This window comes from Paenalicyclobacillus ferrooxydans (assembly GCF_001399675.1).
Classification (GTDB): Bacteria; Bacillota; Bacilli; order Alicyclobacillales; family Alicyclobacillaceae; genus Alicyclobacillus_B; species Alicyclobacillus_B ferrooxydans.
Genome location: NZ_LJCO01000012.1, coordinates 1 through 49430 on the forward strand (window position 1 = coordinate 1; position 49430 = coordinate 49430).

The following is a 49430-nucleotide window of genomic DNA, read 5'->3' on the forward strand; positions in this document are numbered from 1 at the left end:
TTCGTGCGGATGCTTACAACTTGGAATACCAAATTCGTAGCCAGGATGGCAAACCCGAAATGGTGTATCAACATGGCTCTCTTTGCATTCCAATCACCGATTTGTACGTAAATGCGATGAATGACGTATGGACAGACATGGTCGGACGGATTGAACGGCGATATCCGGATCGTATGAGATTTAATCGTGTTTTACTTGCCGGAGGCACTGGAGACGCGTTTGCAGAACGGTTCGCCCGGTGGATGCCACAGATTCAAAAAACTGTCGAACCGCAATTGGCCATTGCGCGCGGTCTGTGTAAATACGTGATATCTCTCGTTGGTGCTACAGAATGAGCAAGCTCCGTCGATTTCCGCTGACCTACGATGAGGATTTCGATGCGGACATCCACAAAATATTGATGGAGACACCTCAAAAAAGGAGAAGTGAACGGCTGCGACAACTCATCCGACAGGGATTGTCGCTAGAGTCCGGAAACCATTCTGACGCGGTCAATATGTTGCCCAAATCCAACCAGCAGCCCTCAAACTATACGGTTATTCAATCGGATCGTCACACCGAACCTATAAAGCGGACGCGCAATCCAGTCAGATTTGAACCACCCTCATAGTCATGAACCCGCCACGTTGACTGATAACGTGGCTTATTTCTTTGTATCTGGTACTGAATCGGTACGTATCGAAGTTCTACGGGTGATAACGTATCGCAGTACGGAAGACCTTTGAAATGGGATGTGAATTTGATGGGAAATGATCGAAAACAGTGTCATCAACCATGTGATGAGCGCCATTATGATGGGGACGATCCAATTCAGGTGCTCTTGTGGTTCCGGCAGGCAATGGCTCGTATGGATGAGCAACTCATCCACCTTACAGCCAACGATGAGTTTGAAACCTTCACAGATGAATTGGAACAGATTGAACTGTATCAGGAGCAGATTGAAAACTACTTGCTCGAAGAGTGTTTCGGGAAGCTAGCCAAGTATGAGCGGCAAACCAACAATGTCATTCTGGAGCATATTCCTGACGATATTCAGTTCTTGCCAACATCCGACGGAATCACGATTTCGGGCATTCCGCTTTGGATGATAGGCCACAAGAGCCATAAGAAACTACCGCCTATTTATCACCGGGGTCGTCCGATGATACGAAAAATCCCGATGTGGCAGGCCATTATTGGTCATTTAAAATCGTCCTATCTCCGGACTGTATTGCAGGAAGATAACGTGATTTTGGCCAAGCCAGCAGGCTATGCGCATGTAGTCTTTGATTTTCAAACGAACCAGCTTCAAGTACGCGATCTTGACCACTATGATGTAGCCCCAATCATCAATGCCTTTGTATCAAACGGATTACTTGTCAGCGATCACCCGAGTCGATTGTCTTTTACGATGATTTGGAACGAAGTGAGCGAGCCATCACGACTTGATCTGCATGTCAGATACTTGGATTGCCCGTTATCTCTACCTTTGGATTTTGATGTGCTTCTAGGTTTGGATTTACAAAAATGGTCTAAATCCAAAGGCTAAATCCTAAGGAAGAGTAGAACAATCCAGCGACGGCTAGGGACAAACCACGAATTTTGGCAATGATGAACGACATTGAAAAATGACGAGGGAAGGTCAAGGACGTTTTTATCAGTGGATGTTGAGAAAATGAGGCGGCCCCTAGTGGGGCTAAACCGTTAGGTTTAGTCACAGCAGGGGCCATTCTCACACGAGCCACAAAACCAACCGTTTGCGGTAAATGGAGTCACACAACAGGGGGAGTAGATATGGGACAGGTGTCACAGCAGTGGGAAGAGTTGACAAATATGCGTACAGACGAGGTATGCCGGGCACTTGTGAGGACGCCGTTGATGACATACGTACAAATCGCACGATTGCTATCCATAAGCCCGCAACAGGCGCGCAACCTCGTAATCCATGCTTGGGACAGGCTGTGCGAACAACCATATAACAAGGCCCACCGTTCACAGAGGTTCAGATTTGGAAGTAACCGTCTAAAAGTGTTGGTCAAATTAACCGATGAAGCGATGGTCACATGGTCGAAAAGGGAAGGGATAGTATCACGCAATGTAGTCAGGCCGAAGGACATTAATCGCGTGTTGAGCGTTACCGACATATTAGTCAATTTGAGGGTAAATGGTGTGCTCTATGACAAATGGGATATGATGCTCCCGCAAACGATGAATGAAGGGTTACACGCATGGTTTGTTCGTAAAGACGGGTACAAATTGGGGATGTATCTACTACCAACGCAGGTTGACCGAATGGAAAACGCAAAGCGAACGCTGATTGTACGCGGGATTATCAAAAGAGTGACACAGCACATCGGTGTGACGGATACATTATTTCTGGTACCTGCGGGTCAGTATGAAAGTACGCTACGCATCATGACGAAGCTAAAATCAGATGGGCAATCCCTGTTTTTGTTACCACTTGAACCATTTGTAGCCGAAGCAGAATGGTTTCTAAATGCAATTGCAGATCGTGAGAAACAGGGGATGGAAGCCCTTTGGCCACTACTTGATGTTCAGGATACGCTACCGTATACCGCGCAGTATCAATATGTGGCTCTTTGTAAATTGGGGCCGAGGCTTTATCGGTTTATCGATGTATACACCAATGGGAGTGTGGACCGGGTTCGTGCTTGGCTAAGTTCGGACAATATGTTTGCTTATCCGATACCGGGTACAGGGCAAGCTGCGAAGGCGTGGGTGTATGCATATCACCCAGTGATAGCTGAAGCATTAGTAAAGGTACTCGGTGAATGCGCTTCTATCACTGAAGTGTATCCGTGGCCGGCAGCCGCTCGGTCCATTTCAGAAGGGAACAATTTGGCCAGACCCGATACGTTTGATGGCTGGAGTTTCTGTTAAAATGACTGGTTTCGTAGAATTTTAGTATTCAGAACTTTGTTAGGGGGTGTCCGGCCGGTGATAAAACTTACCGGCCTTCCTTGTAATATTTCTCCACTTAATTGGATCAAATTGTTATCTCTTTCACCCCAGCATCACTGAGCAAATCATAAAGGGATTTAATGTTTGATCGACTTTGGGACCTTTGACGATTTTGAGAATACGTGAAGACTACTCGACGCTTTGCACGTGAGAAAGCTACAAAAAATGCAGCAGTGTCTTCATCAGTTTGTTCTTGAAATTTGAAAAAAGCACTGTCCTCAAGTCCTACGAATAGAACCGTGTCATATTCAAGTCCTTTGCTCTTGTGAATGGTCATAATGGGAATAGTGTTAATTCCAATAAAATCTTCGATAGCGGAAGTCCAACTGCCGTCATGAACAAGATACTGATATAGATAATCTGCCATAGCGTAAACAACTTTTTGGAGATAGTCACCAACTTGGTATACAGGGAAAATTCGTCTAAGTATATCTTCGTTCAGGAATTCCACAGTACTCCATAATAAAGCCTGAACTTGTGCTAAGCTTAGTTTATCCATATCCAGCATTTGGTCGGAGAGTCCCGAAATAAATCGTTTCAACTCATTCTCTAAGTTGTAAACTTGAGAATATCGAGCCTCCTCATTTATTCCATTTATGTGAAACAGCAGTTTTACTATGTTGCCCCAGGACATTGGAGCCTGTTTGTAGCAAGCCAGCCTCAGAAAATCGACAATGACACCGACGCAGGGTTCAGACAAAATATCTTGTAAATTAGCTTCTATCCTTGCTTTTATGCTGAATTTTGATAATTCCGATATGATGGAGCCACAATACCGTTCGGGCTTAACCTTGGAAAGAATACATATATCCCTCGGATTAATACCCTCGGATGCAATCCAGTTTCTGATTTGATTTGCCACATAAACCGATTCTCTATGTTCGTCGTTAAAGTTCCATATTTCACAAGTGCCTTCGTCTTCGTTCCAACGTTCACTCGGAACAGCCACAACCGAATTGTCAGTCAGAGACGTTGCTAAAACCTGTTGCATTTTAACGAGATTGGGGGCAGACCGAAAATTCCTCAACAAAACAAACTCGTCCGCATCAAAGTCTGTCTTGTAAGTTTCGAACGCATTATGCATAGCACCCGCCCACCCCATAATACGTTGCTTATCATCCCCAACAGCCGTTATCACTACAGAAGAATCTTTGAATGCCGTCTTTAGGAGATCATATTGGATGTCTGTGGTGTCCTGAAATTCATCAAGAAATACGTGACTATAGGTACTTCTCAGAGCGCGTGTAATCAGCGGGTTTTTTCTCAACATGTATTCGACGATACGAGATATCATTGGAAACGTACATTGTGACTTTTTACCGTTACTATTCAACATGTATGTCCATGTGTTGCGAATTGCCCAATTCAGGATAGAGTCAGTTTCTGGGTTAACGTGAGGTAATTGGCTGGCAGTGTACTGCATCAAAAATTGCCCTTTATTCACCCCTGCCAATCCGTACTTCCCTAATTGCTTAGGCGGAGACAGTTGGATGAAAACTTGTTCCAAAGCGTCGCGGCCAAACTGTGCTAGCAACTCATACTCCTTTGATGGACGATACGACTCTGGAATTGCCTTCCTAAAATTCTCAAACAGCCTTTTACCAAATGCATCAAAGGTAAGCGACTCAAACCTTGTTGCTAAGGCTTTTCCACACCGTTTTAAAACTCTGTCTTGCAAGTTTTTCGCAGCATCCTTCTTGAAGCTGATTGCTAATATTTTCTTTGGTAATGGACTCGTATTTGTTTCTAAAAGGTAACTAGCACGTTGTGCGAGTAGTTCAGTTTTGCCAGCACCAGGCCCCGCAATGACGTACGAATTTTTGGTGCTTTTGACCGCAAGTAGAGCGGCCGCTTCCAGTTCCATGTTGTCTGATGGAATCCATGAAGTTGAGGTAATATAGCGGGGCATGTAAAGCACCTCCACATTATAGTTTTCTTTTTTAAAGTCGTTCTCGTATGGCTGTCATTAGCTTCCGTAAAGATTCCGGTACATTCTTCTTCAGAGCCTCATCCGTTATGTTGGTTAATGCCAATATATGTGTTGCTGGTTTTCCACGGGTAAGAAATAAATAATTGTACCAAATCATTAGGTCTAACTCAGAGTCTTCATAGGTAGTCCCATCGCCCCCTTGGTCTTTCAGTGTAGCCCGTACAGATGCTTGCCTTTTTGATGAATATTCTTTGGGCTCCTTCTTTATATCTGGAATTCTGGGACCTCCGCCTGAGGGGACCGTTGAGCGATAGGCCTGCTCGAATGCCTTTAACATCATGAAGTCAAGGTCAAGAGGTTTTGAAAAAAAGACACCATACTCTTCGAGCGAAGTAATCCATTCTTCCATGGATTCGGTATTGGTTACATCCCATTCGTGCATTTCATCCAGATCTTCTGCCGACAAAACCGACGTTCCGCCATCTTCCGTGGAGACGGTCAATAATGAGTTATGATCAACTTGATTAGCTAGCAACTGCTGGATAACATATTTTATTCTTCCCCAGCCGCCACCATCCCGTTCGCGGTCAAGATCCAGCAACGTGATATACGGTATTTCTAATTGGTTAAGAAGTCTCCAAAAATGGTTTACGTGGCGTCCGCCTAATGGGACCACTGATAAAGCACTCAAATCGACTTCCGAATCAAAAGCCTCAAGGAGTCTGGAAATTACGATTTCTTCGCTGTCTCCTTCTCCAAGAATGACTAACCGCGCAAAATACAACTCTGGAAAGGCCTGAACTGCATTTTTTACATATTTAAATGCTTCCCCTCGATTGGGGGGGAGTTGTATCGTTTTTACGACTGTAGAGTCGGTACCAGAGTCTATTCGGAGGTGGAGAATATGCTCGGGATCCACCCTTTTTACCATTGCAGGCGTGTGTGTACTTATCAGAACTTGTGAATTAGCTCTTTGTGCAATCGCCGTCAAGTTTTTCACTATTCGTCCAAGCAAATGGGGTGCAACATGGTTTTCTGGCTCCTCAACTCCCAGAATGGTTAGTGCAGGAGGGATAATATTAAAAGGCTGATCTGTTTCGGAATCGGATGATCTTTCTAGAATATCGTTTTCAATTTTTAGAAGAGTTGACACAAGAGACAAGTAGAATATCGAACGAAGCCCATCACCAAGTTCATCTACAGTGTATTTAGTTGGGAGTTCAGTGGGTTCAAAATTAACTTCTACTTTTTTGAGTATCGATTCTACGTTATTTGTATGGAAGCTTATACCTGTACGGCTATAGCGGGCGTCCTTGTGCATACTGCCCCACTCACTTTGCAATACACTTTGTGTTACGTTTACACCTTCTACAGTGTCAAACAGGTCATTAACAACTTTCATCTGATCGGACAGTTTAGCCTCCATATCTCCTGGCCAATTTATCCCATTTAGTAGGCGCCACAAAATAGTTCCAGAAGCATTTTTTAACTGAACAGATGGATCCCGAGATGCAGGCACATACAACATCTGAATTCTTGATCTTTCAGTAGACGAAACAGGGATTAAATCAGTGTCTGAAATATCTTCGGATTCACTCGCAAGTATATAGTGAAGTTGCTGTTCTGTTTCTCCTTCTGGTGTATTCGTTCTTTGCCAAGTTGAAGTCAACCTCATCCTGACATAGGGTGGTTCTCCCTCATTATCAACAACCATTTGCATAAAGTGGGGAGGAACTGTCGAGTTCTCAACGGTGGTTCCTTCTGCAAGCTCTGGAAACTCAATAACAGCCTCAATGTAAAGTGAGGCACTTGCAATAGTTATAGGATCCACACCATCAGGTACATGAAAATCAGAACGTTGAATTGTGCGTTCTTTGGACGTAGTTCCGAACAATTTAAGGAGAGCCTGAAGCGCCGCGGTTTTTCCGCTGCTATTAGAGCCGATTAGTGCTGAGAGGTCCTTTAATGGGATTGTGGTTTCGACATCACCAAATGAACGGAAATTCCTAATTTTTAGTTTCGTAATTTGCATATGTATCCCCCAAAGTATTCCAGTCTGTCAATAATATTAAGCAACATCTATTCTAGCGTCTACTTTTGTAGCCATGTATAGGATGGGAAAATAGTCACGAAACGTTGGTGTATTGTTAGAGTACACAATGGTTCGAATGTGTTTACGGTGTAAGTTCGTCCCTGTGACATTTCTTCCGTTTTCATATCTTAAAGTCAATCGGCTAGTTGGGAGATATTCTAATTTCCTATGAAGAAATGGCACAATGTTGGCGTTCAAACTCACTTCGCCTCGGGTACCCTTTGATTGACGTTCAGCTGTAATTGCCGGGGGAGGCTGCAAAATGGATGCATGGATTCGGGCTACGATAGGTGGACGGAAGGTCAGGCTCACGTATGACGATTTGATGCAAGGTGATGCCAAGACTCAGGAGCTTCTTCATGAATTGTATGAGGAGGGAGCCGATGTCGAATGTATGTGTTGTGACAAGCCTGTACCGATGCACATCCGGAGAATTCGAATTCGTCCTCCGACGTATTGCCTCGTGACGAATAAGTACTACCAGCATGCGAATACCTGTTTTCGGAGTAGTCAATCCCTCACAATGCCACCACCTGATCAAACTCAACCCGTGCTACGTAATGATTCCCCCAAAGCCCATAACAATCAAACTGAGATGATATATGAAACGCATGCGTCACAACGTGAACTCACCATCAATAGGTCCAGTGCAGACCCACCAGCCCAAGAAAGGAGAACACTCATGCCGAGTGTAGCAGAGCTCAATGTTGCTCAGAGGGAGGCGGCCAAGCATAAAGATGGCCCATGCATTGTTGTCGCAGCGGCTGGGTCTGGGAAAACCGCGATGCTCATCACAAGAATGAAGTTGCTTGTGGAAAATGGCGTGCAACCGGAGCGGATTCTTGCATGTACGTTTACACGTAAAGCGGCAGATGAGATGAAGGAAAGATTGGTTGCTAGTCTTGGAAGTAGAGGCAGTCAGATTACAATCGGAACGATTCACTCGATTGCCTATCGTATGGTGATGCCGCAACTTGGCCACGGCTGGAGTGTGGTGACAGAACCATCCTGGTTGATTGAGCAGATACTCGAACCCGCCCATTCACACAACCCATTTGGGGTAGGGAAGATTCTTGGGCCGACCGAAGCAATTCTTGGCGTACATCGTGCAAAGGCAGATGCACTTTGGCCGATGCAGGTTGATGGGAAACTGGGGAAGGTGTACAAGGCATACGAAAATCTGAAGTCAGAGAAAAAGAAACTGGATTTCGAAGACCTTCTGCTTCACGCAGTCCGCTTATTTCAGACTAGACCTGACGTGGCACAACTGTGGCGGGAACGATTTGACTACGTATTGGTCGATGAGTTTCAGGACGTCAACCAGATACAGTGGCTGTTCCTATGTGAACTGGTGAAAGAGACGCGAAACATTTGTGTGGTAGGCGATGATTGGCAGAGCATCTATGGATTTCGGGGCGCTCGTCCTTCCCTGATGCAAGATTTTCTGCGGCAGTTCCCTGATGCGAAGAAAGTCGTGTTATCCATGAATTATCGGTCGCATGACTTGATTGTCGAACTCGGGAATCGTGTTATTACACTCAACCACGGGCATCAGATAGAGAAGCGGGTTCAGGCGAACCGTGGCATATCTGAAAGTGCCAACGTTCAGATTGTAACGGTGCAGTCAGACGTAGAGGAAGCACGTTTTGTCTCGAACGAAATTCATCAGCTGAAAGCACGATTTCCAGAGGTTCCGTATAGCGAATATGCCGTGTTATATCGCACGAACATACAGTCACGTGTGTATGAAGAGGCGCTGGCTGAACATGGGATCGCTTATCAGATTGTTGGGGACACCCATTTTTATGAGAGCCGTGATGTAAAGATGATTCTCGATTACCTACGTACGGTGTGCGATAAATCGGATCCGGGACTTTGGGGACCGCTCATCAATCGTCCCAAGCGTTTTGTGCCGAATACGGTCGTACGCGAAGTGCAACAGGGTGGTTGGACCGCTGTTGAAAATCACGCGAAGTGCCACGCGTTTCTTACAACCATTACGGAATTGGAGAAGCGTGCGTCTCCAGCGGACGCCATTCGATGGCTAGTTGAAGCGGAACCGGAGATTGTTCGTTCCCAGGATGATTTAGAGCCGATTAGATGGGTTGATTCACTCATCCAATCCGCCGCTCGGTTTGAAACCATACATGAGTTCTTACGATTCGTGGATTGGGTTACAGAGTGGAGTCAGAAACCAAAGCGGGACGCTGTGCAGTTGATGTCCATTCACCGTAGCAAAGGATTGGAATTTGAGACGGTATTTGTAACGGGCCTTGTAGAAGGACTACTTCCTCACAAAAAGTCGTTGACAGAGGAATCGCTGCGTGAGGAAACTCGACTCTGCTATGTCGCCATTACGCGCGCCAAGGAGAACCTCTACCTCTTATCGTCGGAGACGTACGGCAATACCGCGTTTGAAAGATCACGATATATCAAAGTCCTTCAGGAATAACTGCACCCTAGCTAAAAGGCAGGAAACGTCAGTCAGAGAGGACTGGGCACTTGGCCGCCCAACATTCACATAGATTCGGTTGAGTGAGTGACGGATGGCACCAAGTTGGCATACATGAGTTCAACAATTGAGTTACCATCACACTAATTAAGTGGGAAATCATCAACGACATGCCGGAAGACGTGGTAGCCTAGGGAAAGTCTACATCACGAGGGGGGCTATCATGCTTGGGAGAACGCATATGGCGATTGGTGTACTAGGCGCCGCGATTGGGTTGCCGCTAATCGCCCATACACAGTGGGAACCAATGAGGCAGATGTTCCACAGCCCATCTGGAACGACAACACTTGTTACAGAGGCAACGATAGTTTTCGCTTCGGTCGTCGGCAGTATCATTCCAGACTTGGACCAAGCGGATTCAACGATGGCACATAAGGTGGAGCGAATCGGACAACTGGCCATCATTGGTGTCCTGATTGCATCCATCATCTTATTGCATCTTGAGACTTCCATTACTGCATGGGTATTCACAATTGTATTTGGCTGGTTGAGTAGTACGAAAGGGAACCCATCTCGGCTTGTCGGGCTCGGCCTTCTAGGCGCTGGGGTGGTCTTCTTAGGAATGCATCATGACATGCCAGTTTCCGCGGCCATTCTACTGGCAAGTTGGACGGTCGGTGCGATGTTCACCTCTCACCGCACATTTACACATAGTCTCTTTGGTCTCTTCATCTTTGCAGTGGGTGTCATAGGTGCACTGAATGGGTTGACTCATCTGCACTTAGCACCTGCCGCAGACGGGCTTGTTCTCGGTTATGCATTGCACATGGCAGCGGATGCGGTTGCAGGTGGAGTGCCGTTTTTCTGGCCCTGGAAACAACGACAGGGTATTCGACTCGTCCGAACAGGAAGTGCAGTGGATCACTTCGTCGGGGGACTTGCGGTACTAGCCTTTGTTGGAATGGTGATCTATTAGAAAAGACAAAGAGTACCGCGATTCACATAGCAGAATCCGGCAGTTGTTGATGATCTGAATGAGGGAAGGGGAATAGCGTGCAACCACCGACAATCATACCCGCATGGAGCATCGTACACGTTTTTGGAGCTATCCCAGGGATAGTCTGGATTGTGTTGGGTGTGGGGATGGTTGTCTTCCTACTATACAAATTCCTCTTTAAAGCGTTTGGGTTAGGTGTCACAGTCGTTGGTGTTTCCTTGCTTGGGGGAATCGGACTCGGTTTTGTACGAATTCATCAAGTAGTGGCCCGTTGGCAAATATCGCTCATGCATCCGACAAGGCGTGCCCCACCTATTGCTGTGAACGGGGCACAAAATGCCAACCCACTTCATCCAACGTTTCCGACGCAAAGTGTGCTTCCTAACTTGAATGCGGTAAATCCATTCATCCATCAGAGCCCTTGGCTCGTATCAGCCGTCATTGTGATTACCATCATGATTGCCGTGATGTTTCTTACATATCGAGTGCTATCACCTAGAATGCGGAGTTATCTCCTTCATCGTCTCAGAACAGCCAGTGTCTCTGCGGCACCAAAACGAAATCGACAAGATGGCGAGTTTCCACTTGCGGATATCGAGATTGGCGTTCGAAAAGACAACGGTCGGTCGATTCTCTTAGAAGGTCGAGACCGTTTTCTCCATACGCTTGTAGTTGGGAGTACGGGAACCGGCAAGACGAGCCGTATTTTGACGAAGGGTGTGTACCAGGATTTACGTCAAATGGCTAATGGAAACGCGATGGACGTCATTGTCCTCGATCCCGATGGAGGGTTCGCACAGAGTGCACTCGACTTCGCCGAAAAACTAGATGTGAAACGAGACGTCATTGACCTTCGAGGTGGTACTGGTCACGTTAGCACGGTGTCCTTCAATCCATTTTCGGGTGGGGATATCGCGGATATCGTGGACAACGTCCGCGTTGTGCTGAAAGAGCAAATGGGCGAGCAGGACTCCTTTTTCCAGAATGCCCAGGACGACTTAGTTCGTACCGTTATCCAGGTTCAAGTGCCACTTTGGCCAGATACGGACTTCGTTCAATTTTCAGAGCTGGTGACGGACCCTCTGCATTTTCGCGCCGTGTGTGCAATGGTATATGACCATGCGATGGGGAAAACATCCGAGGGTGGCAAGGGCAAGAAGGACGATAGTAGCAACATATCAGATTTGTGGGCACATGAGCGACCGTATATCGAGGCTCGTTATGATGAAATGGAAGATCACTATCGCAGCATGGTGCTGTCAGCAGCTCGTTCGTTTCTCATGGATACACGCACAGAAGCCAAGCTGGAGCATCTGGAGAAAATCACAAAGGGGTTGAAAATCGTCGTCAACGAACTTGCAACCAATGAACGTATGAGGCAAATTCTGCGGCGAGGTCAACTTCCGATGTTCGATTTTCAGACGTTCTTTCAAGCACAAAAACAAACCCCCGGCCGACTGATTGTCGTGATTACCGGCAACCGCACATTTGGAAAACTGTTCGGGAAGTTGTTTCTCATCACTATGAAGACGTACGCGCTGAGTCGCGATGGCAATGAGTGGACACGTCGGCCGGTGTATTTATACGCCGATGAGTTTGCCGTGTTTGGTACCGATTCCTTTATTGAGGCATTCTCGCAAATTCGTAAATATCGGGTAGCGATGATGCTAGCGATTCAAGCAAGGTCACAGCTCCAAGATGTGAGCAAAAAGTTCCTCGAAGTGGTCGAAGGGAACTGTCGTAACAAGATCGTTTTTCCTGCGCCATCCTCGAATGACGCCAAGTTTTTTGAAGACTCGCTTGGCACGGTGGTTAATGTCAAAGAAACAAAAATGGAAAATCGGCTGAATTGGTTTTGGTTCGACAACCGTAATATTGACCGACGAGTGAGTGCAAGGGAAGAGGTAGATCCGCGTTTTCGAATTGAGGATTTGTCATATGGGCTCAGCAAAGATGAAGCCGTGTTCTTACTGACCATTGATAACCAGGCTCAGGTGCCATTTATCGGCTATACATCTGTAGCGGATACATGGGTTACACAAAAGCGAGGTTTTCTTGCCTCGCCTTCAGACAGTCGAGGACCGAAGAAGGAGCGGTTCAACCCACGACGGGTCCGAAAAAATTTGGACAAACAACAAATAGCAGAAGAGCGTCAATCAGAGACAGCAGAGTTGTTCCACTCGCCTAACCCTGTATCTCAAACGGCAGATTCAGTACCTACAAATCAACCGATTTTTGTTAAACCGAAGTCCAACCCGTGTGAGGTGATACATGTTTCGGCAATAGCCAAACCGGATCAGGAGGAAGTACCTGTTCAACTAGAGCCAGAGGAACAAGTGCGCCTCACTTCAAGTGTCGAGATGCCCAATCCAACGAAGAGGGTTCAAAGCGGAGAAGCGCAGGAACAAGTTGTACCCAGTGCGCAGCGCTTTGATTTGCGGCGTACCAAAACTACAGCACTAGCTCAGCGAAAACAGGGCAAACCATGCCCCGAGTGCGAGGGAGTGCAGCTCGAATTAACAGCGGATGAACGCAAGTGGCGCTGCCCAAAGTGCGGGTTTGAGCGGAAGAACCGAGCGTAGGTCGGCACGAGGATGGCACAGTTTCATTTCCTATCCATGTTACGGTGACGACAGATGGCTCAGTCAGAACCGAGAGGAGTTTGGGAATGGAAAATAGCCAGGTTGTTTACGTGAATACACTTGCTGAAGGGGCGCTTATCGGCAATCCTGAAGAAATTACAAACAAGCAGCTCCCGGCTGTAGCGCGCACATGGAAGAAAAGCGCGGCGGTCGCACACTACCGGCTGTTTGGAACCGAATCCGTGTCTCTTCGGGGAGAACGCAAGAAGTTCCTTATCGGTGACATCGGTTCAGCGAAAATTATTCTACCCATGGATGAAGAATACTCAGGTGTTGCTGCGGCGGATAACCCGGAGCGTCTATTGAACTACTGGATTTCCGCTGTAATCGATGACTTCGATCTGGAAGACGAAGCAAACCCGGTCCTTATCCTGAATCGGAAGAAGGCGATTGAACGTCTAAGAGAAATCAATGCACGACGCGTGGTTGAGGGCGCACAAGTCTATGGTGTGATCCAAGCGGAAATCCGTGGTGGGTACATTATGAACGTGGGCGGCTTTCAAGCTCTGATGCCACGTTCGTTCTATGACTGGGACACAGGTCTCGTTGGACATATTGGCGAAGGATTCAATGTACAGGTGGTATCTATTGGTGATAATGGTCCGCTTGTTTCACGTCGCGATTTGTTGCCGAATCCATTTCATGCGGTCCGCGATCGCATTCAACGGGGTGCTCGGGTAAGAGCTAAAATTACCCACGTCTATAACGGTCTTTTTAAGGCCGAAATCAGGCCCGGCGTCCGAATTAGTATATCAACGCCAAGGATGTACCGATTGTTACATGTCGGTGATGAGGTCATGGTTGAGGTGAAGGGAAAGAATCGACGAGAGTTCTACGGAGTTGTGATTTAGTTTGTGGTTTTCCCAAACCGCGTCTTGCGGAGGTTCGAATCCCTCCGGGTGCGCCAGAAGAGCTTGATATATCAAGGGTTTGCGGTCATTCGAGAGACGTGCACGGGTGGCCGCAAACCCGTTTTTCTAACGGCCTTCTAACATACAGGGTTCTCTTCGTCTAAGCGTACAGGGCTGATTGTAATTCAAAGGAGTACTGTGTCATCTAAGGGAATGAAACGGCCGGAAGATGTGAGTAAAATGTTACCATTGGACAATGTGCCTCATTCACAAAGTGGTGAATGTAAACCGTGTACTTCATCGTTGCCCTGATTTATTCCGGAGTCTATCCATTATGTTCCAATTGCATTACACGTTAACAGTCAAGTGTTCTGAAGGCGTATAGGAGACTTTGCTAAAGAACTCCGGGTATTTTCCCGCGGAGTTCTGTATTAATTATAGCTTATGATATAGAGCGTGATGTCGATCGACCATGTTTCCCGACCTTCGCGCTGGGACCGAACTTGAAGAGTTTCGCTACAAACGTGGTCAACGGGAAGAGAAACCGTGAGAACTTCCACATCACTTTACCAGAAATCACACCGACGATGAGTCCGCCAATGACGTCCGATGGGTAATGTACACCCACAAATACGCGCGCAAACATGACGATGATGGCGATAATGGTGAAGATATAGCTAATCCACTTTTGCTGTCTTCCCCAAGACCCAGCCGCAAAGCCAAAGCTTCCGGATGCATGATCGCTGGGGAATGAAGCGTCTGAGGCATGAGGAATCAGCTGAGTAAAGGTTCCTTTCTGGAATACCGTAAAGGGACGGGGTCGGAACCAAATGTGTGAAAGGATGACGTTGATAATCAGTGCCAAAACTCCTGCGAATCCCGCAACCACCAAAGCGTGTCGGTTCTGAATATCCTTTTTGGGCAGAGCAAACCAGGCTACGACAAACAAGACCGCGTATATTTCAAGGGCATCCTTTGCGAAGAAAATCATAATGGCATCCAGCAAAGGGCTGTGCCCGGCAAGTCCATTGATCAAATGATAAAGAGTTACATCGAACGGGTTTAAGAAAGCGCTGTGAATCACACTCCCATATGTTTTGTTCACCAAATGTAAAGACATTGTAAAGCCCACAAAAGTTCACGAGCCGAGTGAACCTTTTTTCTTTCTGCGATGTCTTTTGTTTCGAGAAAAGATTAACGAGGTGAACTTATTGGAAAGTGCTATGATTCATTGGGTTCGATCGGGCGGATACATCGGCATCTTTCTTGCCATGGTATTAGAGAGTGCGTGTATTGCTTTGTCGAGGGCGTTACATACATGTTACAGAACGTCATTTGAAGAAGACTGAAGAATGGTTCGATCAACGCGGTGAGTGGGCCGTGTTTGTTGGACGTCTTTTACCAGGCATTCGGACGCTCATTTCCCTGCCTGCAGGGATTGCCCAAATGAACGTTGTGAAGTCTACGCTATTTTCCGCGATTGGGTAGCTCCCATGGGTTGCTGCGCTGGGTTACGCTGGATTTAAGCTTGGACAAAATTGGGAAGGTATCAAGACCTGCACACATCCGCTCCTGTTGGCGGGAGTTTTTGTTTATAAGAGTCGCCCAGAAACTGAATAGGGGGAAGACCATGCATCATTTTGATATTCAAACTCTGATCCACCACTACGGGTATATCGGTGTGTTTTTCATCCTGTTCATAGAAAATATAGGAATCCCGTTTCCTGCAGAAACGACACTTACGATCTCAGGGATTGAATGGACACAGCATGTATTTAAGCTGGTGCCATTATTAGTCTCTGCAAGTTTGGGCAATATTGCAGGCTCAACGATTGGCTACGGTATTGGTCGGTTTCTTGGACGACCGGTAATTGTACGATTTGGCAAGTATATCGGAATTACAAACGAGCGTTTAGATAAGGCCAATGATATGTTTACCAAGTACCAAAGCCCGGTCGTTTTGTTCGGGAAATTCATTGCGGGAATCCGCGTCTTAATTCCTTATCTCGCTGGCATCAATAAAATGTCATTCCTAGTTTTTACTATCTACAATACCATGAGTGCTGTTGTCTGGGCGGGCCTGTTCATCATTGTAGGCAAGTACATCGGGATTGAATGGTCTCGTTACCACCAAGTGCTCCATCAATACATGGTCCCGACAATCGTTGTCATTGTACTTCTTGTCGGAATTTATTTTGGGCTAAAACTAAGTCATAAAAGACGGGCGAGATAAGCAGCCACTCATTCACTTCCAAAAGAATGCCTCTATGGGAACCCATGATTCATACTGTAGTTTTGACTTATGCACCTATGACTCTTGCTCGTCGTGTCAATCGATTGTTTGAAGAATATAGTTGATGACGGGCTTCATTTCTGTATACGAGTGCACAACAGTTTTTAAACAACCCAATCAGAGGTGTTCATGGGGATAATTGGCACTCTATAAAAGACGATTGATCTCTAGCTGGGGGTTGAGAATGAACTTGCGTAGGTTAGGGTTTTCTCTAGTCATGCTAAGCGCCTTATTACTGACGGGCTGTTCTATAAATTATCCAGTCACGAATAAAGTTACTAAATCGATTCAGGCCGTTCAGGCTCCCGTTAACATATCGAAGTTAACATCCGCTCCCAAACCGACGATTGTGTACGACCGGAGTGGTGCGGTTTACATGAAAATTGGTCAAGACTCGATTTCTCTGCGCTATGAGCAGATTCCGAAAAGCTTACAGGATGCTCTTGTTGCAACAGAAGACCATAACTTTTGGACCGAATCCAGTATCGACTATCGAAGTATGCTCCGGTCAATTTATGTTGACATACTCACCGGAAGCGCAAGTCAAGGTGCGAGTACCATCGCAGAACAATTGGCCAAAATTGTATATTTGAACGACAACAAAACACTTTCTTATAAGCTTCGAGAAATCTGGCTAGGTGTTCAAATCGAACGTCATTTTACGAAGCAGGAAATCTTAACAATGTATCTGAACAAAGTGTTTTTAGGTGAAAATACAGCCGGCGTGTATCAAGCGGCCATGCGCTACTTCGGGGTTGATTTGGTTCGAGATCCCAACGGATTAACCCTGGATGAAGCGGCCATTTTGGCAGGTCTTCCACAAGCACCGACCGCTTATGATCCGTTGATTCATCCACAAGCAGCACGGACTCGACGAAACGAAGTACTTCAGAATATGGTCAAGTACGGGTACATTACACAGCCACAAGCCTCTGCTGCACAGCGCCCACCGCTTGGTGTGAAGTATCATTCAATTCCTTCACAGTCTTGGGATACGCATCCATTGTTTACGAACGTTTTATTTGATTACGCCGCAAAAAACGGGGTCACACCGCAACAATTGCTCAATGGCGGTTTAAAGATCTATACCACGATTGATCCGAAAGTCCAAAGTGCCGTGCATTCCGTATTTTGGACTGGGAAGTACGACAGCGATTTCCCAGGTCCTGTAGAGGGCGCGGCAGTCTTTCTCGATCCAAAGACGGGTGGCCTGTTGGGTGTAGCCGGATCTCGTCAACAAGGGTATGTGCCCTTTGGGCTGGATCGAATCTACAGCAATAGTTCAACGGGATCGTCCATCAAACCCATCATAGAATACGCTCCTGCCATTCAAAGTGGAAATTGGGGGCCAACATCGATTCTGGATAATCAGCCCCAGGATTTCGGCGACGGCTATATCCCTCAGAATTGGGAGGGTCCGAGCGGCCCGGCTAAAGTCACTTTGCAATACGGTTTGGAATGGTCACAAAATATTGCTTCGGTTTGGTTGCTAAAGGAAATTGGTTTGCAAACCGGTGTTGATTTTGCCTTGAAGGACGGAATTCCATTGACACACCAAGATAGGCAGCAGTTGGGCATCGCCATCGGGGGGATGCAGTATGGAGTCAATCCACTGGAAATGGCCCAAGCTTATGAAGCATTTGATAACTACGGTGTTCAAATGACGGCTCATTTGATTAAGAAAGTTGTGAATCAGGACGGGCAGACGATTTACCAATTCCATCCGTCCTCGACGGTAGTCATGACACCGGCAACGGCGACAACCATGACGAGGTTAATGCAAGATGTGGTGGATTATGGGACGGGGACAGCGGCCCTAGTTCCAGGCTGGGGTGTGGCCGGGAAAACCGGAACCGTACAGTACAGTAGCGGGTTAAATAGCAGCGTGCCCAATTGGATTCGAGATGCGTGGTTCGATGGATATACCCCAAACCTTGTGGGATCGATTCATATTGGTTATGATACCTCATCTCCGCAACACCACATGACCATGTATCCGCTTGATCCGTCCGCCAATGCGGCCAAAATTTTTGGTGACATTGTGGGTCTGGCTGAACAAGGAAATGTTGCAGAGCAATTCAATCAAGGGCCTTTGCCAGCATCTCAAGGAACGGCCTCGGCAGCCTACAACACCAGTTCACAACCGGCCCAATCTAATTTGGAGAATCCTGCCGGAAGTAGTACGAACAATACGGTTGTGAACAACACTGGCGCCGTGACAAGCGGTCTTCGAGGCAATACAACGACTCCAGGTAATCTTGGAGACAACACGATACCGGGCACGGGGAACTCGACGACCAACTCTGGTGGGAGGGGAACTGGAGTGTCTACTTCTTCAGTACCGGAACACAACGGACCCTAGGCTTTAAGGTCTGCATAAGTAGTAAATCGACGTCCTCAGCGCCAGCATCCAAAGGTAAGGGATCGTAGCTGGTCAAAACCGTGTTTTGGTGATACGGTCGTTCATGTTAGAGGAACTACAGTTTACCGCCGATTCGTCGGATGCCCTAAAACGGAAAATAGCCGACGTGCGTCAGGAGGATAGGTTTTCGGTGCATTTACGATATGAAATATTGAACTTTTAATCAACTGAAAACTCGAAATGATTATGGAATCCTTCCTTCCCCAATTCTGTCACACGTACTGCCCGTTGGGATGCTTTCTTGTCGATCCATCCAAGCTCTGTAATTCGATCCAACAGTGCGGCCCCAAGTGCTCCTCCGATGTGCGGCGTACGTTCACTCCAATCTAGACAGGGATGGATAAATTTGCGACGACGACGTTTTAGTTTTACAAAATCGATCCCGAAATCACCAAAAAATTTCTTACCATCATCGGTAACCCTGTAGTTTTCATTAGAGATATCAATATACCCCTTTCGAACGATAGACTCGGCTAAATTAATACCCAGCCTTCCGGCGAGATGGTCATAACATGTTCGGGCTTTCCGCAAGGCGTTATCTTCGTCCGCCTCTCGGAGGGAGTAAATTTCCGATGGGGGTGAAATTTCAATGAGGGATTCAATGGCATGTGCGACGTTCGGGTCAGTCAGTCGAAAGTAATGATATTTACCTTGAACCTCTTTAGAAATCAGATGGCCCGAAACCAGTTTTGACAGATGTAGGCTAGCGGTTTGCGGTGTAATTTTAGCTCGTTGTGCGAGTTCTGTTGCCGTTTGCGGACGTCCATCTAGCAGGCTGATGAGCATGGCGGAGCGAGAAGGATCAGAAAGTAAACCAGCAACGTGTGAAATGTCAGGAGTCGATGGCATTGTACTTCCCCCTCTTAGGGTGTAATCGATACTTCGATACTAACCGAAATAAAGTGCGGTTACAATACTGCTTGGAGGAGGGAAGTTTATGAATCGATGGTTGTTTGGAGTACTTGTACTCATTACGACTAGCCTGATGGGTTCGTCGTTTGCTATAGGAAAAATTGGGTTACAATACGTCTCTCCGTTACTTCTTGTTGGGATCCGTTTCACCCTTGCAGGCGTGCTGATGGCTTTATTTGTGGTAAAGAGAAATCATCCGAGGAGTCTATGGGTTTGGCTGAAGATAGGGACCATTGGACTCTTTCAGACAGCTGGCGTTATGGGGTGTATTTTTATTAGTCTTAGAACCATAGCGGCGAGTGAGTCGTCAATCCTGACGTTTATGAACCCGCTGCTTGTAGTCATCTTTGGGACAATTTTCATGGGTGCAAGATACCGACTCGTGCAATGGAGTGGAGTCATTCTCGGATTTGTGGGTGCTTTCATCACTTTGGGGTTTCATCTACACTTCCGGTCAGGAACGTGGCTTGCATTTTTAAGCGCCGTATCCTGGGCAATTGCAACCTTATTGGTAAAAAACTGGGGAAAACAAATCGATACTTGGGTGCTGACCGCGTACCAAATGTTATTTGGCGGAGTACTCTTGCTGGTTGCAGGAGTTACCATCGAACACCCAATCTTCGTCGTGAGTGGCGTCTCTATTGCGATTGAACTGTGGCTTGCAATTATGGCTTCGGTGGTCCAATTTGGAGTGTGGTTCTTTCTTCTGCAACAAGGGGATGCGGGGAAAACCAGTGCGTTTTTGTTTCTCGCTCCCTTCTTTGGGGTAATCTCAGGTTGGCTGCTGCTTGGTGAGGCCGTTACCTGGGAAGTTCTCATTGGTGGCGTACTCATTTTTTTAGGGATATTCTTGGTGAATTGGCCCGCTCAACGCCCAATTCAAGATGCCGGAGAGGTCTCATTAGAGTAATACCTATCAAGCACCCGGATTATAGATACTGTTCTTCGACATGACGTCTTGTCGGACAAACACGGAATCTGTAACTCCTTATCATAGCTCACTCAAGTGGGAGATAACGATAGTCCTAATTAACCCAATCGTCTGCCCAAGTTTGTACAGCTTCAACAACAGGATGAAGCGCTTTTCCCTTCTCCGTCAGATCATATTCGACCCGGATAGGTGTTTCTGGATATACCGTTCGCTGGACAATGCCTACACACTCAAGTTCTCGAAACCGTTCAGATAGCATGCGTTCACTCATGTCCGGAATAATTGCTGCAATTTCCGAGAAACGCTTTGGACCTCCACAGAGAGTGCGAAGAATGAGGCCCGTCCAACGCTTTCCCAGTAAATCAAATGCCTCCTTGAATTTGGGACACATCTCATCATAGTTGCGATTCATTTTTCTCACCTCAAGCTTATCTTAATACCTAAGCTTGACAAAAGTAAGTGGATGGTTGTATCCTACGTTCTGTTACTTTTTACTTACCTTTCGTAACTCCATCGAGGAAAAGAAGCTTACGTACGAAGCCCAACTTGCCAACTCAGCTAGGTTGGGGTGTTTGGGGGAATAGGGTTTCAAAAGTTTCTTTAGTAGACGAACTCAGGTTCACTGATAATTGTTGCGGTGAAAGGGGAAATTGTAATGGCAACTCAAAAGGTCACTGATAAAACATTTGTGGAGTTCATTCAACGGGATACACCAGTGCTGGTTGATTTTTGGGCAACTTGGTGTGGGCCATGCAAAATGATGGCCCCTGTGCTCGAAGACGTTTCAGAAGAATACGAAGGAAAGTTAGTGGTTGCAAAACTCGACGTGGATGAAAACCCTGTTACGGCACAGCAGTTCGGTATAATGAGTATTCCAACACTGATGTTGTTTCAAAATGGAAACCTGTTAAAGCAGATTGTGGGCTTTAGACCTAAAGCAGACCTAATTGCTCAATTGACGGAAGTTGTTGTTGGGTAAAGAAGCTAACCTGTTATATCGGGACGAATTGTCGACGAGGCTTCAATGGTTCTGCATTAATGCCAGCGTTATGGTCCTAGCCAAGCCGGGGTCATGCATCTCACTCTTCAAATGGCTAATAAATGGGCGCGAACGGCATTCAAATCAAGTGACTTGAAGTACAAGGAGGAGTCTTCATGGCAAAAGTTCTAGCGGTTGTATCAAGCGGATATAAGGACACGGACTATCACACTGGGTGGTGGGGCGAGGAACTGTTTGCACCACTAAAAGCGCTTGAGGAAGCTGGTCATGTTGTTGATTTGGCGTCGCCACTCGGTGGAAAACCAGAATTGGATGAGCGTAGTGTACTTCCAGAATACGATCCGCAGGGTACGTACAAGGCATTGTATGAATCTGGACGGGCCGATGACACCCGAAAAATCAGAGAGATAAACGCGGCTGATTACGATGCAATTTTGATTGTCGGTGGTCATGGGGCAATGTTTGATTTGGCGAAGAATGAGGATCTACACCGCATTATCAACAGTGTGTACGATCGTGGGGGCATCATTGCTGCAGAATGTCATGGTCCTTCTGTACTGGTTTATACCACAAGACCCAATGGCAAGAGCATCGTCGAGGGGCTGAAAGTTACAGGTTATCCGGATGTTTGGGAACCCGAAGACGTACTTCCGTACTTGCCATATAGCCTTGAACAAGAACTGCGAAAAATTGCAGATTACATTCCTGAACTTGACCAAAAAGCTTTCGCAGTTTGGGGAAATTCGCAAATTGTCACGAGTCGTGATCCCTTTTCATCGGAACTTATGGGTCAAGAACTTGTAAAAGGACTGCAAAAGCGATAACGGAACGGATCGGGTGGTGAAGATTGTTTAGACACGCGCATATTGATACCGGGCGTCACTGTGGAACTGGCGTAGGGGAGGCGAGGATCCGTGGTTCATAAGATATTGCTATTCAATTTGAATGACCCATCTAATGAAAGTTTGATACGAGACAAAACCGTGGAATTGTTAACAAGTGTGCCTGGAGCAAAAAATGTTACTTTTCGGCGGGTTATAGAGCAAGGCGAAGTTCACTATCGGTTTTTGATTACCGTAGATTTCGACTCGATGCAAGCTCATGACGAGTATATGGTGCATGAAAAACACGTTTTATTTTCTAAAGAGTATTTCCGCCCGAATATCAGTGAATTGCTCATTCAGTTTTTTGAGTGACAGACAACGGAGGAAAAATGAAATACTATCTTTTGTTAGTTCTGACTAGCCTTATGTGGGCCGGGAATTTTGTCACGGGAAAATTTTTAGTCGGACACACTTCTGCACTGACCATTACAGATTTGCGTTGGGCAATTGCAGATGTGTTGTTGTTCCCGGTTGTGTGGGTTGCAGATCGAAAATTGTTGCCGCCACTTCGAGCTTTACTTCCCTTGGCGTTGATGGGGTTGACGGGCGTGATTGCGTTCAATCTGTTTACTTACCTTGCTCTGCAGCACACCACACCTGATAACGTGGGATTGATTTCCGCGTTGAATCCGGTAGCGATTGCGATTGCGTCGTTTATCTTTTTGCAAGAGCGGTTAAGAATTCGCCAAATTTCCGGTATGCTTGTCTCTCTTTTTGGCGTAATTGTTGTCGTGACGAAAGGGCATTTGACTGCCCTGGCTCACTTTCAGGTAAATACGGGCGTAGGGTTGATGCTCGTTGCTGTGGGGAGTTGGGGGTTGTATGCTGTTGCGGGACGATTTGCAATGAAACACGTGTCTGCCTATGGAGCGACGCTTTGGGCTGGTGTTCTTGGCGTCATCTTCATGCTTCCGTTTGACCTGCCTAGACTTTCGTTTCACCAGTTGAACGTTCCGTTTTGGAGTTCGATTTTTTATACGGCCATTGGTGGAACAGTGGTCGCCATGATTGTGTGGAATATTGGGATTCAGCGAGTAGGTGGTACACAGTCGGGTATATTTCTCAACTTTAACCCAATCTTCACAGCAGGTCTGGCATACCTGCTCATGGGGGAAACTATACACATTTCACAGGTTGTTGGCACGTTGATCGTGATCGCAGGTGTTTCATTATTTGCCATACAGAGACGTCAAAAACAAAAACCCGATAGGGTCTCAGTTCGGCAGCTCGCCTAAAATTCGGTGCTGATATAGGACCAATGGCGTCCCCGTACTTTACCAACGGGTCGTTGAGTACTGAGCAAGTGAAGGGACAAGACACTTTTCGAAATCACGTTGATGAGAGGGGAACTTACGAATGAAAGTATATGTTTTGCACGCAAGTATGTATGGACATACCATCGCACTCGGTGAAGCCATTGCAGCGGGAGCTAAAGAGGTTGCGGGAGCAGAAGTGATTTTTAAGTCGGTTGATGAGACCGAACCGGATGAACTGAAATCTGCGGATGCCATTATCTGGGGTTCTTCGGGCGTGTTTGGTGAACCAAATCCCAAAATGTCAAACTTTTTATCTAAACTAGGACAGTTATGGTTCTTCGGCAATCTCCAAGGAAAAGTTGGCGGTGTCTATGCAACCACCTCAACCCACCACGGTGGCGTCGAGAATATCTGTAGGGCGCTCCAAACACCGATGCAACACCATGGGATGATAATTGTTTCGAATACAGGTCAGTTCAATGAAGACAGGGCAGTCTATGGAAATCCTTATGGTGCGACAGCGGTGATTCCAGTTGAATCATCAAAAGATGCACCCATGAATCGCCCTTCTGAAGTCGAGTTGAAAATCGCCCGTGAGTATGGTCGTTCGGTCGCTGAAGTGGCAAGAAAATTGACAGCCGAAGTCGTAAAGGCTTAACCACATATTGAACCGTTGCCGCTCACGACAATCCCGTATGAAGATGCTTTGTCAGCTCTGAAGTCCCGGGCGACAGCGCAACAGCTTTAATCAGAAGACATTGCAGAAGCAATCTGCTATGCAATTAACCAACCCGAACGAGCATCTGTGAATGAAATCTTGATCCGCCCAACGACGCAGTCATCTTAAGAAGAACATGATGGTCATCAACGTTCGGTGACGCGGCTGCCTTTATAGTTTATGGTGGACTCTCTGATTCAAATATGATGATTGTCTGATACAATATAGTTGATTGCTTGACACAATTTAAAGGATTTGCTTGTGGAAATTAGAAACCCAATATGCCAAAATCGAATGTACTTGGTAATCCACATCTGACATAGCGGATTGGTAATTAGGTACAGGAAGTGCCTGAAACTACTCCATTATGAACTTCGCTGGACATGAAATGTCCGGTCGAAGTTTCTAATGGAGTTTTTTTATTGACTTCGCTGTGTCAGCCAAGTAAGAGGTATAGGGAGTGGTCAGGAAAATGAACCATGTAGAGATGGCGAGAGCGTTGTTCGGTATCACCCTAGGCTACCACATTGTTTACGCCACAATCGGTGTAGGCATTCCGTTACTGATTTTCATTGCAGAGATTGTCGCTGCCCGAACAAAGCAGCAAGTGTACCAAGTATTTGCCGTTCGAATGGTACGAATCCTGTTGTTGCTTGTAGGTGTCGGGATTGTCACAGGAACGACGGTTGCCGTCATGTTATCAGTTCTTTGGCCTACATTCATGCGCGTAGTGGGGCAAGTCATTAATGTTCCCTTCGAAATGGAGATTTTCGCGTTTATGCTCGAATCTCTCTTCCTTGCGATTTATGTATATGGTGGAAAACGTCTGTCCGTAAAAACGCGGATTTTGAGCGCACTGTTCATGAGTATCGGTTCCACGGCTTCGGCTGTTCTCATTACCGATGTCAATTCCTTTATGAATACCCCAACCGGGGTGACTTGGGTCAACGGATCTCCAACTCAGATTGATCTTTTGAGAGCCTTCTTCAACCCCGCCTTTCCTACGGAGTTAGCGCACGTCGTGGTGTCCGCTTATATGGCAGTAGCCTTTGTGATGTCTGCGGTGGCTGCAAAAAACCTTCTTAAAAGAGACCAAACCAGTGAAGAACGCGCCTACCATCGTCAAACTCTGTCATTGACCATGGCGGTCGGGGGAGTCACTTCCGTCTTAACTGCCTTCATTGGAGACTTATCCGGGAAGTTTCTCGCGAAATTTCAACCAGAGAAGTTAGCCGCTGCCGAAGGTTTATTTCATACCACTCGAAATGCTCCTTTAGTGATTGGCGGGATTGCCAGTGCTGCCACACAAAGCGTTGTCGGTGGAATTCATGTTCCAGACCTGTTAAGTTGGCTTGCTACAGAACGACTTGATGGTAAGGTGTTAGGTCTCGACCATTTCCCCCAGAACACTTGGCCTCCTCTGTTTGTGCATTTGCTTTTTGATACCATGGTTGGAATCGGGAGTTTCTGCATTGCCGTAGCTGTTACTTATTGGGTTTATCGCTTCCGTGCAAAGACACTGGATGTACCCGGTTGGCTGCTTCGAGTCATTTTCGTAACGGGTTTCCTCGCCATGATTGGAATTGAAGCCGGCTGGTGTTTCGCTGAGTTTGCTCGTCAACCATGGATTATCTACGGGGTGATGACTGTGAGTCAAGCAGTCACACCGTCAGCAAGTGTAGGAATCCTATTTGTGGGCTTCGTCAGCTTGTATGGTGTGTTATTGATTGCAACCATTTGGGCACTCAAACGCTATTTTCGTAACCATCCTCTTTCGGAGTACCAGGTTACGTACACCACTCATGTTGTAAAACATGAGAAAGAAGGGAACTTGGCGTGAACATAGTAGCCTTGGGAGCCGCATTTATTTGGGCCATGATATCCATCTATACCATTCTCGGAGGCATTGATTTTGGATCGAGTTTTTGGCGCTGGTACTTTAGCAGACGCAAAAACTGGGAGGCTGAAGAAGTTGCCCACTCGTTTGTCTCTCCCACTTGGGAGTTGGTGAACTCATTCCTTGTCCTCATCCCCGTCGCGATCGTCGGATTGTTTCCTGGAGCTGCCTATGCGTACGGGAGCATTCTCCTCATTCCCGCGTCGATGGTTTTGGGATTACTGATTTTGCGCGGGGCTTATTGGCAGTTTGGCTATGCGTCGGAGCAAAAGCGCGGTCCGATTATTTGGGTGGTTGGACTCACGGGTCTCATTCTCCCTGGGCTGTTTGCCACCATTCTAGGTTTATCGCAGGGAGGGTATGTAAGCAGAGGAACCCAAGGAGCTTATGTTCTGCCACTTGCTAAGTTCCTGTTTTCACCACAGGTACTGGTATTTCTCGCGTTTGGGATTCTGATGGCTTTGTATTTGTCTGCACTCTTTCTGGCACAGTATGCTAAACAGGCCGGTTCGTTGGAAACCTTCGCTGCATTTCGCCGCAGTGCCCAATGGGTCGGACCACTGAGTGCGGTGAGTGGAATTCTCGCCATCGTCTCTTCCATGCATGGTCAACTGGATATGAGTCATCGACTTGTTACCTGGTGGCCGATCCTTGGTTTATCCTTCGTGATGTTTCTCGTCGGCTATGCAGGACTGTTTCGACCTGTGGGAATGACTAAGGTGCGCATGAGTTTGTGGGCCACGGTGATCCAACTCGTCTTGGCGCAGATTGCGTACGGGTGTGCTCATTATCCGTATGTGCTATACCCCTATTTAACCTTTTCAGATGCGGCGTCGAATCATTCCATGTTCGTCACAACGCTTGTGATTTTTGTCGCTGGATTCGCACTGCTGGCTCCGGGATTTTATCTCTTCCGAAGTCTCTTTATCAAAGATGTTCAATCTGTAGTAAGTCAGACTGCAAGCCGGGGGACTGTAACGCCAAAGAGGGGGTAAATGAGTTGGCGGTGACACGCATTGTGCATACTTTTAACAATCTTGTCCGGGATGTTCGAAAGAAGCATGTCGGGAAAGGGCCGGATCAAATTACCACACGGTTTGTAGGCTCGTGGGCCGTCTGTGAAATGAAAGGGAATATGACGAGTGTGGAGAAATTTGCGATTCGGAACGACGAAGGGAAACGAATTGTTCGAGAACTTCGTACGACATTTGTCAAAGAGATCTACAAAGAAAGCCAAATTCGGTCCGAAATTGAAAATGTGGTTGATGCAAAACTGATTACTTTGTTTTGTGACTTCGATGTGGAATTGGACATTGCTGTGACGGTCTATGTATTTGATCGTCCATTAGGACTAGACGGCGATACTTGAGAGTGATACATTTGTACTACTACAAAATAATTGTGTTTGTGGATTGGTATTAAAAGTACAGGATGTGCTTTTCGCTACTCCACTAAAATCAAACTCCTTCTCAGGGGTTAGGTTTTAGTGGAGTTTTCTATTTTCCGGGAGGTATATTGATGAGCAGTTCGGGGGCATTGAGGATTCAATTTTCATTACAAATTGACGGAAAAGAATACGACACCTACGACGGGGAAACGATCTTAGAGACGATGATACAACATGGGATCGAGCACCCTCATGTTTGTTATCATTCAAATCTAGGGCCCATTCAAACCTGCGATACTTGCATGGTTGAAGTAGATGGTGAATTGGTACGGGCCTGTTCTACACCCGTAGCGCCGAAGATGAAAATAACCACTACCAGTCCTTTAGCTGGTGCGGCCCGAACGGAAGCCATGGACCGCATTCTTGAGAATCATATGCTGTACTGTACGGTTTGTGATAACAACAACGGCAACTGTACCTTGCATAACACGGCGGAACTGATGCGAATTGAACACCAAAAATACCCGTATCGTTCTAAAGGCTATGGCAAGGATATGAGTAATCCTTTCTATCGCTACGACCCGGACCAATGTATCCTTTGTGGACGTTGTGTCGAGGCTTGTCAGGACCTGCAAGTCAACGAAACCCTGTCTGTCGATTGGGAACGCGATATGCCGAGAGTGATTTGGGATGGAGATGTGGCCATCGATGAATCGTCCTGCGTATCCTGTGGTCACTGTGTGACCGTCTGTCCCACGAATGCGTTGATGGAAAAGTCGATGTTGGGACAAGCTGGGTATCTGTCCGGCATCCCTTCGAATGTCCTCAATCCTATGATTGAACTGGTGAAAGAGGTCGAACCGGGTTATGGAGGGATATTCGCCGTATCTGAAGTGGAATCCGCGATGCGTGAACAGAAGATTCAAAAGACCAAGACCGTATGTACATTTTGCGGTGTGGGTTGTTCGTTTGATGTGTGGACGAAAGGGCACCAGATCTTGAAGATTGAGCCGAGTGAGGATGCACCGGTCAATGGTATTTCGACGTGTGTCAAAGGGAAGTTTGGCTGGGACTTTGTGAACAGTGAAGAACGGTTGACGAAGCCGTTGATTCGTCGAGGTGATGCGTTTTATGAGTCGACTTGGGATGAGGCTTTGGACCTGATTGCGGAGAAATTCCAGACGATTAAACGCGAATATGGGCCAGATTCATTAGGGTTCATTTCCTCATCCAAGGTGACCAATGAGGAAAATTACTTGATGCAGAAGTTGGCCCGGTCTGTCATCGGAACGAACAATGTCGACAACTGTTCACGGTATTGCCAGTCTCCAGCAACAGACGGGCTCATGCGAACAGTCGGAATTGGCGGCGATGCAGGGACCATTCAAGACATTGCAAAAGCGGGACTGGTCATAATTGTTGGTGCCAATCCTGCAGAGGCGCATCCAGTGTTAGCTACGAGAGTCAAACGGGCACACAAATTAAATGGACAAAAGCTCATGGTCGTGGATCTACGCAAGCACGAAATGGCAGAGCGGGCTGACTTGTTCATTCGACCAAATCAGGGAACCGATCACGTTTGGCTGTCTGCTGTGACGAAATACATCGTTGATCAAAATTGGCATGATACGAAATTCTTAAGTGAGAAAGTCACGGGACTTGACGACTACCTGCACTCTCTTGAACCCTATACCCTCGATTACGCGGAGCAAGTTACCGGTATATCGAGAGAAGAACTCATTCAAATGGCGACCATGATTCACGAAGCAGACGGTGTCGCTGTCTTATGGGCGATGGGCGTGACGCAACACTGTGGAGGCAGTGAAACCAGTGGCGCAATTAGTGATTTGCTGCTCGTAACAGGAAACTTTGCTAGACCGGGTGCAGGTGCGTTCCCGCTTCGTGGTCACAACAACGTGCAAGGAGCTTGCGATTTTGGCACGCTGCCAAACTGGCTGCCCGGGTATCAACTCGTGAGCGATGAGACCGTACGTACGAAGTTTGAAAAGGCGTGGGGGACTCCCCTCTCTGGAGTTCCTGGCATGGACAATCAATGGATGTTGAATGCCATTTTAGAGGGGAAACTACATGGAATGTATCTGATGGGTGAAGATATGGCGTGGGTCGATACGAACGCCAACCACGTTCATGAGGCACTGAGTCACCTTGATTTCTTTGTTGTGCAAGACATGTTTTTGACCAAAACCGCCCAATTCGCCGACGTGATTCTTCCCGCCAGCCCGAGTTTAGAAAAAGAGGGCACATTCACGAATACCGAACGACGCGTTCAGCGCTTGTATCAAGTCATGAAACCGCTCGGAGAGTCGAGACCGGACTGGGAAATTATTTGTGCCATCGCGAACCGATTGGGAGCCGGTTGGACGTACGAATATCCGGGCGATGTCATGGACGAAGCTGCCGCCGTCGCCCCTATCTTCGCGGGCGTTAGTTACGAGCGGCTCGAAGGCTACAAAAGTCTACTTTGGCCGGTCGCTCCCGATGGCACGGATACCCCGCTCTTGTATACAGACGGCTTTGGCCACCCTGATGGCAAGGCCCAATTGGTCTCTGCCAACTGGGTGCCGCCAATGATGCCGGATAAAAACTACGACTTACACCTGAATAACGGGCGTTTGCTCGAGCACTTCCATGAAGGAAATATGACGGATAAATCTGAAGGGCTGCGAGCAAAGGTTCCAGATACCTTTCTTGAGGTTTCCCCGGAACTGGCGAGAGAGCGAGGTCTCAAGGACGGAACTTTGGTACGTCTTGAATCGCCGCATGGAAAAGTAAAAGTACACGTCATTGTGACCGATAAGGTACGCGGTAAAGAGTTGTATTTACCCATGAACACCACAAGTGACGAGTCCGCGGTGAATCTGCTCACAGGTCCGGCAAAGGATACGCGCACGGATACCCCAGCGTATAAAGAAACCTTTGTGCGGATGGAAATTCTTCGAACGGAGGGGCGCAGCCCCTTACCCAGGAACAACCCGCGATTTGGCACACGTAATCCACAACAAGGTGTTGAAGTCCAACGCAAGTGGAATCGGCCAGGGTATATTTCGGTAGAGAAACAAGCGCAGGAGGTAGTAAACCATGGCTCAACCAACCACCAACATTAAATATATCGAGTTTACATCAGAGGAGCAGGACATTATGGCTCTCAAAGAATTGCAAGCCGCTGTTGTTGAGCGTCAAGAAGCGTTAGAGCGTCTCTTGCAGGTGATTCAAGATTTACATGAAAGTGGTATTTTCGATATCCTTCATGGCTTGCTCGTATCAAAGGAGAAGATCGCCGGGATTCTGCTTGAGCAAATTTTAAAGCCCTCGGTCCTGGGTACGGTAAAGAATGCAATGACGGCGATGGGGACGGTCAGTAAGATAGACCCCAATCAACTTTCGACACTGACAGAAGCCTTGGTGTCCGGGTTGGAGGCAGGTCAGGAAAGACTTGAATCCAACAAGAAAGCAGGAATGTTTGAGCTTGCAAAAGCACTTAGGGACCCGGGAATGAACCGTGCCTTGGTCCTGATGTTGGGTTTCTTGCAGGGGCTGGGGCAGGCATTGTAGGAATTCATGCTTTTATCTGTGATGGTTTGAATGCTAACCCTGCAGATTGTGTGGGGTCAGCCTGGTGTATCAGGGATAACCAACAGAGGGAGGGTAAGGTATGGAGCGACAGGCTAATTCTCTTAGGCTTCCTGTGAAAGCTGAACGAACGATCATTCGTTATCGTGCAGGAGAGTTTATCGAAACACAAAATGACGTGGTCGCGACAGAATATGCCTTAACCATCTATGTCAATGACCATGAAATGGCGACCATAGTTTGCAGTCCGGAGTACATGGAGGATTTGGTCGTCGGGTTTTTGGCGTCGGAGGGAGTCATTCGTTCCATTGATCAAATACAGGATATACAGCTAAGTACCTTTCGAGGTACGGCCCGTGTTCGTACCTCAACAGCCGTGAACTTTAACCAAGAGTTCTATAACAAGCGGTATATTGCCTCTTGTTGTGGAAAGAGTCGGCAAAGCTTCTACTTTTATAATGACGCTCATACCGCCAAGAAGGTGGAAGACCTCGCTGTTATTTTTCCGGATTCCATTTTTCGACTCATTGACGAAATGGAGAAATCGGCGGATGTATTTCATGAGACGGGAGGAGTACATGTGGCCTGTCTAGCGGATGCGGAGCGACTCTTGCTTGCCCGTGCGGACATCGGTCGCCATAACGCCTTGGATAAATTGTTTGGGCATGCGTTAAAAAACAACATTTCACTAAGAGGAAAGGTAATTACTTTTAGTGGGCGGTTATCTTCGGAAGTCGTCCTAAAGGTGGCCAAAATTGGCGTAGGGGTCGTCCTCGCCAAATCGGCCCCAACGGCCCTAGCTCTGGATATTGCTGATGAACTTAATATTACTACGGTCGGATTCGTACGGGGCGACTCGTTCAATATTTACACCCACCCCGAAAGAGTTTCTTCGAGTTTTGGATAGAAATATTAAATTGGAGGACAGAAATGGACACCTTGGGATGGCTAATTCTACACGGAGTTGGGACTGTGGCCTACGCTGCAAGTGGAGCCTTTGTGGCGTTGGAAGCACGGTATCGCCTTGTGGGAGTATTTTTCTTAGGGTTGACTACATCTTTTGGTGGTGGCGTGATTCGAAATACGATTATTGGTGTACCTGTAATCCAGCTTTGGAATCGTCAAACTCTACTCACGGTGGTGGTAGCGTTATCGGTTCTCTACCTGCTGTCAACCAGATGGATGCATCATTGGAGAAAGTGGGGGTTTTTCTTTGACTCGATTGGGCTGGCCTCATTTGCGACTCAAGGGGCACTCTATGCAAAGCACATAAGCGGAAGCCCCTTTGTCATTGTCGTAGCAGCTCTGTTTACAGGAGTTGGAGGCGGGATGATTCGAGACTTGTTGGCGGGACGAAAACCCATCGCCCTACAAGAAGAGGTACATGCCGTACTGGCAATTTTTGTGGGCATCGCTGTTTGGCTAGGCGGAGAAAGTTTCAAACGCCCCACCCCGTTGTTGGTCTTAATCGTTGTTGTCGTGTTTATTCGTATGTATGCCGTACGGCTTAAGTACAACAGACCCGTTCGCCAAAACATAATCTCAAGCTCCAGTTTGTTTCGGTACGTTTCTGGGAAAAATAATCACAATGTAAAGCCAGTGAAGAGGAGACCATAAGGGTTCACTCCTGTGGCGCACTCAGCCGTAGCAGCCATTTTTTATTTAGAATAAGGAGACGTACATCATGCTGAAAGTCATTGTAAGGTTGCTGCTCGTTTTGATGGCCGCTCTCATAGCAGGATTGTTCAGTGCTTTTGTGAATACGTCCAATTATGTTCAATTTGCGATGTGGGCAGCATTACTTGCAACGCTCAGCCTAACGCTTATGGATTCAGGTTTCAGTATCCTGCAAAGCACTTTAAGTGGTACTTTGTATTCGACTATCTACGTCGTTACTCATGGTTTACTAGAAATATATGCCATGCACAAGCACGAAACATTGGCTGGGTGGGCCTTAATGCTTGTGGTATATAATCTCACAACTGTCTTGTCCGTGTGGTTCTTTCTAAAAAAGGTAAATCAATGGGAGCAGTCTCGTGGTAAGCAACAGGGTACAAAAGAGTAACTGCCTTGCAGGCAAGAAAAGTATTTCCGAAAATCATATACAATATCCAGGTTGTGTGTGGGCTAGTTCGGACGGGCTCTCTACCCGAGGCTGGGCACAAGTCAGTGAACGAATGTGTGGCTGATGTATTTGAATGTCACCACACAATTTTAATGATCCTGATTAATCAAGAAAGTTTGATTCAGCCCTGGTCTAGAACTCGCCGGAAAGTTTGGGCCCTCCGCTACGTCATCTGATGGCATCTTACAAGAGACTACCTTGTAAACTTTGGTTCCACTGGTTTAATTTTGGTACCTCGATTGTTGCTGTCGGTATCGTTCTTGAAGAGCCAATTAGATCAAATGAATCTCGCGATCATGCAGCAACTGACGTGGTATTCACTCCGCACGGAAGCTAGATCCAAAAATCGGATTAGATTTTATCTATGTATATTTGGCAGTGTGTATATGTAAGAACATGGTCTCATACCGTTGGATTGGCTAAGAGGTTTAAGGCAGCCTGATCACCGACAGGTGTGCGGTCATAGAAGCGTCTACGGCACCTGTAAAGCCTCTAGATATGATAGGATTACGCAGGCGAAGCCGAGTGGTAAATGCAAGGGTATAGGGTGACCCATACCCTTGCATTTAAGATGGGGCAGGTATCAGGGTGGATTATCAAGCGGTGGCCGGTACACGTAGGGCTTTCGTTTTTGATTTCTCGTATCGGACTGATGAACCCTGATTTCGGCGATTGTGTATTCATGAACTGATGTGAATAATTAAAAAGGTGCTCCCTTTTGGCTAAGATGCGTTTGTCGAGAACAACATCTTCGCCAAAAGGGAGCACCTTTTGGGTTAACACCGCCAACTCCTTTGGCGAACAATGGATCTCATAGATTTCGCTTTGGTAACGGGGATTGACATAGAGTTTTGGGTAGATGGGTTACCCAAGGGCGGAAACATGCAGTTCCACATGGACGATATTGCTTTGACCGTCATTGTCGGTTTCTTGCTGGGCCAGGAACGGATTTTCCACTTTGAGGACATTGAAAGGATCCCCTGTTGAAGCTGAAGTTGAACGTACCGAAACTGCCTAATACAACTGTGTTGTATAAGGACCTGAAGGAGACTTTCGATTAACTAATGTCAGGCGCTTCGAGTTGACGCGAATGAGAAAACCTCGTATCCTGATATTCAATTCCCACCCCAGTTAAGACGAGGTTTTCCTCGCAAGAGACTTATGAGATTGATTTTAAGCCTGCGTCGGACGGTCCAAAGGGTTCTGGCACCCCCTTATGAAATTCGATAGACACGTCCTTCGTTCGAATTGGGCGAATCTGAAATCGGCTGGGTTCCGACACTGGCATCAAAGCAATACGTTCGGCGCGTAGACAAATCCCAAAGTCACTTCTCACCAAAGGACAGGGCATCATCGTCGATATCGACTCCTCTGTAGAGACGGTTTATGGTTCTCAGCAACAATCCGCTGTGGATATAATCACCCCCATCACGGACGAGCGATTTTCCATCCCTTGCTAGCGTTTGATTCACTCACTGGTTGTTGTCTCTATGATGAGTTGCGCTCTGGTCACCCACATACATCCGATGGATTGGCGGATTTCTACAAGGCGATGAAAGACCAGTTGTGGGATGGCGTTAACATTCGCGCCGTCCGCATGGATAAAGGATTCCAAAATTTCGACGCCAACAAAGCGCTGGAAGGCCTAAAGCTACTTGCGTAGAATCTACTCGTGCTGTACAGGCAAGTCGCGCGTCAACCATGGGGGCGGCTGTGGGCCGCCGAACGGCTCAAACGAAGACTGTTCCATCTGACTGGGATTCTGGTTCACCATGTACGCCACTGGCGCATTCGTCTTCCCGTGTATGCAAAGCATCAGTCGTTGCTCCTGCCTCATGCCGCCACGTAGATTTTCTTCCATCTGAAGAAGCAGAGATCATAGCCCGGCTCTAGGGAGGGGGAATCGTGCTATTGCTCTAGTTACCGCACCATGACTTCGACGTGTCCGCTAACAAATCCAGCAAATACCTGCAAACTAGGTCCGGTCAACGACCTCAATCACCTGATCGTCCTTTAAGAGTGCCTGCCTTTCCGGCTTGAGACATAAGAGCAGGATATTCGCAGTTGACCGGCAATCTCGTTTTGCATCCACTCTTGCCCATTTGGGGGCCAAAGCGCAGGCCAATCACCATCCGCTCGCTTTCGTCAAGGATGTTGATGAGTTTCAGCATTTCTTGACTTCGAGTTGTTTACTAACCGCTTCCCCGGTCTTGTCAGCGTTGGAACCGAGGACATCGAGATTCTAATTACAATCCAGATTTACTATGCGTGTATCCATTTAAAGGCAAGCTAATATCTTTCGCCAAAAGGTTAGCGACATAAGGAGATCCTTCTTACTATGTATGAACATTGAGGATATGTGCATATTTATGTGGTGTCTTCTGTGCGTTGACCTGTCGGTTCGTGGTATCCGGAATTTCTCTGTAAATAAGCCTAAGGTACTTTAGTGCGTCGCGCCCCGGTCCCGCAGGCGCTTTGTTCCTACTTGGTGTATTGGTCGGAAATACCTGGTTTCAAGGTTTGATGGTGTGCCCGTTGTGTGCTTAACTCGCCAAAAAATGGTTAAATGACGAATTATCTAAGGTCGTAAAAATCCTCGCCAGTGTTGGATTCGAACACTCAATATATGCCGTCATGTGCACTTAAAAAGCGCAAACAGTTTCGACACGAAATCCAACGATTGACACCAGACTTTAGGTAATCTACTATAAAGGCGTATAAATACCCCATTGACAAAGTCCTGATATGCATCCTGGGATCAGGAACTAGTTTATTCCTCTTTTATTTTGTGAGGATAAGCGAAGCACGTGGGTGGAGTATACGGTATTGAGTCAATCACGGTACTGTATAGGGCGAGTGAAGAAGATCAACAAAGAGTAGGAATGGTAATGAAAAGTTGATCAGAGTAACGAGCCACTCCAGCGCATCCCCGAAAACGCGCCGTGCTTAACTTTAAGTGATGACTCATGCAGTTCTGTATGGATTGATTCTCTGGCAGCAGAAATTGGAGTTCAGAGAAGGATGCATACAGATTGGGAACAAAGGCTGACTCGTGTGGGGACGAAACGGGAACAAAGCCGGATATCTGAAGAAGCGATGAATCACGTGTCATCGTGGAGTAGGACACATGATACAGGTTAAAACCCCTAAGGCGGTCACTTTTCCGTCATTCCTCCATAATTGACGATTTTAGTGTGAAGAAGCCTCGTTGCAGAGTAACACATTATCCCCTACTAGCAGTTACTTACCAACTCAATTTTCGTGATCGATTCAAAATTCTACGAGGTCCCGGTCAATATGGGACGGGTCCACCGTGTATGCCACGGATACAAGATAAACAAGACTGGCACTCCTGAAAATACAGGTTGAGCGAGTCTGTTTTTGTGTTTTTCCGGTTTTTCTTGCCTGGGAAAGGTTCATGAGAGGGGTGATGAAAAGGTCAAATACATCCCAACTGCAGAACCATGCAGTGATAAGTATGGGGATTGAACGGAGGCGATTGAATTGATTGGCATCGAAGAGATTGCCGTGAGAAACAAGTTCCCGCTCTATCCAACGACTCGATTTGGGCAGTATAAAGCTCATTGTCCAGTGTGTCATGACAAACGGCGACAGTATCATCTGTATGTGTCATCGGTCAAAGACACTTTTTTCTGCCAAAAGTGTGGTTCTAAGGGCGGGGCGATTGCGTTTCATGCCTGGCTCAATGGCGTGACATTTCAAGCAGCAAGAGATGAACTGTATCCAGTTGGTAAGCGGAAGTTTCCACGTCATCCGGCCGAAGAACTGACTCGTGAACAACTAGCGGAGATTGGTTTCACGCATCGTACTCCCTCCCCAGTTGCGCCTAAGGCGTTCACACAGAAACAATGGATTTTGTATCGACGTCGAACGCTTGATTGGATCTGGCGTGAGTGGCGTCAATACGAGAAATTCCGGAAGGAGCAAGATGAACGGTTATATAAGATGGTCTGTGAAGGTATGAAGATTGAAACAACTCACTCGCGAACACAGCAGGAAGTAGCAATTCGCGTAGTAACAGCACTGACCCATTCAGTAAAACACGGCGATTCGAGCGGTACACATCGTGCCATCCACTTCGACGAACAAGGAATTCCACCGAAACGAATTGTGAGTTAAACCCACTGTACCTTTCGCTGCATCTGCCAGCCAACCTCACATCGCGACGACATCGAGTCAAGGTCGCACCTACCTCGAGATTTCTCTGAATCCCGAACACATCACCGTAAATCGTAACACGGATAAAGTTGAGCCAATTCAGCGTACTTGAATGTGCGTCTAGGAAATTGGGTTCCCATCAAAGGGAGGAGTCTACATGCCGATTAAAGGCCGTAGTGACGTCTCACGGATTCCGAGAATCGGGAAAATCCATTTAGGCGTCAAGCAAAAATCCGAAAGAAGTGGAAACGAGTATCCGACTGCAGTGGACTACTTCGTGGTGAAACCGGACGAATCCACCAGCGAGAACGCGGTAGAAGCGTTTCGTTCAGTCTACGGAGACCGGCCACGCGAAATCACCGTCGCATTCCCGTCGAACAGTCCAGAACAGTTTTTCCCGCAATTCCTTTCGTCTTATAGGCGAGTCGGTGAGCGATATGAACTGTACTGCAAAGGGGACGGTGAAACGGCGAACCGCGTAGACGGACAAGGTGGACGTATTCAGGTTCAGTGTCTATATCGTGATTGTCCCGTCTTCCAAGAGGGGAAATGCAAGGAACTCGGGCAGCTTCAGTTCTTTCTACCTGACGTCCCTGGCATCGGTGTCTGGCAACTCGATACGTCAAGTTGGCATACCACTATCAACTTGAATGGCAGCATTCAAATGGTTATGGCACTCACGGGTGGTCGCATCGCAATGGTCCCGTTAAAGCTCCGGATTGTTCCGAAGGTGGTCAATCCCGATGGCCGTCCGAAAACTGTTTATGTCCTCACACTTGGAATTGACGACATGAAGCTCACGGATTTTATGACACGAACACCGCTTTTAACTGCGACCATGCCAAGTGTTGAACCCATTCCAGAAGACGAACTCCCGGATGACTTATACCTGGATACTCAAATTGTCGACGACAAACTGGGCATGCAGGAAGAACCCGGGTACGAGTCAGTATCTGAAGGAGCCGATATCGCGGCTGTAAGCGAGGTGAAATTCAAGCCTTACCGAGATACAGAAGCGGCTATGGTTCGCCTCGCGTCTCTTGACGGGGAACTCTTGGAACTGCTCACTGCGGAACCAACGGTCGTTAACAAGTTGAAGTCTTTACGGGAAGGTACTGCCATCCGATTTGAGGTCACGCAGTCACAGCGCTGGGTGGATCGACTCGAACTTGTCGATTTCAAGGTGGTTTCCTAAAACGAATGTAGAAAGGGGCAATGCCCTCATGATGAATCGAGTGATTCTCATTGGCCGACTTACAGCCGAACCGGAGCTGCGTTACACCCATTCGGGAACGGCCGTCACGTCATTTACGTTAGCGGTGGATCGCGCACGAAAGAATCCACAGGGCGAACGGGAAACGGATTTCGTCAACATCGTGGTCTGGCAAAAGCAAGCCGAGACTTGTGCGCAGTATCTGCACAAGGGACGTATGGCGGGCGTGGATGGACGACTACAAATTCGGTCGTACGAGGATCGCGAAGGACGAAAAGTACGCGTAGCAGAAGTCGTCGCCGAAAACGTCCGGTTCCTTGACCGGGGTGACGGCGCCAATTCGCCTTCGAGTGCACCAACGGGTGAACGGAGTGCATCTCGTGAACCCACACCGATGTCTTCCCGATACAACGACGATCCGTTTGCAGATGATGTACCAGCCGAATTCAATGACGATCCATTTGCGGATTCGTATTCGGCTTGATATCAGGCAAAGCAATTCAACTACTACCTGTAGAAGGGAGCAATGATACATGAGTATCATACGAAAAATTCGCTGGAATCTGTATGGACGACGTAGGCGTGTCAATGCGGTCATTCAGGAAATCGAACGAAGTCGCATGATGTACCGATTGGCACAACTAGAGCGAACGCCAATGAGCACCGTACGCACGGTCGAGCACCGGTCCGGAAATATGATCGGTTAACAAAGTATCACTGTTGACAACACAGAAAGGAGGGACGCCCCTCTCGTTCAACCAACGAGAGGGCGAAATCCTCACGTGTGTTGGACGATGGGTGGACGGATTTGAATCATGGTCGTTCGTTTGAAGAAGTTTGGGAGGATTTGCAGCAGGCCTTACTTCGACATCTATGCCTTGGGTACATCAGTCGGAGTAAACATGCTGTCCTACAAATGACCGCAAGAAACGTTGACTTTGCAGACATTCAATATGTTGTAGAAAACAATCTACCGGATGAAATGTATAGGCCGAACGAATACCCGTATGGTGAGCAGCCTTTTTCAAACCTGGATCCGGTTTTTTCAATTACCGGTCAGGATAAGAAGCGGCGATGGATCACTGTTGCTGTGGTCGTTCGTATGAGGTATGGCCGTTTACATTTTGGCATTATTACTGCCATAGCACCGGTCAGTCCAAAAAGTAGGCACAGACACGTCAAACACGCTGCGCAAGTTGCTCTATGATGTTGACATCATCAGAGCAGGAGGCGGTCGGACTCAGTGAATCAGGATGTGGAGAAAGTGTATCGAACCGTAACAGGTTTACGTGGTGTGGTCTTCGAGAACTTTCCGGTTTACAGGTACGATGGTCAGGATTTTTACCTGATGAGAGACGAGTGGTTAGCGGAGCGGATCGAAAAACTCGTTCCGGAAAACCTCCGGCCAGCTGCAAGGTTCGACTGTCGTTTCATTCCGGAATTTCAAGAAGCGCTACAAGGCGGAGAACTATCGAAGTGGGAAACAAAAATCATGAAGTGGTTGCAAACTATGAGTCAACATGGCTCATTGATGTAACTACCACGAACCGAATGGGTTCGAATCGACCAGTACGGACAGGAGCACAAACAGCTCTGAGTTCAAACTGGTTTTTTTGATCTTACAGGAGGCAAACACGATGAATGCATTCATTACGATGACGAAAGATTATCAATCAGCGCTTCGGACTAAGCGATTCTTGATTAGACGTGGTATCCCGTGTCTAGTTCGCACGCGGTCGGACGGTAGCTATGCACTCTTCACGTACGCTGGATACAGCTTGGCGGTTCGCAATTTGCGCAAGCAGATGTCCGCTTGAAACAAAACTTCAACCGACTTTTTGCCGACATCCCGTTCATGGATTGTCCAAAACAATGAATCTTGAAGGGTGGATGAAACATGAGAATTGAATCCATCACGCTGGAGAATTTCAGGTGTCATGAGCATATGGAAATTCAGTTCGGTCCTGTAACAGCCGTTTATGGTCACAATGGTGCCGGTAAATCGACGATTGCTGAGGCCGTGGTCTGGTGCCTTTACGGTACAGATATTCTTGGCAAAAGCAAGCAGGATGAAAACCTGATGCACATTGGGTCAAAAAGTATGGGAGTTGCGGTGACATTCGTCAACTCGGGGGGGATATCTCTCACGATTTCACGCATGCGATCCGGTAAACGAGCATCCGCAATTACGGTGAATGGATCGCGTTCCAAGGAAGGCCAAATAGAGGGCTGGTTCGGGTCGGTTTCCGAATTCCTCTCCATGTTCTTCCCGGGCTATTTTAGTAGTTTGGAGCCAAAAGAAGCGAAAGCGATCCTTGCGAAATGCGTTCCTGATGTTCCAAAGGAGGACGTATTGGCACGAATGACCTCCGATTCAGTCGAACTGTTAGCCCACGATAAATTCGTCATGGGCATTGAATCGGTCGACTACGCGATGAAAAGAGTTCGTGAAGAGATTGTTGAAGTGCAGAAGTCTCTTACGCGCTTTGAAGGCGAAATGGACGCCTATGAATCGGTTATCCAGCGAGGCGAACCAAGCCCTTTCGTAAGCAAGATTACGAGTGAGATGTTAGACCAGGTTGAGGCAGCAAAGCGTGAAACGACAATACATGAAGCGGGTTTTGAGAACCGAGATAAGCGGCTTCAAGAGTTGCTCGCTCAACACACATCGCTTGCCGATACCTATCGGACGTTAAAAGCGAGTGTACCAAAGGTTGACACGCACTGTCATACATGTGGTCAAAAATTGCCCGCCGATCAAGCCAATAAAATTCGGCAGCAGGTGGCCTTGAAACAAAAGGGGATTCAGAGGAACCTCGAGCAAATTGTCGTGGAAGGGAAGCGGGTCAAAGCTGAGATTGAACATCTTAAGTCTCTTCCCAAAGTGCCCGAAGTAGACCTGAACCTGCGAGATTTCATTCAACAGGTGGAGAAGCAACTACGTAACGAGCAGGAGCTGAGAATTGCTCACGAGGCCATGATACGGACGTATCAAATGGCTAAGGAGAATATTGCCCAAACCAAACAATACATGATGGATGAGCAAAAGCAGCTTGAAGCCTATCGACGCAAGTTAAAAGCCTTGCAAGATTTTCGCTTTGAGTTTGTTCGTGCCCAACATGAAAAGCTAAATGGCTTGTTTGAGCATGTGCGCATTCATTTAATGGATTGGAACAAAGAGACAGGCGAAATTCGGGAATCGTTTCGGATCGAGTGGAAAGGCAGACCGTATCGTTTACTATCGTTCTCCGAGAAAATCCGCTGCGACCTCGAAATTGGCCGTGTGCTAGCCGAAGCGAAAGGAGAGGCCATGCCGGTTTACGTGGATAATGCGGAATCGGTACAGGACCTGTTCTCAGAGCATTTCAATGGTCAAGTCATTGCGGCTTACGTTTCGGACACGAAATTGACAGTAAAACACCAAGTCAGTTCACAGGTCGCCTGAGGATCGGTCAACACATTGAAACTACTTCATCGAGTGTAAGGTGGTGAAAGCCATGGTGACGAAAAGAAACAGACCTGTGTACGACATTCACGCTGTAAAGCGGATGGTACAAAGGCGGCTTCCGGTGGATGTGATCGATCAGATTGCACAAGTCGGGGTCACGGTTCAAGAAAACCGACACCGTGTGATGAAACGTGGAGATTTAAATGGCAAGCCCATTCACGTCGTGCTCGCCAAGCCGAATACGGTCATCACGGTTTACGCAGCCGACGAATGGGATTCCACGATTACCGTTTGTCGCAAACGAATGAGTGCAATGAACGCCTAATGTAGTTCCCTGCCCGCTACCAGGGGGTGCTTTTTCACCCTCGGGAAGCGGCCTCGTGGGTGAAATCTTGTCCACGGAGGGGTCCAAGTGAAAGTCATCAAACGATACGTCGGTATGGGGACATTCGTCCTGCTCATCGAAGCCTTGCTGGTGCTGCGAGTCATGCCACCGGGATTTGACGGATGGAAATCTGTAACCGTAGGTCCGGGGCAGACGCTCTGGGAACTTGGCGAGGTGTATTGTCCCAATACGGATCCTCGATATGTTGTTGGTGCGATTGAGACCCGCAATCATATCGACGCAAACATTCAACCAGGCGACGTCCTGTGGGTACCGACAAAGTCGGTCTCCGTGTGGACACGGCTGGTTTTTTAGTACCGCAAAACGGATTGAAACGATACCCGTTGAGGGGAAGGAGCGCGAAACCTGATGAAAGTGACATTTCGTTGTGACGAACTCGTTAAAGTCTTGCGTGACATTGTACGCGTGGTACCGAACTCGACAAACCGACCGGTACTCAAACACGTGTTGATCCGGGCAAACAAAGAGGATGATCGTGTCGATCTGTATGCAAGCAGTGAAGACATGTCGATACGACGCACGCTGTACGAGACAATTACGGATCCGGCAGTCACGATTGAAACTTCCGGCGCCTGCCTTTTACCGGCCAAGGAACTCTTTGAAATCGTGAAAAAGGCGATCGGCAATGTAGCAGTTCACGCCAATTCAACGAAAACCAAACTGGTTTTTGGCAAGACAAAGTACGAATTGGCGAGCTTAGAACCGGAACTTTTCACACCGTACACCAATGAAGATGATGACACCACGTCCGTCGTGTTGTTGGCCCCCGAATTGCATCGACTGTTGCGGCGCACCACTTATGCAACGGCAAAAGGCCCTGCGCGACCGATTCTGACCGGGGTCCACTTGGCACTTGGAGAGTCCGTTTTGCAGGCCACGGCAACGGATGGCCTACGACTCGCCGGGTTCACGGTTCCATATCAGACAATCACAGGGGAACAACGAAGTTTGACCGTACCAGCAGCGCTGTTAGACAAGGTGGCTCTCGGGTTGCCCGCGCACGATGACGATGAGGAAATCACGCTGGTTTTTGGCTCAAGTTCGCTTATTGTGTCTTGGGATGACGATTCATACCGTATGGTGATTCGTGCACTGGACGGGAACTACCCCGACACGTCACGCATTATTCCGCATAACCCGCTATACCGGATTAAGGTAGACCGACAGGAGTTGCTGGAGGCGTGTGAACGCGTGTCGATCTTGTCTGAAACGGAGCATCAACGGGCACAGTTCGAATTCACGCGAGAAAGACTGACGCTTACCGCAATCTCATCACAGTATGGGAATGCGAGAGACACGGTGGAAATGAAAAACGCTTCGATCGACAAAGCGCTTGCGCTGTGGTGCAACATTCATTACTGGATTACACTGCTTCGGTCATTTGAAGGCATTGAGCAAATTGAGGTAGGTCTTGTAGAAACGAATCAACCGTTTACGGTCAACCCCGTTGGTGAAACAGGCCTCTGCCTGATTGCCCCAATGGCGAACGCTACAGCGGTGTCTAAGGAAACTGCAAGTACTGAACCAACAGATGAACGCGTGAGTGCCTGAGCCAATAATCCAGTAAATCGAAGGGAGGAAGTCCCCTTGTTTCATTGAGGGGACACTCCCTCGGTGATACTTGGGGACGTTCATGCATGAATGACAAGGTCAAAGATGCGCTCGTGCGGTTAGAGCAGGGAATTGAATCCTTGCTGGATACTGAACAATGGAAACGGTACTTGATGTTTCAAAGCCGATTTCACAGTTACAGCTTCCACAACACCCTACTGATTTTCATTCAAAAACCGGACGCAACCATGGTTGCTGGTTTTCAACAGTGGAAAGAGATGGAGCGCTTCGTTCGCAAGGGTGAGCGAGGTATTTCAATTCTTGCGCCAATGTTCCACACAAAGATTGAGGACGAAGCACCGCCAGGTGTGGAAGAAACCGCCCTAGGTGAAGAAGCCAAACGCAAAATTCTGTACGGGTTTCGTCCTGTGTATGTCTGGGACGTAACCCAAACAGACGGCGAACCGATTCCAACCGTCGATGTACCCGTCATCATGGATGGACACACGGGATGGTATGAATCGTTGCGGCAAGCCTGTCCCTTTCCTCTTTGTGAAGTACATGAAATGGAGAGTGGGGCGCTCGGTTCCTTTAACCATCGAACTCGCTCTATCGAGATTGTCGAGACGCTGCCTGAAGCACAAAAAGCAAAGGTACTCATTCACGAATGGGCCCACGGGCTGTTGCACAGCTTGGCGGCTCGACCTGAGAGAGAAACACGAGAACTCGAAGCCGAGTCAACCGCTTTTGTCGTCGCGAGTGCACTTGGTTTCGATACGGCAGATTACTCTTTTGGCTACATTGTGGGCTGGAGAGGCGAAGAAGCCGTACAGACGCTCAAAGCGTGTGGAACACGAATCCAAAAAGCAGCCGACACCATATTGTCCACGTTACAGCTAGAGCCCAGTGTGAAAAAGGAGGCGGTGTAAATTCAGGCGGAAGTGATAAACGTCGAACGTGGTTGGTTATTGAATGGCGAGGACGACATGCCGAAATCGACACATCGCTCCTATCGAGAGATACCTGACTGTGGGCATCGGCGTCAAGGTTTGGGGACGCTGACAACGGTACGCGTTGTGATACTCAGCTACCAAATCGATGACCCGAAGTGGGAATACGCTGCGGTCATCGTAAACAACGGTTTGGTTCAAGCAGCGTATGTAACTTTTGACGTTACGGACGTGGAGCGAAATCCTCTCTTTGCCCTGAAATTCATGCAACGGATTGAGTGTGAGTATCCAACGATGGAAATGGCCAAGCAGGCAATTACGCAAACACAGTGCTTCAAGCCTGTGTCTGATCATGACCTTCTCGAGCGATTGAAAATCGACTTGATTCGTTGAACAGACATACGAAACCCACTGCACTGGGGGAATTTATCCACCTGGTGCAGACGGGTGGAGTATGGAGGAATGAACAATTGGCAGCCATAAACGTGGTTCGAATTGAACTGATTAAAGAACGGAACTTCAAGTATTCAGGGAGTCGGCAAATCCGCTGTGCAGATGATGCCGCGAATATCCTGTTCGAATACATCGGTAACACCGATCGCGAAGAATTTGTTGTGATGGTGCTTTCGACCAAACACTATGTGAACGCGTTAAACACCGTCAGTATCGGATCTCTTGACGCGTCTTTGGTCCATCCTCGTGAAGTGTTTAAACCAGCAATTCTGGCTAACGCATCCGACATTATCGTCGGTCACAACCACCCAAGCGGAGATCCGACTGCAAGTCCTGAAGACATCGCGGTTACGCGGAGGTTAGTAGAGGCAGGTCGCACGCTTGGAATCGATGTGTTGGACCACATCATTGTCGGAGATTCGGGGAGGTTTACGAGTCTAAAGGCTCAAGGACTACTTTAATCAGCCGTCCAAATTGATAACTGTATAACAGATATGTAAAGGAGGTGACCCTCCGTCTTGTTCGATTGGGGCGGAGGGGGTACCTCGTGTTCCAGCGACAAGATGTGAAGGGACAAATGCGAACCGAAGGAATCTCAAAAATGGGGTATTACCCAACGCCCCCTTCAATGGTGGCCAAAATTCTTGGTCGGCTTCAGATGACCGGACCTGCACGATTCTTCGACCCTTGTTGCGGAGAGGGGGATGCACTGAGCCAAGTCGGTACAGTATCACCGAGCTCTATTACCTACGGAGTTGAAATTGACGGTCATCGTGCAGGAGAGGCAAAAGAGAAATTAAAACATGTCCTGCACTGTGGATATGAGCGGGCACGTGTTGAGGTAGCAAGTATGCAGCTGCTCTTTCTCAATCCGCCCTATGACGCACATTCTGGTCTGGGGGGGTTAGAGATGCGCAAGGAGCTCATTTTTCTACGAGATTTGTCCAAGCAACTGGCTCCGGATGGCGTGCTTGTATTTGTCATTCCACGCTATACGCTTGGACCGGAGATGGTGAACGCACTGTTTCACCGTTTCACGAACTTGGCTGTATATCGATTTGATGACGATGAATACCAGGCATTTCGCCAAGTGGTCGTCTTCGGTTATCGACGCAAGAAGAATTTGACGAGCGCGAAGGAGTTGTCTGACGCCGATCGTCAAATGAAAAATGAGATGCTCATGTACGGGAAAGACATAGAGCAACGCATGCCATATTTGGAAGAATCGGATGGGCGGATGTGGTTCGTTCCGCCCGCAGCCAATATCGAGGTACCCATTTTGTTTCGTGGCTACGTGCTTGATGAAGCGGAGTTACGCCTGGATTTGGCGCAGTCTGAGGTCTTTCGAATTGCAGACAATATGCTCATGTCAACGGACGTACAAGCTTCCCTAAAACGTCCCTTACTGCCGTTTCGCCGAACGCACATGGCTACACTAATTTCGGCTGGCGCGCTGAACGGTGCCGTCGGATTTGGACAGCATCGCCACATGGTCGTGGGGATGACAAGGAAAATTGTCAATCGAGACATTGTAAGAAATGAAGATGGTTCGGAGACTGTGATTGATACCGAGTCGTACATCACCGCAGTTCGAACCATTCAGCCAGATGGAACCATTCTTGACTTACAGTAACCCATCTTAAAGGAGGCGAAGGCCCCGGTGCACCATCTTTCCGGGGGCGATGGCCTCCCTGGAGATGGTGTAGCTGGGGTATATGAATGAAGATACTATCCTACCAGGATGACAAGAACTTTATTGAGGCTGCCGTACACATGGTGGTGACTCGAAGGAATGTCGAGAAAAACGCAGAGGATTTGATTGCGGTTGGGCTCATCGATCTAGACAGCCCAACGCGGGCGCTTGTTGCACATGCCATCAAAGGCGACAGATTGCGTTTGAAGTGGAATCGTCAATCGTTTAGCTCTGACCTGTTTGATACGGAGAAATACGCCTATCGGTTTGTTGCCCGGCCGATTGGGAAACTGACGCATGCCATTGTGTTGCATAAAGCGGCGGTGGATGAGCAACTGGAGCCGGGTATATCGCGCATTATCATCGTTCCACAAGGGGGCGATGTGGCAGATTTGTTTCTGCGACGTTTCGCCAGTGATTTCAACCTGCCCTATGTGCAGGGATGGAAAGACGTCATCTGGCAGGTTTGTCGTGAACAAGACTATGTGCAAGATCTCTCTGTTTGGACGGATCCAAATGTTCCACAGTGGCAGGGGCTCAAGGCTTTTGAGTTGTCTGATGAATTTACTGAGGAACGAGCCAAGGAGATACTTGGACATCTCCTAGCGGAAAGAAGAATTGAGTTGCCATCGGGCGTTACCGCTACACCGCCCCTTTCAGAGGCACTACGCCCAGATGACAATGGAGAGTACCAGGTTATTGACTATTTGCAGACATTCGCGCCTCATCTTGCGACAACCATCGAGGATTTGGCTGCGCCGGCTCATGACCTGGATCGGCCAATTGAAGAAGCGATCGCACAGATGCAAAGGGTTCCATTCCCGGCACAGGCACATACCGTTCAGGCAATCTTGAACGGTTTTGATGCAAACAAGGGAATTATCGCCTCGTCGGATATGGGAACCGGGAAGTCGATTATCAGTTTGGCTGTAGCAAATGCACTAGCTAATCAATCAAAGCATGGATTTGCCGTACTTCTGCTGGTTCCCGGGATCACGATACCGAAATGGGTTCGGGACGAGATTGGCCGCACATTACCGCAGGCCAAAGTTACGGTCATTGAGAGTTGGAAGGATGTTGTTCGTTACCGGGACAAACGTGTACGAAGGGGGGACAAAGCTGCGATTGAATTTATCTTGCTCTCCCGTGATACGGCAAAGCTTGGAATGACCAAAGCCCCGGCTCTGATTCACAAGGAACGCTCAGTCGTGCCAAACAAGGCACGCTGGCACGATAACTACACGTCAGTGTCCATGATTGAGGACGTATGGCTGTGCCCAGAATGCGGTGGGATTCAGCAGAAGCATACGAAGACTGCTGAAAAGGACGCACATAAGCACGATCACGAGGCCGACCAAATTGCTGAACGTAAGCTAGGATTTAAGGATCTAGCAACTGGATTCAACTCGTATACAGCCTTATCCATCGGAAGTCGCAAGAGACAGCGGACTCAGTACGTATTTAAGAAGTCGATTACCGAGTATCACTGTTCGGAATGTGGCGCAAATCTGATGCGAGACGTCGTACCTGAGCGGGAAGCCGTCAGTGGACTCAAACATCGTCGCTTGCAACCAGCCTGGTTCATTCAGAAATACTTGCGTGGGTGGTTTGACTTGACCATTATCGATGAACTTCATCAGTATAAGTCAAACAGTGGCCAAGGAGAAGCGATGGGAGCCATCGCGGGTGCGTCAAGACGAGTACTGGGACTGACAGGAACACTCAGCGATGGAAAAGCATCGAGTTTGTATCACCTGCTCTGGCGGATTTGTCCGGCTGAAATGAAGGCGGATGGTCTTGACCATCGTTCCTTAAACAAGTTTGTGCATCTATATGGGACGATGGAACAACGTGGTCGTTATTCGGAAGACGACGTGACATCAGCAGGAGGGTCCACCTCTCGCAAGGTGATCCTCAATCCTCCAAAAGAAGTTCCGGGTCTGTCGCCCAAATTGTTTGTGAACCATTTGGCCGATAAAACGGTGTTCTTAGAGTTGGGAGATATGGGATTACCCCTCGTAGAACTTGATGAACGGCCCGTCTTCATAGACATGGATGAAGATCACAAGGCAGCATATCAGGTGTTTCACAACGAACTTGAATCTGTGATGCGTCAGCAATATGCGATCGGAAACGCGAATGCATTCGCGAAATTTATCCCTTCCGTGGTGAACGCAGCCAATCAACCGCATGTCT

Annotated in this window: 45 protein-coding genes and 2 pseudogenes; 41 read left to right on the top strand and 6 right to left on the bottom strand. The window is 47.7% G+C overall.

Going from position 1 to position 49430, the window contains the following annotated elements; translation table 11 throughout:
* The 3 genes and pseudogenes from AN477_RS03280 to AN477_RS03290 form a co-directional block, all read left to right on the top strand.
* A pseudogene (locus AN477_RS03280) lies at positions 1–335 on the top strand (recombinase); the annotation flags it as partial.
* A 407-nt stretch (positions 336–742) separates the two neighbouring features.
* On the top strand, positions 743–1528 hold the full coding sequence (locus tag AN477_RS03285) for a hypothetical protein (RefSeq protein ID WP_054967757.1): 786 nt from the start codon (positions 743–745) through the stop codon (positions 1526–1528).
* A 245-nt stretch (positions 1529–1773) separates the two neighbouring features.
* Positions 1774–2880 carry a hypothetical protein gene (locus AN477_RS03290; RefSeq protein ID WP_054967758.1) on the top strand — a complete coding sequence of 369 codons (1107 nt, stop codon included), beginning with the start codon at positions 1774–1776 and terminating at the stop codon, positions 2878–2880.
* Between the two features lie 106 nt (positions 2881–2986).
* Here AN477_RS03290 and AN477_RS03295 read toward each other — a convergent pair whose 3' ends face one another.
* Both AN477_RS03295 and AN477_RS03300 read right to left on the bottom strand, forming a co-directional pair.
* Positions 2987–4870: a UvrD-helicase domain-containing protein gene (locus AN477_RS03295; protein ID WP_054967759.1), complete on the bottom strand. Its 1884-nt coding sequence runs from the start codon at positions 4868–4870 to the stop codon at positions 2987–2989.
* A gap of 31 nt (positions 4871–4901) precedes the next feature.
* On the bottom strand, positions 4902–6923 hold the full coding sequence (locus tag AN477_RS03300; protein ID WP_054967760.1) for an ATP-dependent nuclease: 2022 nt from the start codon (positions 6921–6923) through the stop codon (positions 4902–4904).
* Between the two features lie 742 nt (positions 6924–7665).
* On the opposite strand from AN477_RS03300, the gene AN477_RS03305 reads away from it, so the two are divergent.
* The 4 genes from AN477_RS03305 to AN477_RS03320 all read left to right on the top strand — a co-directional run bounded on the left by AN477_RS03305 (position 7666) and on the right by AN477_RS03320 (position 13925).
* Entirely contained in the window at positions 7666–9435 is a 1770-nt protein-coding gene (locus tag AN477_RS03305; protein ID WP_245631702.1) for an ATP-dependent helicase, read from the top strand.
* 223 nt (positions 9436–9658) lie between these two features.
* The gene (locus AN477_RS03310) at positions 9659–10411 is read left to right on the top strand and encodes a metal-dependent hydrolase (RefSeq protein ID WP_054967762.1); all 753 of its coding nucleotides are present in this window, start codon (positions 9659–9661) and stop codon (positions 10409–10411) included.
* A gap of 77 nt (positions 10412–10488) precedes the next feature.
* Positions 10489–13014, top strand: coding sequence for a type IV secretion system DNA-binding domain-containing protein (locus AN477_RS03315; protein ID WP_245631703.1), 2526 nt, complete (start codon positions 10489–10491; stop codon positions 13012–13014).
* A gap of 86 nt (positions 13015–13100) precedes the next feature.
* Positions 13101–13925, top strand: a complete 825-nt coding sequence (locus tag AN477_RS03320; RefSeq protein ID WP_054967763.1) for a hypothetical protein — start codon at positions 13101–13103, stop codon at positions 13923–13925.
* Between the two features lie 442 nt (positions 13926–14367).
* On the opposite strand, the gene AN477_RS03325 is transcribed toward AN477_RS03320, so the two are convergent.
* Complete coding sequence (locus AN477_RS03325; protein WP_054967764.1) at positions 14368–15045, bottom strand: undecaprenyl-diphosphatase; 678 nt, start codon at positions 15043–15045, stop codon at positions 14368–14370.
* Between the two features lie 164 nt (positions 15046–15209).
* Here AN477_RS03325 and AN477_RS25800 point away from each other — a divergent pair, with 164 nt between their 5' ends.
* The 3 genes from AN477_RS25800 (at position 15210) to AN477_RS03340 (ending at position 18580) form a co-directional block, all read left to right on the top strand.
* On the top strand, positions 15210–15413 hold the full coding sequence (locus AN477_RS25800) for a DedA family protein (RefSeq protein ID WP_157061791.1): 204 nt from the start codon (positions 15210–15212) through the stop codon (positions 15411–15413).
* 142 nt (positions 15414–15555) lie between these two features.
* Positions 15556–16158 carry a DedA family protein gene (locus AN477_RS03335; RefSeq protein WP_054967766.1) on the top strand — a complete coding sequence of 201 codons (603 nt, stop codon included), beginning with the start codon at positions 15556–15558 and terminating at the stop codon, positions 16156–16158.
* A 436-nt stretch (positions 16159–16594) separates the two neighbouring features.
* The gene (locus AN477_RS03340) at positions 16595–18580 is read left to right on the top strand and encodes a transglycosylase domain-containing protein (RefSeq protein ID WP_054967767.1); all 1986 of its coding nucleotides are present in this window, start codon (positions 16595–16597) and stop codon (positions 18578–18580) included.
* Positions 18581–18799: 219 nt separating this feature from the next.
* Here AN477_RS03340 and AN477_RS03345 read toward each other — a convergent pair whose 3' ends face one another.
* Positions 18800–19489, bottom strand: a complete 690-nt coding sequence (locus AN477_RS03345; protein WP_054967768.1) for an ArsR/SmtB family transcription factor — start codon at positions 19487–19489, stop codon at positions 18800–18802.
* An 88-nt stretch (positions 19490–19577) separates the two neighbouring features.
* Here AN477_RS03345 and AN477_RS03350 point away from each other — a divergent pair, with 88 nt between their 5' ends.
* On the top strand, positions 19578–20462 hold the full coding sequence (locus tag AN477_RS03350; protein WP_054967769.1) for a DMT family transporter: 885 nt from the start codon (positions 19578–19580) through the stop codon (positions 20460–20462).
* Positions 20463–20577: 115 nt separating this feature from the next.
* On the opposite strand, the gene AN477_RS03355 is transcribed toward AN477_RS03350, so the two are convergent.
* Positions 20578–20895 (bottom strand): winged helix-turn-helix transcriptional regulator, encoded by a 318-nt coding sequence (locus AN477_RS03355; protein WP_054967770.1) that lies wholly within the window; start codon positions 20893–20895, stop codon positions 20578–20580.
* 243 nt (positions 20896–21138) lie between these two features.
* Between AN477_RS03355 and trxA the strand changes: the two genes are divergently transcribed.
* The 14 genes and pseudogenes from trxA to AN477_RS25805 all read left to right on the top strand — a co-directional run.
* The gene (trxA, locus tag AN477_RS03360; protein WP_054967771.1) at positions 21139–21462 is read left to right on the top strand and encodes a thioredoxin; all 324 of its coding nucleotides are present in this window, start codon (positions 21139–21141) and stop codon (positions 21460–21462) included.
* Positions 21463–21638: 176 nt separating this feature from the next.
* Positions 21639–22307: a type 1 glutamine amidotransferase domain-containing protein gene (locus AN477_RS03365; RefSeq protein WP_054967772.1), complete on the top strand. Its 669-nt coding sequence runs from the start codon at positions 21639–21641 to the stop codon at positions 22305–22307.
* A gap of 90 nt (positions 22308–22397) precedes the next feature.
* Entirely contained in the window at positions 22398–22679 is a 282-nt protein-coding gene (locus AN477_RS03370; RefSeq protein WP_054967773.1) for a Dabb family protein, read from the top strand.
* A gap of 17 nt (positions 22680–22696) precedes the next feature.
* On the top strand, positions 22697–23602 hold the full coding sequence (locus AN477_RS03375) for a DMT family transporter (RefSeq protein ID WP_054967774.1): 906 nt from the start codon (positions 22697–22699) through the stop codon (positions 23600–23602).
* 121 nt (positions 23603–23723) lie between these two features.
* The gene (locus AN477_RS03380; protein WP_054967775.1) at positions 23724–24281 is read left to right on the top strand and encodes a flavodoxin domain-containing protein; all 558 of its coding nucleotides are present in this window, start codon (positions 23724–23726) and stop codon (positions 24279–24281) included.
* Positions 24282–24813: 532 nt separating this feature from the next.
* On the top strand, positions 24814–26181 hold the full coding sequence (locus tag AN477_RS03385) for a cytochrome ubiquinol oxidase subunit I (RefSeq protein WP_157061792.1): 1368 nt from the start codon (positions 24814–24816) through the stop codon (positions 26179–26181).
* The gene (locus AN477_RS03390; RefSeq protein ID WP_054967777.1) at positions 26178–27233 is read left to right on the top strand and encodes a cytochrome d ubiquinol oxidase subunit II; all 1056 of its coding nucleotides are present in this window, start codon (positions 26178–26180) and stop codon (positions 27231–27233) included. Before AN477_RS03385 ends, AN477_RS03390 begins: the two co-directional genes overlap by 4 nt.
* 11 nt (positions 27234–27244) lie before the next feature.
* Positions 27245–27607, top strand: coding sequence for a Na-translocating system protein MpsC family protein (locus tag AN477_RS03395; RefSeq protein ID WP_054967795.1), 363 nt, complete (start codon positions 27245–27247; stop codon positions 27605–27607).
* A 149-nt stretch (positions 27608–27756) separates the two neighbouring features.
* Positions 27757–30750 (top strand): formate dehydrogenase subunit alpha, encoded by a 2994-nt coding sequence (fdhF, locus tag AN477_RS03400; protein ID WP_054967778.1) that lies wholly within the window; start codon positions 27757–27759, stop codon positions 30748–30750.
* Positions 30725–31198: a helical membrane plugin domain-containing protein gene (locus AN477_RS03405; protein WP_054967779.1), complete on the top strand. Its 474-nt coding sequence runs from the start codon at positions 30725–30727 to the stop codon at positions 31196–31198. The genes fdhF and AN477_RS03405 overlap by 26 nt, the downstream gene beginning before the upstream one ends.
* Before the next feature lie 100 nt (positions 31199–31298).
* Positions 31299–32123, top strand: coding sequence for a formate dehydrogenase accessory sulfurtransferase FdhD (fdhD, locus tag AN477_RS03410; protein ID WP_054967780.1), 825 nt, complete (start codon positions 31299–31301; stop codon positions 32121–32123).
* Positions 32124–32146: 23 nt separating this feature from the next.
* Positions 32147–32833: a trimeric intracellular cation channel family protein gene (locus AN477_RS03415; protein ID WP_083485912.1), complete on the top strand. Its 687-nt coding sequence runs from the start codon at positions 32147–32149 to the stop codon at positions 32831–32833.
* Positions 32834–32900: 67 nt separating this feature from the next.
* The gene (locus AN477_RS03420) at positions 32901–33281 is read left to right on the top strand and encodes a hypothetical protein (RefSeq protein WP_054967781.1); all 381 of its coding nucleotides are present in this window, start codon (positions 32901–32903) and stop codon (positions 33279–33281) included.
* Between the two features lie 1459 nt (positions 33282–34740).
* Positions 34741–35004 (top strand): annotated as a pseudogene (locus AN477_RS25805) (transposase); the annotation flags it as partial.
* A 3-nt stretch (positions 35005–35007) separates the two neighbouring features.
* Here the strand turns inward: AN477_RS25805 and AN477_RS24220 are convergent.
* Positions 35008–35157 carry a hypothetical protein gene (locus AN477_RS24220; RefSeq protein ID WP_157061793.1) on the bottom strand — a complete coding sequence of 50 codons (150 nt, stop codon included), beginning with the start codon at positions 35155–35157 and terminating at the stop codon, positions 35008–35010.
* Between the two features lie 1688 nt (positions 35158–36845).
* Here AN477_RS24220 and AN477_RS03430 point away from each other — a divergent pair.
* The 16 genes from AN477_RS03430 to AN477_RS03500 form a co-directional block, all read left to right on the top strand.
* Positions 36846–37481, top strand: a complete 636-nt coding sequence (locus tag AN477_RS03430; protein ID WP_083485913.1) for a CHC2 zinc finger domain-containing protein — start codon at positions 36846–36848, stop codon at positions 37479–37481.
* Between the two features lie 196 nt (positions 37482–37677).
* Complete coding sequence (locus AN477_RS03435) at positions 37678–38715, top strand: recombination directionality factor (RefSeq protein ID WP_054967783.1); 1038 nt, start codon at positions 37678–37680, stop codon at positions 38713–38715.
* Between the two features lie 28 nt (positions 38716–38743).
* Positions 38744–39217: a single-stranded DNA-binding protein gene (locus AN477_RS03440; RefSeq protein ID WP_054967784.1), complete on the top strand. Its 474-nt coding sequence runs from the start codon at positions 38744–38746 to the stop codon at positions 39215–39217.
* Positions 39218–39266: 49 nt separating this feature from the next.
* Positions 39267–39440, top strand: coding sequence for a hypothetical protein (locus AN477_RS24225; RefSeq protein WP_157061794.1), 174 nt, complete (start codon positions 39267–39269; stop codon positions 39438–39440).
* Positions 39441–39541: 101 nt separating this feature from the next.
* Complete coding sequence (locus AN477_RS03445) at positions 39542–39940, top strand: DUF4258 domain-containing protein (protein WP_054967785.1); 399 nt, start codon at positions 39542–39544, stop codon at positions 39938–39940.
* 36 nt (positions 39941–39976) lie between these two features.
* On the top strand, positions 39977–40270 hold the full coding sequence (locus AN477_RS03450) for a hypothetical protein (RefSeq protein ID WP_054967786.1): 294 nt from the start codon (positions 39977–39979) through the stop codon (positions 40268–40270).
* Positions 40271–40370: 100 nt separating this feature from the next.
* Positions 40371–40550 (top strand): hypothetical protein, encoded by a 180-nt coding sequence (locus tag AN477_RS03455; RefSeq protein WP_054967787.1) that lies wholly within the window; start codon positions 40371–40373, stop codon positions 40548–40550.
* An 80-nt stretch (positions 40551–40630) separates the two neighbouring features.
* Positions 40631–42178, top strand: coding sequence for an AAA family ATPase (locus tag AN477_RS03460; RefSeq protein ID WP_054967788.1), 1548 nt, complete (start codon positions 40631–40633; stop codon positions 42176–42178).
* 52 nt (positions 42179–42230) lie between these two features.
* Positions 42231–42506 (top strand): DUF4258 domain-containing protein, encoded by a 276-nt coding sequence (locus AN477_RS03465; RefSeq protein WP_054967789.1) that lies wholly within the window; start codon positions 42231–42233, stop codon positions 42504–42506.
* An 87-nt stretch (positions 42507–42593) separates the two neighbouring features.
* Entirely contained in the window at positions 42594–42881 is a 288-nt protein-coding gene (locus AN477_RS03470) for a LysM domain-containing protein (protein WP_245631705.1), read from the top strand.
* Positions 42882–42935: 54 nt separating this feature from the next.
* Complete coding sequence (gene dnaN, locus AN477_RS03475; RefSeq protein WP_054967790.1) at positions 42936–44138, top strand: DNA polymerase III subunit beta; 1203 nt, start codon at positions 42936–42938, stop codon at positions 44136–44138.
* An 86-nt stretch (positions 44139–44224) separates the two neighbouring features.
* The gene (locus tag AN477_RS03480) at positions 44225–45067 is read left to right on the top strand and encodes an ArdC-like ssDNA-binding domain-containing protein (protein ID WP_054967791.1); all 843 of its coding nucleotides are present in this window, start codon (positions 44225–44227) and stop codon (positions 45065–45067) included.
* A gap of 57 nt (positions 45068–45124) precedes the next feature.
* Complete coding sequence (locus tag AN477_RS03485) at positions 45125–45481, top strand: hypothetical protein (RefSeq protein WP_157061795.1); 357 nt, start codon at positions 45125–45127, stop codon at positions 45479–45481.
* Between the two features lie 77 nt (positions 45482–45558).
* Positions 45559–46002 carry a JAB domain-containing protein gene (locus tag AN477_RS03490; protein ID WP_083485914.1) on the top strand — a complete coding sequence of 148 codons (444 nt, stop codon included), beginning with the start codon at positions 45559–45561 and terminating at the stop codon, positions 46000–46002.
* Positions 46003–46088: 86 nt separating this feature from the next.
* Complete coding sequence (locus AN477_RS03495; RefSeq protein ID WP_054967793.1) at positions 46089–47174, top strand: DUF6094 domain-containing protein; 1086 nt, start codon at positions 46089–46091, stop codon at positions 47172–47174.
* Between the two features lie 86 nt (positions 47175–47260).
* A partial coding sequence (locus tag AN477_RS03500) for a DEAD/DEAH box helicase family protein (protein ID WP_157061796.1) occupies positions 47261–49430 on the top strand: 2170 nt, incomplete at its 3' end.

Bases quoted from the DNA above. Each gene is read 5' to 3' on its own strand.
- AN477_RS03340 (WP_054967767.1), top strand. From the start codon at position 16,595: ATGAAAATTGGTCAAGACTCGATTTCTCTGCGCTATGAGCAGATTCCG.
- AN477_RS24225 (WP_157061794.1), top strand. From the start codon at position 39,267: ATGAGTATCATACGAAAAATTCGCTGGAATCTGTATGGACGACGTAGG.
- AN477_RS03310 (WP_054967762.1), top strand. From the start codon at position 9,659: ATGCTTGGGAGAACGCATATGGCGATTGGTGTACTAGGCGCCGCGATT.
- AN477_RS03350 (WP_054967769.1), top strand. From the start codon at position 19,578: ATGAATCGATGGTTGTTTGGAGTACTTGTACTCATTACGACTAGCCTG.
- AN477_RS03375 (WP_054967774.1), top strand. From the start codon at position 22,697: ATGAAATACTATCTTTTGTTAGTTCTGACTAGCCTTATGTGGGCCGGG.
- AN477_RS03485 (WP_157061795.1), top strand. From the start codon at position 45,125: ATGCCGAAATCGACACATCGCTCCTATCGAGAGATACCTGACTGTGGG.
- AN477_RS03440 (WP_054967784.1), top strand. From the start codon at position 38,744: ATGATGAATCGAGTGATTCTCATTGGCCGACTTACAGCCGAACCGGAG.
- AN477_RS03480 (WP_054967791.1), top strand. From the start codon at position 44,225: ATGAATGACAAGGTCAAAGATGCGCTCGTGCGGTTAGAGCAGGGAATT.
- AN477_RS03420 (WP_054967781.1), top strand. From the start codon at position 32,901: ATGCTGAAAGTCATTGTAAGGTTGCTGCTCGTTTTGATGGCCGCTCTC.
- AN477_RS03460 (WP_054967788.1), top strand. From the start codon at position 40,631: ATGAGAATTGAATCCATCACGCTGGAGAATTTCAGGTGTCATGAGCAT.
- AN477_RS03365 (WP_054967772.1), top strand. From the start codon at position 21,639: ATGGCAAAAGTTCTAGCGGTTGTATCAAGCGGATATAAGGACACGGAC.
- AN477_RS03380 (WP_054967775.1), top strand. From the start codon at position 23,724: ATGAAAGTATATGTTTTGCACGCAAGTATGTATGGACATACCATCGCA.
- AN477_RS03415 (WP_083485912.1), top strand. From the start codon at position 32,147: ATGGACACCTTGGGATGGCTAATTCTACACGGAGTTGGGACTGTGGCC.
- AN477_RS24220 (WP_157061793.1), bottom strand. From the start codon at position 35,157: ATGCTTTGCATACACGGGAAGACGAATGCGCCAGTGGCGTACATGGTG.
- AN477_RS03290 (WP_054967758.1), top strand. From the start codon at position 1,774: ATGGGACAGGTGTCACAGCAGTGGGAAGAGTTGACAAATATGCGTACA.
- AN477_RS03405 (WP_054967779.1), top strand. From the start codon at position 30,725: ATGGCTCAACCAACCACCAACATTAAATATATCGAGTTTACATCAGAG.
- AN477_RS03455 (WP_054967787.1), top strand. From the start codon at position 40,371: ATGAATGCATTCATTACGATGACGAAAGATTATCAATCAGCGCTTCGG.
- fdhD (WP_054967780.1), top strand. From the start codon at position 31,299: ATGGAGCGACAGGCTAATTCTCTTAGGCTTCCTGTGAAAGCTGAACGA.
- AN477_RS03285 (WP_054967757.1), top strand. From the start codon at position 743: ATGGGAAATGATCGAAAACAGTGTCATCAACCATGTGATGAGCGCCAT.
- AN477_RS03305 (WP_245631702.1), top strand. From the start codon at position 7,666: ATGCCGAGTGTAGCAGAGCTCAATGTTGCTCAGAGGGAGGCGGCCAAG.
- fdhF (WP_054967778.1), top strand. From the start codon at position 27,757: ATGAGCAGTTCGGGGGCATTGAGGATTCAATTTTCATTACAAATTGAC.
- AN477_RS03465 (WP_054967789.1), top strand. From the start codon at position 42,231: ATGGTGACGAAAAGAAACAGACCTGTGTACGACATTCACGCTGTAAAG.
- AN477_RS03355 (WP_054967770.1), bottom strand. From the start codon at position 20,895: ATGAATCGCAACTATGATGAGATGTGTCCCAAATTCAAGGAGGCATTT.
- AN477_RS03385 (WP_157061792.1), top strand. From the start codon at position 24,814: ATGAACCATGTAGAGATGGCGAGAGCGTTGTTCGGTATCACCCTAGGC.
- AN477_RS03345 (WP_054967768.1), bottom strand. From the start codon at position 19,489: ATGCCATCGACTCCTGACATTTCACACGTTGCTGGTTTACTTTCTGAT.
- AN477_RS03335 (WP_054967766.1), top strand. From the start codon at position 15,556: ATGCATCATTTTGATATTCAAACTCTGATCCACCACTACGGGTATATC.
- AN477_RS03325 (WP_054967764.1), bottom strand. From the start codon at position 15,045: ATGTCTTTACATTTGGTGAACAAAACATATGGGAGTGTGATTCACAGC.
- AN477_RS03435 (WP_054967783.1), top strand. From the start codon at position 37,678: ATGCCGATTAAAGGCCGTAGTGACGTCTCACGGATTCCGAGAATCGGG.
- AN477_RS03295 (WP_054967759.1), bottom strand. From the start codon at position 4,870: ATGCCCCGCTATATTACCTCAACTTCATGGATTCCATCAGACAACATG.
- AN477_RS03300 (WP_054967760.1), bottom strand. From the start codon at position 6,923: ATGCAAATTACGAAACTAAAAATTAGGAATTTCCGTTCATTTGGTGAT.
- trxA (WP_054967771.1), top strand. From the start codon at position 21,139: ATGGCAACTCAAAAGGTCACTGATAAAACATTTGTGGAGTTCATTCAA.
- dnaN (WP_054967790.1), top strand. From the start codon at position 42,936: ATGAAAGTGACATTTCGTTGTGACGAACTCGTTAAAGTCTTGCGTGAC.
- AN477_RS03320 (WP_054967763.1), top strand. From the start codon at position 13,101: ATGGAAAATAGCCAGGTTGTTTACGTGAATACACTTGCTGAAGGGGCG.